The organism is Mesorhizobium sp. LNHC232B00, assembly GCF_000502435.1.
Taxonomy (GTDB): Bacteria; Pseudomonadota; Alphaproteobacteria; order Rhizobiales; family Rhizobiaceae; genus Mesorhizobium; species Mesorhizobium opportunistum.
Genome location: NZ_AYWP01000016.1, coordinates 56,991 through 113,899, shown reverse-complemented (window position 1 = coordinate 113,899; position 56,909 = coordinate 56,991). Strand labels below are relative to the sequence as shown.

The 56,909-nt window shown below is 63.4% G+C and carries 53 protein-coding genes, 1 other RNA gene and 1 pseudogene (2 of these 55 cut by a window edge); 38 read left to right on the top strand and 17 right to left on the bottom strand.

Annotation, left to right across the window (positions count from 1 at the left end):
• The 7 genes and pseudogenes from X743_RS149160 to X743_RS11620 form a co-directional block, all read right to left on the bottom strand.
• On the bottom strand, positions 1 to 440 hold the 5' portion of the coding sequence (locus X743_RS149160; RefSeq protein WP_023767021.1) for a PIN domain-containing protein. 61 nt of this gene lie to the left of the window's left edge; only the first 440 of its 501 coding nucleotides appear in the window; the start codon lies at positions 438 to 440; its stop codon lies off the left edge, out of view.
• Positions 440 to 673: a hypothetical protein gene (locus X743_RS149165; protein ID WP_023767020.1), complete on the bottom strand. Its 234-nt coding sequence runs from the start codon at positions 671 to 673 to the stop codon at positions 440 to 442. The genes X743_RS149160 and X743_RS149165 overlap by 1 nt, the downstream gene beginning before the upstream one ends.
• 86 nt (positions 674 to 759) lie before the next feature.
• A complete protein-coding gene (locus tag X743_RS149170) occupies positions 760 to 1,905 on the bottom strand; it encodes an ABC transporter permease (protein ID WP_023767019.1) in 1,146 nt (381 codons plus the stop codon).
• Positions 1,905 to 2,999, bottom strand: coding sequence for a microcin C ABC transporter permease YejB (locus tag X743_RS149175; protein ID WP_023767018.1), 1,095 nt, complete (start codon positions 2,997 to 2,999; stop codon positions 1,905 to 1,907). Before X743_RS149175 ends, X743_RS149170 begins: the two co-directional genes overlap by 1 nt.
• Before the next feature lie 24 nt (positions 3,000 to 3,023).
• Entirely contained in the window at positions 3,024 to 4,892 is a 1,869-nt protein-coding gene (locus X743_RS149180; protein ID WP_023767017.1) for an extracellular solute-binding protein, read from the bottom strand.
• On the bottom strand, positions 4,892 to 6,769 hold the full coding sequence (locus X743_RS149185; protein WP_023767016.1) for an extracellular solute-binding protein: 1,878 nt from the start codon (positions 6,767 to 6,769) through the stop codon (positions 4,892 to 4,894). The genes X743_RS149180 and X743_RS149185 overlap by 1 nt, the downstream gene beginning before the upstream one ends.
• 219 nt (positions 6,770 to 6,988) lie before the next feature.
• Positions 6,989 to 7,689, bottom strand: a pseudogene (locus X743_RS11620) (cytochrome c family protein).
• A 193-nt stretch (positions 7,690 to 7,882) separates the two neighbouring features.
• Here X743_RS11620 and X743_RS149190 point away from each other — a divergent pair.
• Positions 7,883 to 8,611, top strand: a complete 729-nt coding sequence (locus X743_RS149190) for a 3-deoxy-manno-octulosonate cytidylyltransferase (RefSeq protein WP_023767014.1) — start codon at positions 7,883 to 7,885, stop codon at positions 8,609 to 8,611.
• A gap of 63 nt (positions 8,612 to 8,674) precedes the next feature.
• The gene (locus X743_RS149195; RefSeq protein ID WP_023767013.1) at positions 8,675 to 9,538 is read left to right on the top strand and encodes a prephenate dehydratase; all 864 of its coding nucleotides are present in this window, start codon (positions 8,675 to 8,677) and stop codon (positions 9,536 to 9,538) included.
• 1 nt (position 9,539) lies between these two features.
• On the opposite strand, the gene X743_RS149200 is transcribed toward X743_RS149195, so the two are convergent.
• Genes X743_RS149200 through X743_RS149210 form a run of 3 tightly spaced genes read right to left on the bottom strand, consistent with a single transcriptional unit; the run spans position 9,540 to position 11,288 of the window.
• Entirely contained in the window at positions 9,540 to 9,839 is a 300-nt protein-coding gene (locus X743_RS149200) for a Dabb family protein (RefSeq protein ID WP_023767012.1), read from the bottom strand.
• Between the two features lie 31 nt (positions 9,840 to 9,870).
• Positions 9,871 to 10,815, bottom strand: coding sequence for an NAD(+) diphosphatase (gene nudC / locus X743_RS149205; protein ID WP_013891308.1), 945 nt, complete (start codon positions 10,813 to 10,815; stop codon positions 9,871 to 9,873).
• A gap of 53 nt (positions 10,816 to 10,868) precedes the next feature.
• Positions 10,869 to 11,288 (bottom strand): HIT family protein, encoded by a 420-nt coding sequence (locus X743_RS149210; RefSeq protein WP_013891307.1) that lies wholly within the window; start codon positions 11,286 to 11,288, stop codon positions 10,869 to 10,871.
• 148 nt (positions 11,289 to 11,436) lie between these two features.
• Between X743_RS149210 and ffs the strand changes: the two genes are divergently transcribed.
• The 12 genes from ffs (at position 11,437) to X743_RS149265 (ending at position 23,079) form a co-directional block, all read left to right on the top strand.
• Positions 11,437 to 11,533: signal recognition particle sRNA small type (gene ffs, locus X743_RS1000000170945), an RNA gene on the top strand.
• A gap of 105 nt (positions 11,534 to 11,638) precedes the next feature.
• Complete coding sequence (locus X743_RS149215; RefSeq protein ID WP_023767011.1) at positions 11,639 to 13,432, top strand: DNA polymerase III subunit gamma/tau; 1,794 nt, start codon at positions 11,639 to 11,641, stop codon at positions 13,430 to 13,432.
• Positions 13,433 to 13,455: 23 nt separating this feature from the next.
• On the top strand, positions 13,456 to 13,779 hold the full coding sequence (locus X743_RS149220) for a YbaB/EbfC family nucleoid-associated protein (protein WP_013891305.1): 324 nt from the start codon (positions 13,456 to 13,458) through the stop codon (positions 13,777 to 13,779).
• A gap of 16 nt (positions 13,780 to 13,795) precedes the next feature.
• Positions 13,796 to 14,203, top strand: a complete 408-nt coding sequence (locus tag X743_RS149225) for a hypothetical protein (RefSeq protein ID WP_023767010.1) — start codon at positions 13,796 to 13,798, stop codon at positions 14,201 to 14,203.
• A 235-nt stretch (positions 14,204 to 14,438) separates the two neighbouring features.
• Entirely contained in the window at positions 14,439 to 15,455 is a 1,017-nt protein-coding gene (locus X743_RS149230) for a cell wall hydrolase (protein WP_013891303.1), read from the top strand.
• Between the two features lie 81 nt (positions 15,456 to 15,536).
• Positions 15,537 to 16,142, top strand: a complete 606-nt coding sequence (gene recR, locus X743_RS149235) for a recombination mediator RecR (protein WP_013891302.1) — start codon at positions 15,537 to 15,539, stop codon at positions 16,140 to 16,142.
• Positions 16,143 to 16,309: 167 nt separating this feature from the next.
• On the top strand, positions 16,310 to 17,587 hold the full coding sequence (locus X743_RS149240) for a lytic murein transglycosylase (protein ID WP_023767009.1): 1,278 nt from the start codon (positions 16,310 to 16,312) through the stop codon (positions 17,585 to 17,587).
• A 235-nt stretch (positions 17,588 to 17,822) separates the two neighbouring features.
• Positions 17,823 to 19,466 carry an ABC transporter substrate-binding protein gene (locus tag X743_RS149245; protein WP_023767008.1) on the top strand — a complete coding sequence of 548 codons (1,644 nt, stop codon included), beginning with the start codon at positions 17,823 to 17,825 and terminating at the stop codon, positions 19,464 to 19,466.
• 18 nt (positions 19,467 to 19,484) lie between these two features.
• Entirely contained in the window at positions 19,485 to 20,546 is a 1,062-nt protein-coding gene (locus X743_RS149250; protein WP_023767007.1) for an ABC transporter permease, read from the top strand.
• Positions 20,543 to 21,463: a nickel transporter permease gene (nikC, locus tag X743_RS149255; RefSeq protein ID WP_023767006.1), complete on the top strand. Its 921-nt coding sequence runs from the start codon at positions 20,543 to 20,545 to the stop codon at positions 21,461 to 21,463. Before X743_RS149250 ends, nikC begins: the two co-directional genes overlap by 4 nt.
• Positions 21,464 to 21,487: 24 nt before the next feature.
• On the top strand, positions 21,488 to 22,333 hold the full coding sequence (locus X743_RS149260) for an ABC transporter ATP-binding protein (protein ID WP_023767005.1): 846 nt from the start codon (positions 21,488 to 21,490) through the stop codon (positions 22,331 to 22,333).
• Positions 22,330 to 23,079 (top strand): ABC transporter ATP-binding protein, encoded by a 750-nt coding sequence (locus tag X743_RS149265; protein ID WP_031257947.1) that lies wholly within the window; start codon positions 22,330 to 22,332, stop codon positions 23,077 to 23,079. The genes X743_RS149260 and X743_RS149265 overlap by 4 nt, the downstream gene beginning before the upstream one ends.
• Positions 23,080 to 23,469: 390 nt before the next feature.
• Here X743_RS149265 and X743_RS149275 read toward each other — a convergent pair whose 3' ends face one another.
• The 3 genes from X743_RS149275 to X743_RS149285 are packed head-to-tail and all read right to left on the bottom strand — an operon-like array spanning position 23,470 to position 28,780.
• Complete coding sequence (locus tag X743_RS149275) at positions 23,470 to 26,568, bottom strand: efflux RND transporter permease subunit (RefSeq protein WP_023767002.1); 3,099 nt, start codon at positions 26,566 to 26,568, stop codon at positions 23,470 to 23,472.
• On the bottom strand, positions 26,568 to 27,644 hold the full coding sequence (locus X743_RS149280; RefSeq protein WP_023767001.1) for an efflux RND transporter periplasmic adaptor subunit: 1,077 nt from the start codon (positions 27,642 to 27,644) through the stop codon (positions 26,568 to 26,570). The genes X743_RS149275 and X743_RS149280 overlap by 1 nt, the downstream gene beginning before the upstream one ends.
• Positions 27,641 to 28,780, bottom strand: a complete 1,140-nt coding sequence (locus tag X743_RS149285) for an efflux RND transporter periplasmic adaptor subunit (protein ID WP_031257945.1) — start codon at positions 28,778 to 28,780, stop codon at positions 27,641 to 27,643. Before X743_RS149285 ends, X743_RS149280 begins: the two co-directional genes overlap by 4 nt.
• A gap of 237 nt (positions 28,781 to 29,017) precedes the next feature.
• Between X743_RS149285 and X743_RS149290 the strand changes: the two genes are divergently transcribed.
• On the top strand, positions 29,018 to 30,295 hold the full coding sequence (locus X743_RS149290) for a 4-aminobutyrate--2-oxoglutarate transaminase (RefSeq protein ID WP_031257944.1): 1,278 nt from the start codon (positions 29,018 to 29,020) through the stop codon (positions 30,293 to 30,295).
• 108 nt (positions 30,296 to 30,403) lie between these two features.
• Here X743_RS149290 and X743_RS149295 read toward each other — a convergent pair whose 3' ends face one another.
• Genes X743_RS149295 through X743_RS149305 form a run of 3 tightly spaced genes read right to left on the bottom strand, consistent with a single transcriptional unit; the run spans position 30,404 to position 32,257 of the window.
• Complete coding sequence (locus X743_RS149295; RefSeq protein WP_031257943.1) at positions 30,404 to 30,730, bottom strand: type II toxin-antitoxin system RelE/ParE family toxin; 327 nt, start codon at positions 30,728 to 30,730, stop codon at positions 30,404 to 30,406.
• 5 nt (positions 30,731 to 30,735) lie between these two features.
• Positions 30,736 to 30,957: a type II toxin-antitoxin system ParD family antitoxin gene (locus X743_RS149300; RefSeq protein ID WP_023766997.1), complete on the bottom strand. Its 222-nt coding sequence runs from the start codon at positions 30,955 to 30,957 to the stop codon at positions 30,736 to 30,738.
• Positions 30,958 to 31,003: 46 nt separating this feature from the next.
• Positions 31,004 to 32,257 carry an FAD-dependent oxidoreductase gene (locus X743_RS149305; RefSeq protein WP_023766996.1) on the bottom strand — a complete coding sequence of 418 codons (1,254 nt, stop codon included), beginning with the start codon at positions 32,255 to 32,257 and terminating at the stop codon, positions 31,004 to 31,006.
• A gap of 447 nt (positions 32,258 to 32,704) precedes the next feature.
• Between X743_RS149305 and X743_RS149310 the strand changes: the two genes are divergently transcribed.
• The 18 genes from X743_RS149310 (at position 32,705) to X743_RS149395 (ending at position 50,208) form a co-directional block, all read left to right on the top strand.
• Positions 32,705 to 33,994, top strand: a complete 1,290-nt coding sequence (locus X743_RS149310) for an imelysin family protein (protein WP_051508574.1) — start codon at positions 32,705 to 32,707, stop codon at positions 33,992 to 33,994.
• A gap of 111 nt (positions 33,995 to 34,105) precedes the next feature.
• The gene (locus tag X743_RS149315) at positions 34,106 to 34,417 is read left to right on the top strand and encodes a hypothetical protein (RefSeq protein ID WP_013891288.1); all 312 of its coding nucleotides are present in this window, start codon (positions 34,106 to 34,108) and stop codon (positions 34,415 to 34,417) included.
• Entirely contained in the window at positions 34,383 to 34,868 is a 486-nt protein-coding gene (gene bfr / locus X743_RS149320) for a bacterioferritin (RefSeq protein WP_013891287.1), read from the top strand. Before X743_RS149315 ends, bfr begins: the two co-directional genes overlap by 35 nt.
• A 12-nt stretch (positions 34,869 to 34,880) precedes the next feature.
• Positions 34,881 to 36,482 (top strand): di-heme oxidoredictase family protein, encoded by a 1,602-nt coding sequence (locus tag X743_RS149325; RefSeq protein ID WP_031257940.1) that lies wholly within the window; start codon positions 34,881 to 34,883, stop codon positions 36,480 to 36,482.
• Positions 36,482 to 37,561, top strand: coding sequence for an imelysin family protein (locus X743_RS149330; RefSeq protein ID WP_023766993.1), 1,080 nt, complete (start codon positions 36,482 to 36,484; stop codon positions 37,559 to 37,561). Before X743_RS149325 ends, X743_RS149330 begins: the two co-directional genes overlap by 1 nt.
• Positions 37,562 to 37,913: 352 nt before the next feature.
• Positions 37,914 to 39,020, top strand: a complete 1,107-nt coding sequence (locus X743_RS149335) for a DUF1513 domain-containing protein (protein ID WP_023766992.1) — start codon at positions 37,914 to 37,916, stop codon at positions 39,018 to 39,020.
• Positions 39,021 to 39,113: 93 nt separating this feature from the next.
• A complete protein-coding gene (tsaB, locus tag X743_RS149340) occupies positions 39,114 to 39,791 on the top strand; it encodes a tRNA (adenosine(37)-N6)-threonylcarbamoyltransferase complex dimerization subunit type 1 TsaB (protein ID WP_023766991.1) in 678 nt (225 codons plus the stop codon).
• Positions 39,791 to 40,285: a ribosomal protein S18-alanine N-acetyltransferase gene (rimI, locus tag X743_RS149345; protein ID WP_023766990.1), complete on the top strand. Its 495-nt coding sequence runs from the start codon at positions 39,791 to 39,793 to the stop codon at positions 40,283 to 40,285. Before tsaB ends, rimI begins: the two co-directional genes overlap by 1 nt.
• 20 nt (positions 40,286 to 40,305) lie before the next feature.
• Positions 40,306 to 41,106 carry a lysophospholipid acyltransferase family protein gene (locus X743_RS149350; protein WP_023766989.1) on the top strand — a complete coding sequence of 267 codons (801 nt, stop codon included), beginning with the start codon at positions 40,306 to 40,308 and terminating at the stop codon, positions 41,104 to 41,106.
• A 75-nt stretch (positions 41,107 to 41,181) separates the two neighbouring features.
• The gene (miaB, locus tag X743_RS149355; RefSeq protein ID WP_023766988.1) at positions 41,182 to 42,591 is read left to right on the top strand and encodes a tRNA (N6-isopentenyl adenosine(37)-C2)-methylthiotransferase MiaB; all 1,410 of its coding nucleotides are present in this window, start codon (positions 41,182 to 41,184) and stop codon (positions 42,589 to 42,591) included.
• 83 nt (positions 42,592 to 42,674) lie between these two features.
• Complete coding sequence (locus tag X743_RS149360; protein WP_023766987.1) at positions 42,675 to 43,667, top strand: PhoH family protein; 993 nt, start codon at positions 42,675 to 42,677, stop codon at positions 43,665 to 43,667.
• A gap of 17 nt (positions 43,668 to 43,684) precedes the next feature.
• Positions 43,685 to 44,185 carry an rRNA maturation RNase YbeY gene (gene ybeY, locus X743_RS149365; protein ID WP_023766986.1) on the top strand — a complete coding sequence of 167 codons (501 nt, stop codon included), beginning with the start codon at positions 43,685 to 43,687 and terminating at the stop codon, positions 44,183 to 44,185.
• A gap of 28 nt (positions 44,186 to 44,213) precedes the next feature.
• A complete protein-coding gene (locus X743_RS149370; RefSeq protein ID WP_023766985.1) occupies positions 44,214 to 45,308 on the top strand; it encodes a hemolysin family protein in 1,095 nt (364 codons plus the stop codon).
• A 16-nt stretch (positions 45,309 to 45,324) separates the two neighbouring features.
• A complete protein-coding gene (locus X743_RS149375) occupies positions 45,325 to 45,795 on the top strand; it encodes a VOC family protein (RefSeq protein WP_023766984.1) in 471 nt (156 codons plus the stop codon).
• Positions 45,796 to 45,894: 99 nt separating this feature from the next.
• Entirely contained in the window at positions 45,895 to 47,487 is a 1,593-nt protein-coding gene (gene lnt, locus X743_RS149380; protein ID WP_023766983.1) for an apolipoprotein N-acyltransferase, read from the top strand.
• Between the two features lie 138 nt (positions 47,488 to 47,625).
• Positions 47,626 to 48,045 (top strand): helix-turn-helix transcriptional regulator, encoded by a 420-nt coding sequence (locus tag X743_RS149385; RefSeq protein ID WP_031250313.1) that lies wholly within the window; start codon positions 47,626 to 47,628, stop codon positions 48,043 to 48,045.
• Between the two features lie 169 nt (positions 48,046 to 48,214).
• On the top strand, positions 48,215 to 49,480 hold the full coding sequence (metK, locus tag X743_RS149390) for a methionine adenosyltransferase (RefSeq protein ID WP_023766981.1): 1,266 nt from the start codon (positions 48,215 to 48,217) through the stop codon (positions 49,478 to 49,480).
• Between the two features lie 26 nt (positions 49,481 to 49,506).
• Positions 49,507 to 50,208, top strand: a complete 702-nt coding sequence (locus tag X743_RS149395) for a tRNA (guanosine(46)-N(7))-methyltransferase TrmB (RefSeq protein ID WP_023766980.1) — start codon at positions 49,507 to 49,509, stop codon at positions 50,206 to 50,208.
• Between the two features lie 29 nt (positions 50,209 to 50,237).
• Here the strand turns inward: X743_RS149395 and X743_RS1000000172875 are convergent, their stop codons facing one another.
• Positions 50,238 to 50,402, bottom strand: coding sequence for a hypothetical protein (locus tag X743_RS1000000172875; protein ID WP_023766979.1), 165 nt, complete (start codon positions 50,400 to 50,402; stop codon positions 50,238 to 50,240).
• 360 nt (positions 50,403 to 50,762) lie between these two features.
• Between X743_RS1000000172875 and rimP the strand changes: the two genes are divergently transcribed.
• From rimP to rbfA, 5 genes are all read left to right on the top strand, one after another.
• Complete coding sequence (rimP, locus tag X743_RS149400; RefSeq protein WP_031257938.1) at positions 50,763 to 51,407, top strand: ribosome maturation factor RimP; 645 nt, start codon at positions 50,763 to 50,765, stop codon at positions 51,405 to 51,407.
• Positions 51,408 to 51,456: 49 nt separating this feature from the next.
• Entirely contained in the window at positions 51,457 to 53,052 is a 1,596-nt protein-coding gene (gene nusA, locus X743_RS149405) for a transcription termination factor NusA (RefSeq protein ID WP_013891269.1), read from the top strand.
• Positions 53,053 to 53,090: 38 nt separating this feature from the next.
• Entirely contained in the window at positions 53,091 to 53,741 is a 651-nt protein-coding gene (locus tag X743_RS149410) for an RNA-binding protein (RefSeq protein ID WP_031257937.1), read from the top strand.
• Entirely contained in the window at positions 53,738 to 56,320 is a 2,583-nt protein-coding gene (infB, locus tag X743_RS149415; protein ID WP_023766976.1) for a translation initiation factor IF-2, read from the top strand. Before X743_RS149410 ends, infB begins: the two co-directional genes overlap by 4 nt.
• Before the next feature lie 139 nt (positions 56,321 to 56,459).
• A protein-coding gene (gene rbfA, locus X743_RS149420) for a 30S ribosome-binding factor RbfA (RefSeq protein ID WP_031257936.1) crosses the window boundary here: on the top strand, positions 56,460 to 56,909 show its 5' portion. Its footprint extends 6 nt past the window's final position; the window shows 450 of its 456 coding nt (coding positions 1-450); the start codon lies at positions 56,460 to 56,462; its stop codon lies off the right edge, out of view.

Genomic DNA, 56,909 nt, shown 5'->3' with positions numbered 1-56,909 from the left:
ATTTGCGCTGTCAATTGGGGAGGGACAAGCCGATTTGGTGTGACAGAATAGGCATCCTTCAATCTGGTATCGGCAGTCAGAAATTGTGTGCACCCGAAATGCATCGCCGTCGAAAGATGAATGGCATCCGGCAGCCTGAGAGAAATGAACTGCGAGCGAAGCTGTGCTGCGTGCCAGAGAACCTCGCGAGTTACCGCCCCAATCGAGACAAAGGCGTTACCAATCGAGATATTGTTATAGAGTTCAACAAGCGGCTCATTGCCCTTTTTCAGAGGGTCAACCATCAACTCCGCCAGCACAAGCTCGCTTGTCGCGAGGAAAGGCCGCTTTCTGCCCTCGTTCAGTGAAATGAGCTGAAGCAGTTTTTTTGCCAGAGCATCGTTATTTTCGAAAGCGTAGATGAAAATGTTCGTATCGACGTAAAGCCGGAAGGCGGCCATCAATCCTCCCACTCATCGCGGAGGGCACGAACACGCGCAACGGCCTCTTCGAGACTTGTTCCCGCCGCGTTGGCCTGCGCATTCCGCATAAGTTCAAGCAACTGTTTGTGGCCGAGAGGCCGCTCGGCTTCCTCTTCCACGGTCACCTTAACCGAGGCAGTCAAAGCTATACCCTCTCGCAACTCATCCGGGAGTTTGGATGCGGGGTAATGCTCAAGGATGACCTTATTCACAACTCGGTCCTTTCGTGGGCACGCTCATTTCGTTCAAAACAGCCACACTGAGAATATACCATGGTGAATGCCGGTCCGCATCGTTGTCATCTGAACGTCTTGCGCGGATCGAAGGCGTCGCGCGTCGCCTCGCCGACGAAGACCAGCAGCGACAGCATCAGCGAGATGACGACGAAGCCGGAAATGCCGAGCCACGGCGCATTGAGGTTGCGCTGCGCCTGCTTGAGCAGTTCGCCCAGCGAGGCCGAGCCTGGCGGCAGGCCGAAGCCGAGATAGTCGAGCGACGTCAGCGTCGAGATCGAGCCACTGAGCAGGAACGGCAGGAAGGTCAATGTCGCCACCATGGCGTTGGGCAACAAATGCCGGAACATGATGGTGCGGTTGGGCACGCCGAGCGCCCGGGCCGCGTTGACATATTCGAAATTGCGGGCGCGCAGGAATTCGGCCCGCACCACGCCGACCAGCGCCACCCAGGAAAACAGCAGCATCAGCCCGAGCAGGATGAAGAAACCCGGCGGCAGGATGGCGGCGACGATGAGCAGGAGATAGAGCACCGGGATCGCCGACCAGATTTCGATGAAGCGCTGGAACAGGAGATCCGTCCAGCCGCCGAAATAGCCCTGCAGGGCGCCGGCGCCGACGCCGATCAGGGCCGAGCCGGCGGTCAGGGTCAGGCCGAACAGCACCGAGATGCGAAAGCCGTAGATGACCCGTGCCAGCACGTCGCGCGCCTGGTCGTCGGTGCCCAGCCAGTTCCAGTTACCGACGACGCAGGCCGGATCGGCGGCACCTTGCGGATACTGGTTGCAGCGCGTCTTGGCGTCATATTCCCACGATGGCTTGGCGGGTGCTGCTTCCGGAATGGCGTTGTTGACGGTCTGGTAGGAGTAGCGCACCGGCGGCCAGATCATCCAGCCATGGGCGTTGATCTCGTCCTGGATGACCGGGTCGCGATAATCGGTGACGGCATAGAAGCCCCCGAACTTTTCCTCGGGATAGGCGACCAGCACCGGAAACAGGATCTCGCCCTTGTAGGAGGCGATGATCGGTTTGTCGTTGGCGATGAATTCGGAAAACAGCGACAGCACGAACAGGACGAGAAATATCCACAGCGACCAGTAGCCGCGCTTGTTGGCCTTGAAATTCTGCAGGCGGCGCTTGTTGAGCGGCGACAGAAACGGCCGTGGCATCCGCTCCGGCAGGACCCCCGCGGTAACGCTTGCCTCCGACATCAGACGTCTCTCCGCTCGAAATCGATGCGCGGATCGACCCAGGTGTAGATAAGGTCGGACAGCAATCCGATGAACAGCCCAAGCAGCGAGAAGATGTAGAGGTTGGCGAACACCACCGGATAGTCGCGCTCGACCACCGACCGGAAGCCGAGCAGGCCGAGGCCGTCGAGCGAGAAGATGTTCTCGATCAGGAGCGAGCCGGTGAAGAAGGCCGAGATGAAGGCGCCGGGGAAGCCGGCAATGACGATCAGCATGGCGTTGCGGAAGACGTGGCCGTAGAGCACCTGCCGTTCCGAAAGGCCCTTGGCGCGGGCAGTCACCACATACTGCTTGCGGATTTCTTCCAGGAACGAGTTCTTGGTCAGCAGCGTCGTCGTGGCGAAAGCCGACAGCACCAGCGCCGTCAACGGCAGGGTCATGTGCCAGAAATAGTCGACGATCTTGCCCCACCAGGACAACTGGTCCCAATTGTCCGAGGTCAGGCCGCGCAACGGGAACCAATCCCAGAACGAGCCGCCCGCAAACAGCACCATCAGCATGATGCCGAACAGGAAGCCTGGAATGGCATAGCCGACGATGACGACACCGCTGGTCCAGATGTCGAAAGGTGTGCCGTCCTTCACCGCCTTGCGGATGCCGAGCGGGATCGAGATCATGTAGGACAGGAGCGTGATCCAGAGCCCGATCGAGATCGACACCGGCATTTTTTCCAGGATCAGGTCGAGCACCGAGATGTCGCGGAAGTAGCTGTTGCCGAAATCGAAGCGGGCATAATTCCACAGCATCATGCCGAAGCGCTCGAGCGGCGGCTTGTCGAAGCCGAACTGCTTCTCCAGCTTCTTGATGAATTCCGGATCGAGCCCCTGCGCGCCGCGATATTTCGAGCTGACGTCGCCGGCGACGTCGAGGTTGGAGCCGCCCGCGTCGCCGCCACCGCCGCCGAGGCGGTCGCTGCCGCCCTGGTTGGTCAGCTTGGCGATGACCTGCTCGACCGGACCGCCAGGCGCGAACTGGATGACGGCGAAGGAGATTGCCATGATGCCGAACAGCGTCGGGATCATCAAAAGGATGCGGCGCAGGATATAAGCGCCCATCAGGCTTCCTGCCCTCGTTGGATCTCAGCCTTTGCCAATTTTCGCCGCCTTGCCCTTATCGACCCACCACAGCGCCTCGACCGGAAAGCCGAAATCGGGCTTCTGCTCGGGAAAACCGAACATATCCCAATAGGCGCTTCGGTGATTCGCCAGGAACCAACTTGGAATCCAATCGCACCGCGCGCGCAAGACCCGGTCGAGCGCGCGTATCGCCACGTTCAGGTCTTCGCGGTTCTTCGCAGCCCCTACCATGTCGATCAATGCGTCGATCGCCGGGTTCGAGATGCCCGGCAGGTTACGCGATCCTGGGAGGTTGGCGGTGCGGGAATGGAAGAAGGCTTCGATGTCGTCTCGGGTCGGCGTTGCGCTGAACGAGAAGGCGGCCGACAGCAGATCGAAATCGAACGTTGCCTGTCTGGACTGGTATTGCGCCGAATCCACCAGCCGGATCGTGGCGTCGATGCCCACCGCCTTCATGTTGGCGACCCAGGGCGAATAGACCTGGACGAAGGTGTCGTCATCGACCATGAACTCGGCCGAAAGCCTGCCGCCCTTGTCGTTGACGACGAAATCGCCCGATCGTTTCCAGCCCGCCGCGTTGAGCAGCTTCACGGCCTGGCCAAGCAGCTTGCGGTCTCGGCCGGAACCGTCTGATGCAGGCTGGACTACGGCATCGCCAAAGACCTCGGCTGGAAGCTGGCCACGCAGCGGCTCCAGCAGGGCCAGTTCTTGCGGCGATGGCGGTCCTTCTGCGCGAAAGTCCGATTTCTCGAAGCAGGATTGCGAACGCTCGTACGAGCCGTAGAAGAAGTTACGCCGCGTCCATTCGAAGTCGAAGCAGAGCGCGATCGCCTGGCGCACGCGCGCATCGCGAAACTGGGCGCGTCGCTGGTTGACCGCGGTTCCCTGCATCGTCGGTCGCTTCTCGGCCGGGAATTCGTGTTTGACCACCTTGCCGGCGGTCAGTGCCGGAAAATCGTAGGCGGTCGCCCAGACGCGTGAGGTGAACTCCTCGCGATAGGTGATTTCGCCCTTCTTGAAAGCTTCGAAGCCGGCCGTGCGGTTCTGGTAGAACTCGATGCGGATGCGGTCGAAATTGTTCTGGCCGCGATTGACGGGCAGGTCGCGGCCCCAATAGTCGGGCACGCGGTCATATTCGATCCATGCGCCGGCCGAAAAGCGCCCGACCTTGTAGGCGCCGGAGCCGAGCGGTGGACTCATCTGCGAAGAGTCGAATGGATTGGCCGTGTAGAAGGCTTTCGACAGGATCGGGAATTCCACGACGTTGAGGACGGTGCGGGCCGATTGCTTGCCGGAAAAGGTAAGCCGCAAGGCGTGGTCGTCGACGGCGGTGGCTTCGACCATGTGGGTCAGCGACAACGACAGGTCGGGGTGGCCTTTTTCCTTGTAGAGCTTGAAGGTGAAGGCCGCGTCCTGCGCTGTCAACGGCGATCCGTCATGGAAACGCGCTTCGGGGCGAAGCGAGAAGGTGAAACTGTTGCGGTCATCCGACAGCGTTACGCCGTCGGCGACTTGGCCATAGACCGCGTCGGGCTCGTCGAGGGCGCGCACCATCAGCCCGTCGAAACACATCTCCATGCGTGGTGGCGCATCGCCCTTGTCGGCGAAGGAGTTCAATGTGTTGAAAGTCTGCGTATCCTGGTTATAGCCCCAGTTGGGTGGCGAGAAATTGAAAATCCCGCCGGCCGGCGCGTCGACGTTGACATAGTCGAAATGGGTGAAATCGGGCTTGTACTTGAGGTCGCCGAAGGCGGAGAGCCCATGCAGTTTCACGCCGGTGGCAATGTCGGCGAAAGCCTTGCCCGGCAGCATCGCGGCGGCAGCGGCGGCAGTGCCCAAGGCGAGAAAATCACGGCGGGGCAGCACCGCCATCAATTGCCGCTCCTGTATTTGGCAGCCAGGGCCTTTTCCTTGTCGAGGTCGATCCACCAGGAATTCTGGTCGGCGCCGATATAAGACGGCTGCTTGGCCGGAATGCCGAATTTGTTCCAATAAGCCAGCCAGACCACGGCTCGATAGTATTGCGGCACCACGTAGTAATTCCACAACAGTACCCGGTCGAGTGCATGGGTGGCCGCAACCAGATCGTCGCGGTCGGTGGCGAAGATGATGCGGTCGACCAGGGCATCGACGACCGGGTTCTTGATACCGGCGTAGTTGCGCGAGCCAGGTCTGTCGGCAGCCTTGGAGCTCCAGAAGTCACGCTGCTCGTTGCCGGGCGATTCGGACTGGCCGAGCTGCCCGATAATGACGTCATAGTCGAAATTGTTGACGCGGTTGATGTACTGCGTCTGATCGATCAGACGCAGCGTGGCGTCGACCCCGATTTTGCGCAGATTCGCGATATAGGGGCTGGCGATGACCTGATCGGTGTCGTTCCAGCCGAGGATCTCAAACTTGAACGGTTCGCCGGTCTTGGCGTTGATCATCTTGCCGCCCTTGATGACCCAGCCTGCCTTGGCGAAGAGATCGACAGCCTGTTTGAGATATTTTCGCTCCGCCTGAGGTGAATCGTAGACCGGCAGCTTGAATTCCTGGGTGAACAGCTCAGGCGGCAGCTTGTCACGATACTTTTCCAGAATCTCCAATTCCTTGCCTTGCGGCAAGCCGCTTGAGGCCAGTTCCGTGCCTTGGAAATAGCTGCTGGTGCGGGTGTTGAAACCGTAGAACAGCGTGCGGTTCATCGTCTCGAAGTCGAACGGGTAGGTCAGAGCGGCGCGCACCAGACGGTCCGCGAACAGCGGTCGCCTCTGGTTCAGCATGAAGGCCTGCATCGGCTCGGGCGAGGTGGTCTTGAATTCCTTTTTGATGACGTCGCCAGCCTTGATGGCTGGGAAATTATAGAATGTCTTCCAGCGCTTCGAACTGTTTTCCGGCTTGACGTCATCAAGTCCGCCCTTGGTGAAGGCTTGCCATGCCGCATTGTCGTCGAGAATGTAGGTGAAGCGCTGTGTGTCGAAGTTCTCGCGGCCGATCTTCACCGGCAGCTTGGCCGCCCAATAGTCGGGCACGCGCTGCCAGACGATTTCCGACCCAGGTTTGAAGCTGGCGATCTTGTAGGCGGCCGAGCCGAGCGGGATTTCCAGTGTCGGCTTGGTGACGTCGCGCTTCTTGCCATTGGCATCCGTACCTTCCCACCAGTGCTTCGGCAGCACTGCGAGATCGCCGAGGATCTTCGGCAGTTCCCGGTTGCCCTTCTGACTGAAGTGGAACTCGACCTCGCGGTCGGAGATCGCCACCGCATCGGTGACGTTCTCGAAATAGCGGCTGTATTGCGGGCTGTTCGCCTTCAGCACCTGGAACGACCAGATCACGTCGTCGACAGTGATCGGCTGCCCGTCATGCCATTTCGCGCGCGGGTCGAGCCGGTAGGTTGCCGAGGAATAATCGGCCGGATATTTGTAGGCATCGGCGATCAGCGGGTGGCTGACGCTGCCTTCGTCGGTCGCCTGCTCCATCAGCGTGTCGTAGAGCAGGCCGCCGCCGAAGCCGACGAGGCCCGCCGCCGGCGATCCCTGCACGATATAGGGGTTGAAGCTGTCGAATGTGCCGAGCACCACCGAGTTCAGCGTGCCGCCCTTGGGCGCGTTCGGGTTGACGTAGTCGTAGTGCTGGAAATTGTCGCCATATTTGGATTGGCCGATCAGCGATGAGGTGGTGCGCCATTCGTCGGCCCGTGTCGTCTGCAATCCCGCCGCCAGCAGGGCTGCCGCCAGCAACGATTTGAGAAGCGTTCGGCCAACCGTCATGCACTGTCCTCTTCGCACTGCCTGCATCATCGCACTGCCCGTCTTCGCACTGTCCGTCTTCGTACTGCCCGTCTTCGTACGGCTTGTCCCGGACCAATCTAGATGATTTGGCGCTGGTGAAAACCGCCATGCGCGGCTTTGTCGCCGTACATGCCGTTTTCCTAACGAAAAAAGCCGGGCTGAACCCGGCTTTTTCAAGGTCGATGCGACGATATCTGGTTATTTGGCCGGAGCTGCGGGAGACGGTGCCACGGGCGCCGCCGGCTTGGCCGGTGCGGCGCCGTCAGCGGGCTTTGCCGGAGCGGCTCCATCGGCGGGCTTGGCCGGTGCGCCGGCATNTTGGCCGGTGCGCCGGCATCGGCGGCGGCACCAGGTGCCGGCAGCGGCTTGGGATTGTCCGACAGCGTGCGAAGATAGGCGATGACGTTGGCGCGGTCCTCGTCCTTGGGCAGGCCGGCGAAGCCCATGGCCGTGCCCTTCACGAATTTCTTCGGCGAAGTGATGAAGTGGTTGATGTTGTCGTAGGTCCACTTCTCGGTGCCGCCCTTGGAGAATTCCTTCATGCCGGCCGAATAGGCAAAGCCTTCATGTTCGGCAACCGGACGGTCGACGAGGTCCCACAGATCGGGGCCCACCTTGTTGGGGCCCCCCTTTTCACCAGAATGGCAAGCCTGGCATTTCTTGAATACGGCGGCACCTTGCTCGACATTGGCGGTCGCCAACAGATCGGCGATCGGCTTGGCCTCGGCGGCCGGCGCTGCCGGGCCGCCTTCGGCGGGCTCGGCGGCCTCGATGGCGAAGCCGGGCTTTTCCGGCGCCGGCGAGGCAAACAGCGCATCCGACACAATGCCGACCGAGAAAACGACGAAAACGGTTCCGAGCAATCCGGCGAGCAGCTTGTTGACTTCGTTGGAATCCATACGCCCCTTGCTCCCTTTTCCGGCGGACTGATCCGTCCACTCCGTCCGTCGGTATCGAGACCCACCCTCCAGGGCCGGTCAAATCGGGCGGAAACTAGGTCTTTTGCTCGGGCGTTGCAACACCTATAAGGGCGCTTCCAGTGAGACCTTTTGCCACTTTTCCCCTCCTCTTTCCGAACGCCTTGCCATCGCGATGTCCACCTTGATCCTGATCCCGGCCCGCATGGCCTCGACCCGCCTGCCGGGCAAGCCGCTGGCCGACATCGCCGGCGCTCCGATGATCGTCCATGTCGCCCGCCGCGCCGCCGAAGCCGGCCTGGGCCGGGTGGTGGTGGCAACCGACACGCAAAGCGTGGCCGAGGCCGTGCGCGCGCACGGTTTCGAGGCGGTGATGACACGGATCGACCATGAATCGGGCTCCGATCGCATCCACGAGGCGCTGGTCGCGCTCGATCCCGGGCGCAAGGTCGAAACCATCGTCAATGTCCAGGGCGACCTGCCGACCATCGATCCCGGCATCATTGCAGCTTCGCTCAGACCGTTCGAGGACAGGTCCGTGGATATCGCCACGCTCGGCGTCGAGATCGTCCGCGACGAGGAAAAGACCAATCCGAACGTCGTCAAGATCGTCGGCTCGCCGCTGTCGGCTACCAGGCTCAGGGCACTGTATTTCACCCGCGCCACCGCGCCGTGGGGCGAGGGCGCGCTCTATCACCATGTCGGCCTCTACGCCTATCGCCGTGCTGCACTCGAGCGCTTCGTCGCGCTGAAGCCATCGCCGCTCGAGCGCCGGGAGCGGCTGGAGCAGTTGCGGGCGCTGGAAGCCGGCATGCGCATCGACGCCGAGATCGTCCAGTCGCTGCCGCTCGGCGTCGACACGCCGGAAGACCTCGAACGCGCCAGAACCATCCTTGTAAATTGAACTATCCTCGCAAATTCAACTATCCCCTTCGAACAGAGACATCTTTGAATCGAGACTTGGCCCATGCCTGAAAAGACCAACAGAATATCCTTCCAGGGCGAGCCGGGAGCCAATTCCGACACCGCCTGCCGCAATGTCTTCCCCTCCATGGAGCCGCTGCCGTGCCCGACCTTCGAGGATGCATTCAACGCGGTCGAGACCGGCAAGGCCGATCTCGCCATGATCCCGATCGAGAACACCATCGCCGGCCGCGTCGCCGACATCCATCATCTGCTGCCGGAATCGAAGCTGCATATTGTCGGCGAGTATTTCCTGCCCATCCATTTCCAACTGATGGTGTTGCCCGGCGTCAGGCGCGACGAGATCAAGACCGTGCACAGCCATATCCATGCGCTTGGCCAATGCCGCAAATACGTCCGCAAGAACGGCTGGAAGGCGATCGTCGCGGGTGACACGGCGGGTGCGGCCAAGATGGTCTCCGAGGTCAAGGACCGCACCATGGCCGCCTTGTCGCCGGCGCTTGCCGCGACGCTCTACGGGCTCGACATCATCGAGGAGAATGTCGAGGACACCGATTCCAACGTCACCCGCTTCGTCGTCCTGACCAAGAACAAGCAATGGGCCGAGCGCCCGTCACTCGACGTCAAGATGATGACGACCTTCATCTTCCGCGTCCGCAACGTGCCGGCCGCGCTTTACAAGGCCATGGGCGGCTTTGCCACCAACGGCATCAACATGACCAAGCTGGAGAGCTACCAGCTCGGCGCCTTCACGGCGACGCTGTTCTACGCCGACATCGAGGGCCATCCCGACGATCCGCTGGTCAAGCTGGCGCTGGAAGAACTCCGCTTCTTCTCGCGGGAAGTGCGCATCCTCGGTGTCTATCCGGCCAGCGAGTCGCGTGAGCAGTGGAAGGTGGCGGACTGAGCTACCAGCCCAGCGGCACGTAATCGATCTCGAGAAATTTCTCGACCTCCGGCACCCAGCGGTCGCGCACGAAGGCGACATGGTCGGGATGGTCGTTGTATCTCGTATAAGCGGCCTGATCGGCGAACTCCATCGAGAAGCCGAACTGATAGTCGTTCTTGGGGCTGACCTGCCGCAACTGCTCGAAATGCGTGACGCCCCGGATCGCCGTGAGGATTTTCCTGGCGTCGACGAGGAACCGCTTCTCCTCCAGCGAGTGTGGCGCATGTTTCAGCGTGAAGACCACTGTGTGACGGATCATTTGCCTCTCCTGCAATGACTTTCGGTATTCGTTATTCGCTGTCCACCCAGGCACGGATCAGGTGATGCGCAATGGCGCCTTTCGGTGGCGTGACCAGATTGCCGGGATGTTCCCGGGCCAACATCAGGCGCACCTCGTCGCGGCCGAACCAGCGGCAGTCTTCCAACTCGTTGAGGTCGGCCTGGATGTCCTCGTTGAGCGGCTCGCCGAAGCAGCCGATCATCAGCGAATAGGGAAACGGCCAGGGCTGGCTGGCATGATAGACGACGCGACCGAGCCGGATGCCGGCTTCCTCCAGCGTCTCGCGACGCACCGCTGCCTCGATCGTCTCGCCCGGCTCGATGAAGCCGGCGAGTGCGGAATACATGCCCGGCGCGAAATGGGCGCCGCGCCCAAGCAGGCATTTCTCCCGGGTCGCCGTCAGCATGATCGCCACCGGGTCGGTGCGCGGAAAATGCTCGGTGCCGCAATTCGGGCAATGCCGCTTGTAGCCGCCGGCCCGCATTTCCGATTGCGTGCCGCATTTGCTGCAGAAGCGATGGCTGGCGTGCCAGGCGAGCAGGGCGGCGCCCTGCGCCATCGCGCCGGCCGCCGCTTCGTCGATCAGCCCTTGCATGTAGACCGAGCGGTAGTCGATCGCCTTGACGGTTTCGGGCAACTGTTCGGGATCGACGCCGGCCAGCACGGCGACAACCGGCCCCTGTTCGGAGAAGCCGAGCAAAACGCCTCGGTCGAAGGCAGGCTTGAAAGGCTCGCTCTCGGTGAGCCCGAACCAGGGATCGAGGCTGCCGCCTTCCCTGAGCTTCAGATGAAGCCGACCGCCATTCATCAGGAGCAGCCGCGTCGTCGGATCGGCAAGCGCCTTGTCGACCGAATCGTCGGCGCGGTTTTCGGATTGGCGGTCGATCGTGTTGCCGGCGAAGCCGACGAATTGGCTCGGCTCGCGCAAGGGCGCGTCAAACAGGCTGAAGCTCATAGGGACTCTGATGCTTTGGGATGACATGTCTTGGGATGAACACAGGGGAACGCTTATAGCGCCGCCCTTATCGTTTCGGCAAACCGGCGCAGCTCGGAACGCTGGTAGGGCTCGCGCAGGCCATGGCCCCACACCGGGCCTGGCCAGCCGGCATCGCCTTCGGAACGGGCGACAATATGGATATGCAGCTGGCGCACGATGTTGCCGAGCGCGCCGGTGTTGATCTTGGTGCAGCCGGTCACTTTCTTCAGCGCCTGCGCCACCATATTGGTCTCGAAGGTCAGCATTGCCTGGTCGAGCGGCGTCATGTCATGGATTTCCTCCGCGCCAGGCCGCTGCGGCACCAGGAGCAACCATGGCCAGCGGCGGTCGTTCATCACCCGCAATTCGCACAGCCCAAGCCACATCAACTGCTCGCTGTCCGCCTCCAGCCGGGCATCCAGCGTGAATCCGGCCTTGAGGCCCGGCAACATCGGCGTTTCCCTTACTTTGCTTTTCTTGGTTTCCTCAAACCATGAACGCTAGAGCGGCTGCATCGGGGCTGCAAGCGAATCTCTTGGGGATGATCTCGATTCGCTTGCGCACTTGCATTTCGTCGCGCAATTGCCGATATGGACAGCGGGAGGTTGGTGGTGGACGATCCACTCGCCAACCGGGTCAGGTCCGGAAGGAAGCAGCCCTAACGAGCCCGGAACGGGTCATTGTTCCAGCCTCCCACCTCATCGGCCCTCCTCGCGACATTGACGACGCATTGCAGCGCGGGCGAGACTATGCGCAGGAACCGGCCGCCTTCGGGCGCAGCCTTTTGGAGCTTTACGGGCGAATGAGCGAAGCGGGAAATGAAAAGGCCGCTGCCTATCGCGTGCTGGCGCGCAAGTACCGTCCCTCGAACTTCTCCGAGCTCGTCGGCCAGGAGCCGATGGTGCGCACCCTCACCAACGCCTTTGCCACCGGCCGCATCGCCCAGGCGTGGATGCTGACAGGCGTGCGCGGTGTCGGCAAGACCACCACCGCGCGCATTCTGGCGCGGGCGCTCAATTACAAGACCGCCACCGTTGATCAGCCCTCGGTCGACCTTGCCGTGCTCGGCGAACATTGCCAGGCGATCATGGAAGGCCGCCACGTCGACGTCATCGAGATGGACGCCGCCTCGCACACCGGCATCGACGACATAAGGGACATCATCGAACGCGTGCGCTATGCGCCGGTCTCGGCCCGCTACAAGGTCTACATCATCGACGAAGTGCACATGCTGTCGACGCAGGCCTTCAACGGCCTTTTGAAGACGCTGGAGGAGCCACCTCCGCACGTGAAATTCATCTTTGCCACCACCGAGATCCGCAAGGTTCCGATCACCGTCCTGTCGCGCTGCCAGCGTTTTGACCTGAGGCGCATCGATGCCGGCGCGCTGGTCGCGCATCTGTCCTCGATTGCCGGCAAGGAAGGCATTTCGGTCGACGACGACGCGCTGGCGATGATCGCCCGCGCCGCCGAGGGTTCGGCCCGCGATTCGCTCTCCATCCTCGACCAGGCGATCGCCCATGGCGCCGGCTCCGTCAGCGCCGAAGCGGTACGGGCCATGCTGGGTCTCGCCGACCGCGCCCGCATCGTCGATCTGTTCGAACATGTGATGAAAGGCGATGTGGCGGCGGCCCTGGCCGAATTCCGCGCGCAATACGACACCGGCGCCGATCCGGCCGCCGTGCTGACCGATCTTGCCGAGTTCAACCATCTGGTCACCCGGCTGCGGTTCGTGCCGACCGCCATGGACGACGCCTCGCTGTCGCAGGACGAGCGGCAGCGTGGCGCCGACTTCGCCCGGGCGCTGTCGGTCAGGGTGCTGTCGCGGACATGGCAGATGCTGCTCAAGGGCATTCCCGAGGTGCAGTCCTCCAACCGGCCGGTCAGCGCCGCCGAAATGGTGCTGATCCGGCTGGCCCATGCCGCCGACCTGCCGACACTGGACGAGGCGCTGCGATCGCTCGAGGGCGCTTCATCGGTTCAAAATGGCGCATCGCGCCCGAACGGCGCGCCCGCGGGTCCCGGCAATGGCGGCGGCGCCAGCGCGGTCGCGCAGACCCGCATGCCATCCGGGCAGGGCGGCGCACAGACCATGCGGCTGGTCGAAGCCACCCCTGCGCCGGTCGCCTTCGTAGCACCTCCGCAGCCGGCGCCGGAGGCGCAGCCGGTACCGCTGAAATCGCTCGCCGACATCGTTGCGCTTGCCGATGCGCAGCGCGACATCGCCTTCAAGGTGCTGGTCAAGCGCTGCATTCGCCTGGTGCGCATCGAGCCCGGCCGTATCGACGTCAGCCTGACCGACGATGCGCCCAAGATGCTGCTCAACGACCTGACGATGAAATTGCGCGCCTGGACCGGCCGCAACTGGCTCGTCTCGTTGTCGAAGGAAGAGGGCGGACAGACGCTGGCCGAAATGGAATCGACCAGGCGCGAGAACGCTTTCCTCGATGCCAAGAGCGATCCGACCGTCGCCGCCATATTGGCGCGCTTTCCCGGTGCCAAGATCATCGACGTGCGCATTCCCGACGCGCCGGAAGCGGACGCGGACCAAGCCGAAGTGCCGGTCGAACCGCCGGCGGATGACGACGAGACCTGACAAACCAATACAAGGATCGGACCATGAAAGATCTTCTCGGCCTGATGGGCAAGGCAAAGGAAATGCAGGCCAAGTTCCAGGCCATGCAGGACGAGATTGCCACGGTCGAAGCCGCCGGCCAGTCCGGCGGTGGCCTGGTAAGCGTCACCCTGACCGGAAAATTCGAGATGAAGTCGCTGAAGATCGATCCGTCGCTGTTCAAGGAGGACGATGTCGAGGTCCTCGAGGACCTGCTGCTCGCCGCGCACAATGACGCCAGGGTCAAGGTCGAGCAGATCATGCAGGAAAAGACCAAGGCGCTGACCGCCGGCCTGCCGATTCCGCCGGGAATGAAACTGCCGTTCTAGGTCCGGCCGCAGCTCCATGACCGAAGAGCCGTCCGAAAGACTGATCGAGCAACGTATCCGCAACAGGATCTACGAAATCCTGGAAATCCTCGCCGATTGCGATGCAGGCGTCGATCTCGTCGGCATCAAGGGTTATTTCTACCTGTTCGAGGACTTCGTCCACCGCCCGTCGATCGAGGCTGGCACGTCGGCGCTTTCCAGGGAGGAGCGCTCGGTCGTGCTGGAGATCGCCGAGTTCCTCGAGGCGGCCTCCGAAACAAATCCCGACTTCACCAAGGCCGAGTTCATCCACAGCGACTGGCCGGGTAGGATCGCGCCGGCGGCCAGGAACGCTCGTAGGCTCTTCCTCGCACGCGGCCTGTTTTCGGAGAAAGTCGAGGAACGCGAGCCCGGCCAGCCGGCCGTGGTGGCGGCAGGACGATAGAGCGGTCCAGGAACAGCGTGATTCGGGATTTCCCCTTCGAATTGCGGCGAAACAGAGGGAAAGCGGTCATCGGTTTTGTGAAACGATGGCTCGATCTATCTGAAAAGCCAAGAAATTGTGCTAATTATGCAACAGTACCCTGCTAATAACGTTTTGGCCATCATTTTGCCCGAAAGTGTCTCATTCTTGCCGCAGCCTGGGGGCGGGCATCGAAGTGAAGTGAGAGGGTTACCTGTTGATTGTCACGCGATGGAAGGCGCCGCTGTTGCTCGGCGTCGTTACCTCTCCGCTGTTCTTGGCTGCATGCAGCCAGACCACGTCGCACGGCATGTCCGTTGCCAGCCTGACTGACGCCATCACGCCGAGTTTCCTCAGTTCGCGCGCCTACAGCCACACGCCGAAGGACAGGGAATGCCTGGAAAGGGCGATGTTCTTCGAATCCAACCGCTCGAGCCGCGACGGCATGATCGCCGTCGGCACCGTGGTGATGAACCGGCTGCGCTCCGGCAACCATGGCAGCACCATTTGCCAGGTGGTGGGCGAGCCTGGACAGTTCGCGCCCGGCGTCATGACAAGGCCGATGAATTCGCGCGCAATGCCCGATGTCGAGGAAGCCGCCGACGCCGTGCTCAAGGGCGAGCGCAAGGCCAAGCTCAAGAACACCATGTATTTCCATACCGCCGGCCTGCGCTTCCCCTACAAGAACATGCACTACACCATGGTTGCCGGCGGCAACGCCTTCTACGAGAAACGTGGCCGCAACTGGCAGCCGCTGCCCGATGAGCCGATGGTTGCCTCGGTGGAGACAGAAAAGCCGGCCGTCCCGGTCACGATGGTTGCCTCGGCGGAGCCGGTTCGCTCGGACAGGAAGCTTGTTCGCAACGCCCCGGCACAGCAGCAGGCCCCAACACAACAGGCCCCAACACAACAGGCCTATGTGACTGCGGCAGTCGAACCGGCGCGCCCGTTCAAGATGGCCACTGCCCCTGCCCAGCAGACCTACGTGACTGCGGCCGCGGCACCCTCGGCGAAGTCTGCCCGCGTCGCATCGAAGCCGGTGGCAGTTGCCATGCAGGAGCCGATGGAAGAACCGGATGCCGCCCGTTTCGGCGGAACCTTGAACAAAAAAATCATCAGTTCGGTCCAGGGCGAACCGCAAGAGGCGTCCATGGGATTCCAGTCGACGCCCGAAAACACCGACGCCATTGGCGCGATGATCGTCAGCCAGGGCCGCCCGCTCGAAACCAATTGATCCGCGTCGCATGGCAGCATGGGGCGTCATGCGCTGCCGGGGGATGTTCCAAAGCGCTCTGAAAAATCCTAGATCAGAGCGATGTCGAAACGAATCGCCGGTCCCGAGATCGAACGCCTGATCCAACTCCTGGCCAAGGTGCCGGGTCTTGGCCCCCGTTCGGCCAGGCGTGCGGCTCTCCATCTGATCAAGAAGAAGGAACAGCTCCTGTCGCCGCTCGCCGCCGCCATGGGCGAAGCCGCCGACAAGGTGCGCATCTGTTCCACTTGCGGCAATGTCGACACGTCGGACCCTTGCATGATCTGCACCGATCCGCGCCGCGACGCCACCACCTTGATCGTCGTCGAGGACGTCTCGGATCTCTGGGCGCTGGAGCGGGCAGCGGCGATGAACGTGCGCTATCATGTGCTCGGCGGCACGCTGTCGCCGCTCGACGGCGTCGGCCCCGACCAGCTCAACATCCGCTCGCTGATCGACCGCGTCGCCGGCGGCGAGGTCAAGGAAATCATCCTTGCCGTCAACGCCACGGTCGAGGGCCAGACCACCGCGCATTATCTCACCGATCAATTGTCCGGTTTCGACATCAAGGTGACGCGCCTTGCGCATGGCGTGCCGGTCGGCGGTGAACTCGACTATCTCGATGAAGGCACGCTGGCGGCTGCGCTTAGGTCGCGGACGGCGTTTTGACGGGGGGTGGTTCTGAAATGACAGCACCCTACGGCGCCCCCCTCTGTCCTGCCGGACATCTCCCCCTCAAGGGGGGAGATCGGCTGTCATCACGACCTTCACTAATCTCCAACTTTGCAAGAAGAGAGCCGGAGCTGAAGCTGCCGATCTCCCCCCTTGAGGGGGAGATGTCCGGCAGGACAGAGGGGGGCCTCGTAGAGCGCACGCCTCACAAATCAATCATCGCCACCATTGTATTAGTACTGGCCTCGATTTTTCTCACCCTTCCCGCCTCGGCCGCCAAGATCGACGACCAGTTCCGCGCCTGGCTGCAGGACGACCTCTGGCCGCAAGCCAAGGCCCAAGGCATCTCGAAAAACACCTTCGACGCCGCCTTCGACGGCATAAAACCCAAACTGAAGCTGCCCGACCTTGTCATGCCAGGCGAGAAGCCGAAGACGCCGCAGAAGCAGCATCAGGCCGAATTCGGCTCGCCCGGTGCCTATTTCGCCGAGAAGACCATTGGCGCCGTCACGGCGGGCGGACGCGCGCGCGAAACCGCCAACGCCAAGACGATTGCCGCGATCGAAAAACGCTATGGCGTGCCCGGCGAAATCCTGCTGGCGATCTGGGGCCGCGAGACCGGCTTCGGCGCGGCGAAGATGCCTTACGACGCCTTCGAGGTGCTCGGCACCAAGGCCTTCATGTCGACCAAGAAGGATGTCTTCCGCACCGAGCTTTTGGCCGCGCTCGAAATCGTCGAGCGCGGGCTCGCGCCGGTCGGCGCGATGAAATCGTCCTGGGCCGGCGCACTCGGCCAGCCGCAATTCATGCCGACCTCGTTCCTGAAGCATGCTGTCGATTTTGACGGCGACGGACGCGTCGACATCTGGAACTCGACGCCGGACGTGCTGGCTTCGATCGCCAACTATCTCGTCCATTATGGCTGGGTGAAGGGCCGTGGCTGGGGTTTCGAGGTGACCGTGCCCGAGACGGTCTCCTGTTCGCTGGAAGGCCCCGACCAAGGCAAGAAGATCTCGCAATGGGCAGCGCTGGGCATCAAGCGTGTCGGCGGAAAGCCGTTTCCGGCGAGCGAGCTGAACGCCGAGGGCTTCCTGCTCATGCCGGCCGGCCGCAGCGGGCCTGCCTTCATCGCCACGCCCAATTTCTACGTGCTGAAGGAATACAACACCAGCGACCTCTACGCGCTGTTCATCGGCCATGGCGCCGACCGCATCGCCCATGGCGACTCCAATTTTTCCGGCGGCTGGGGTCCGGTCGGCGATCTCCACCGCTCCGACATAGCCGCCCTGCAGCGGACCCTGGAAGCCAAGGGTTATGACGTCGGCAGCGCCGACGGCCTGCCCGGCTTCAAGACCCGCCGTTCGATCGGCAAATGGCAGGCCAAGAACGGACAGGCGGCGACCTGCTTTCCCGACGCCGGCCTGGTTACCGCGCTGAAATAGCGCCGAAATTGGCAGGCCTCGATTGGGCGACCAGTGCGTCGCCATGCCGCCTGCCATTCTGGTCCAATGAACCGTCGCATAAATGCGCGTTGCCCACCAACGGGCCGCCGAATATGGTGTTGACCAACTGGACAAAAACCACGACGGTAAGTGGGCAGGGGCCATGGCCGGCCCCGAAAAGAATACTGCAACCCTGAGCCGGGAACTCAGGTCAACAAAACAGGGAACAATCACCATGATGATGGAAAAGTTTGCTCTACGCTCCCGCATCTTGCTTGCGGGTGCCGCCATGTCCGCGCTGCTTCTGGCCGGCGCGCCGGCAGGTGCGGTCACGCCCGCAGATACGCTGGTCGAAGGTTTCGCGATCGACGACATCATCTCCATGGATCCGGGCGAGGCGTTCGAGCTGTCGACCGCCGAGGTCACCGGCAACACCTACGATCTGCTGGTCCGTCTCGACCTCAGCGACACCTCCAAGGTCAAGCCTGATCTCGCCGAGAGCTGGACCGTATCCGACGATGGTCTCACCTACACATTCAAGCTCAAGACCGGCCTGAAGTTCGCCTCCGGCAACCCGATCACCGCGGCCGACGTCGCCTATTCGTTCGAGCGCGCCGTCAAGCTGGACAAGAGCCCAGCCTTCATCATCGGTCAGTTCGGCATCAGCGGCGACAACGTCACCGAAAAGGCCAAGGCCGTCGACGACACCACCTTCCAGTTCACCGTCGACAAGGCCTATGCGCCGAGCTTCGTGCTGAACTGCCTCTCGGCAACCGTCGCTTCGGTGGTCGATGCCAAGCTGGTGAAGGAACATGTCGCCGCGGCCACGCCGAGCGCCGACTACAAATGGGACAACGACTTTGGGAACGCCTGGCTGAAGACCGGCTATGCCGGTTCCGGTGCCTACAAGCTGCGTGAATGGCGCGCCAACGAAGCCGTCGTCATGGAGCGCAACGATAATTATTACGGCGAGAAGGCCAAGCTCGCCCGCGTCATCTACCGCAACATGAAGGAAAGCTCGGCCCAGCGCCTGGCGCTCGAAGCCGGCGACATCGACGTCGCCCGCAATCTCGAGCCGAACGACCTCGACGCGATCGCCAAGAACGCCGACCTCACCACCACCAGCGCGCCGAAGGGCACGGTCTACTACATCAGCCTCAACCAGAAGAACCCGAATCTGGCCAAACCAGAGGTTCGCCAGGCCTTCAAATATCTCGTCGACTACGATGCGCTGAGCTCGACCATCCTCAAGGGCATCGGCGAGATCCACCAGACCTTCCTGCCCAAGAGCGTGCTCGGCGAACTGGACGAGAACCCGTTCAAGCTCGACGTCGCCAAGGCCAAGGAGTTGCTGGCCAAGGCCGGCCTGGCCGACGGCTTCAGCGTCACCATGGACGTACGCACCGGCCAGCCGACGACCGGCATGGCCGAATCGATCCAGCAGACGCTCGGCCAGGCCGGTATCAAGCTGGAGATCATTCCGGGCGACGGCAAGCAGACGTTGACCAAGTACCGCGCCCGCAATCATGACATCTATATCGGCAACTGGGGCCAGGACTATTTCGATCCGAACTCTAATGCCCAGACCTTCGCCTCGAATCCCGACAATTCTGATGCCGGCAAGTCACATACGCTTGCCTGGCGCAACTCTTGGGACATTCCGGACCTGACCAAGCAGACAGAGGCGGCTCTGCTGGAGAAGGATTCGACCAAGCGCGCCGATATGTACAAGGATCTGGAGAAGAAGATCCTCGACACCAGCCCCTTCGTCATCATCCACCAGCAGCTGGAAGTGGCCGGACTGCGCAAGAACCTCAAGGGCTTTGCCCTCGGCCCGAGCTTCGACACCAACTTCGTCGGGCCGGTTTCCAAGGAATAACGCCGGCGGTCGCGCAGCATGAGCGCAGTAGAAAACGAGGGCGGGCGCGGCGGCGCCCGCGCCTATGCACTTGCGTCGTCGCTCGGCCGCTTCCTGGTCATCGCGGTGACGACCTATCTTGGTCTTCTCGCGGTGACCTTCTTCATCGGCCGAGTCATCCCGATCGACCCGGTGCTGGCGGTGCTCGGTGACCGGGCGCCGGCCAATGTCGTCGAACGCACGCGCCGCGAGATGGGTCTCGACCTGCCATTGATCGAGCAGTTCTACATCTATGTGAAACACGCGTTGAGTGGCGATTTCGGCACTTCGGTACTGACCACAAATCCGGTCATGACCGACATTCGTCGTGCGCTTCCGGCAACGACCGAGCTGGCGACGCTCGGAACGTTGATCGGCGCGCTGCTTGGCGTACCGCTTGGCGTGCTGGCAGCGGTCAGGCGAGGCAGCCTCATCGACCAGATCGTACGCGTCATCGGCCTGATCGGTTATTCCGTGCCGATCTTCTGGCTCGGCTTGCTCGGGCTCGTCCTGTTCTACGCCAAGTTGCAATGGGTGGCTTTTCCGGCCCGGCTCGACGTCGTCTACGAATACACCTTCACACCGATCACCGGCTTTTATCTTCTCGATTCGGCGATGCAGGGACAGTGGGATGTCTTTTACGACGCTTTCCGGCACATCATCCTGCCGGCCTCGCTGCTCGGCTACTTTTCGCTCGCTTATATCAGTCGTATGACGCGCTCGTTCATGCTCAACGAACTCGCCCAGGAATACATCGTCGCCGCGCGTGCCAAGGGTCTGTCGGAAACCCGCATCATCTGGGGCCATGCGCTGCGCAATGCCGCCGTGCCGATGGTGACAGTGATCGCGCTCTCCTATGCCGGGCTGCTCGAAGGCTCGGTGCTGACCGAGACCGTCTTCTCCTGGCCGGGCATCGGCCTCTACATCACCAATTCACTCCAGAATGCCGACATGAACGCCGTGCTCGGCGGCACCATCGTCATCGGCTCGGTGTTCATAGCCATCAATCTCCTGTCCGACCTGCTCTACCGCGTCCTCGATCCGAGGACCAAATCCGCATGAGCGCCGACACGATCCAGAGCCGGCGCGACTGGCTGCTCAGCGAGCGGCCGGCATCGCGCATGCAGGCAAGGCTCGGCCGCACCTATGTCGCCTGGCGGCGGTTCTCCGCCAATCGGCTGGCCTTTGTCGGCCTGCTCATCATCATCGCGCTGCTGGTCATCGCCGCCCTTGCCGGCGTGCTGGCGCCCTATTCGCCGACCTTCGGCGACCTCAAGAACGCGCGGCTGCTGGCGCCGAGCGCCGAGCACTGGTTCGGCACCGACGATCTTGGCCGCGATATCCTTTCGCGCATTCTCTACGGCTCGCGCTGGACGCTCTATGTGGTCATCCTGGTCGCCATCATCGCGGCCCCTATCGGCCTTCTGGTCGGCACCGTCGCCGGCTATGCCGGCGGCTGGACCGATGCCATCCTGATGCGCATCACCGACATCTTTCTCGCCTTTCCCAAGCTGGTCCTGGCACTGGCCTTCGTCGCCGCCCTTGGCCCCGGTATCGAGAACGCGGTGCTTGCCATCGCCATCACCTCCTGGCCGCCTTACGCGCGCATCGCCCGCGCTGAAACGCTCACCGTTCGCAATTCCGACTACATCAAGGCGGTGCAACTGATGGGCGCTTCGCCGTTTCGCATCGTGCTGCGCCACATCATGCCGCTCTGCATCTCCTCGCTGATCGTCAGGGTGACGCTCGACATGGCCGGCATCATCCTGACCGCCGCCGGCCTCGGCTTCCTCGGCCTCGGTGCGCAGCCGCCATTGCCCGAATGGGGCACCATGATCGCGTCTGGCCGTCGCTTCATCCTTGACCAATGGTGGGTGGCCGGTGCGCCGGGCTTCGCCATCCTTATCGTCAGCCTTGGCTTCAACCTGCTCGGCGATGGCCTGCGCGACGCGCTCGATCCCCGGAGTGGCGACCAATGAGTGGTGACCAATGAGTGGCGAGCAATGAACAGGGAGACGAAGACGCTGCTTGAGGTCGACGATCTCCGCGTCACCTTTCCGACCCGCACCGGCCTGATCGAGGCGGTGCGCGGCGTCTCGTTCTCGCTTGGCCGAGAGCGCCTCGGCATCGTCGGCGAGTCGGGCTCGGGCAAATCGCAGACCGGCCGCGCCATCATGGGACTGACACCGCCCCAGGCCCGCATATCGGCCAACAAGCTGGCCTTCGACGGCATCGACCTGCTCGGCATCTCGCCGCGCCAACGCCGCACGTTGCGGGGCAACCGCATTGCCATGATCCTGCAGGATCCGAAATATTCGCTCGACCCGGTCATGAGCATCGGCCGCCAGATCGTCGAGACGCTGCGCACGCATGAGAAGGTCTCCAAGGCCGAGGCGCGCGAGCGCGCGCTGGCCATGCTGGAGGCGGTGCAGATCCGCGACCCCAAGCGGGTGTTCGACCTGCATCCGCACGAAGTGTCCGGCGGCATGGGTCAGCGCGCCATGATCGCCATGATGCTGATCGCCGGACCGGAAATGATGATCGCCGACGAACCGACCTCGGCGCTCGACGTCACAGTGCAGCTCGATGTGCTCGGCATTCTCGACAGGTTGGTCAGCGAGCGCGGCATGGGCCTGATCTTCATCTCGCACGATCTGCGTCTGGTCTCGTCCTTCTGCGACCGCGTCATCGTCATGTATGCCGGCAAGGTGGTCGAGCAGCTCAAGGCCTCCGAACTCGGTCAAGCCCGGCATCCCTACACGCGCGGCCTGCTCAACTGCATGCCCAAGATCGGCGCCGATCGTCACCCGCTGCCGGTGCTCGACCGCAAGCCGGAGTGGGCGGCATGACATCAGCGATCGCCGTCGACGGGCTGGAGGTGATCTTCGACCGCTTCCGCGCGCTGAAGGGCGTCAGTCTTGACGTGCAGCCGGGCGAATCCTTCGGTCTTGTCGGCGAATCCGGCTCCGGCAAATCGACGTTGCTCAGGGCGATCGCAGGCCTTGCGCCGGTCGCTTCCGGCAACATCGCCGTCAACGGCAAGACGCTTGGCACGCGCCGCGACAAGGCTTTCTACCGCGAGGTGCAGATGGTCTTCCAGGACCCGTACGGCTCGCTGCATCCGCGCCAGACCGTCGACCGCCTGCTGCAGGAGCCGCTGGCCATCCATGGTTTTGCGGACGGCGAAAAGCGTATCCAGCGGGCGCTCGACGAGGTCGGCCTCGGCAACGGTTTCCGCTTCCGCTACTCGCATCAATTGTCCGGCGGCCAGCGCCAGCGCGTGGCGATCGCGCGCGCCCTGATCCTCGAACCCTCGATTCTGCTCTTGGACGAGCCGACCTCGGCGCTCGACGCCTCGGTGCAGGCGGAAGTGCTCAACTTGCTGGAAGAGGTCCGCCGGCGGCGCAAGCTGACCTTCCTGATGGTCAGCCACGACCTCGCCATCATCACCCATATGTGCGAGCGGCTGATGGTGATGCAAAGCGGTAAGGCGGTGGAGAACCTGACCGCAAGCGACCTTGTCGAGCGCCATGTCACCAAGGATTATACGCGCAATCTGCTGAGGGCGAGCGAGGGGTTCGTGAGGACCGTTTGAATTCGTTCTTCTGTGCACAGATCGGTCTTGGGGGATTCCATGGAGCAATGGAGATTTGAAGACCCACCCAACGTGGCGGTGCTATCGGACCGAGGCATATTTAAAAGTGGCGATTGGATCGCATACGTTGTGCATGAAGCTGATGACGACGAGAGCTACAGCGATGAAGGTGGCAGCTGGTAATTCCACAGCAGCGACACTCGAGATTGGGACGAAAGCGAGATAATGCTCGTCAGCATGCAAAATGTTTTGCGGCGGGATGAAAGCATCCTGGAATTGGCCGATTTGCCAAAGGGCTGGCATGCTTGGCGCAGCTCAAAATCGTCACCGTGGCAGCGTGCCAAATCACTTCCTGTACCCTCCAACGACAACGAATGATCCGGTTACGTCCTAGGCCGGAGTTTGCACTGGTTCGCCGATATCCGGAACGGGTGGCTCATCCCGGGCTTTCGGCTCCTTGATCCGGAACCACGTCACATAAAGCGCCGGAAGGAACAGCAGCGTGATCGCCGTACCCGCGATGATGCCGCCCATCATCGCATAGGCCATCGGCCCCCAGAACACTTCACGTGCGATCGGGATCAGCGCCAGGCTGGCTGCCGCCGCCGTCAACGCGATCGGCCGCATGCGGTGTTCGGTCGCCTCGATGACGGCCGCCCAGCGGTCCTTGCCCTCGCGGACAAGATCCTCGATCTGCACGATCAGGATGACCGAGTTCCGGATCAGGATGCCGATCAGCGCCAGCACGCCCAGGATGGCGACGAAGCCGAGCGGGGCGCCGCTCGGCACCAGGGCCGCCACCACGCCAATCAGCCCGAGCGGCGCCACCGCCACCACCAGGAACAGGCGCTGGAAGCTTTGCAATTGCACCATCAGGATGGTCGCCATCACGAACAGCATCAGCGGCACCACGGCGGCGATCGGACCTTGGCTTTTGGCGCTCTCCTCGACCGAACCGGCGGTTTCGACCGAATAGCCTGGCGGCAGCTTGGCGATGAAGGCATCCACCGATGGCTTGAGTTCGTTGACCACCGTGGCCGGCAACACATCGCCGACCAGGCCGGCCCGCACGGTGATCGTCGGAATGCGATCGCGCCGCCACACGGTCGGCTGTTCGAGGTCGTAGCGGAAATTGGCCACAGCCGCGAGCGGGATGGCCTCGCCGCTGCTGGTCGGCAGCTGCATGTTCTGCAGCGTCCCGATCGAGCCGCGCTCGGCATCGCGTGAGCGCGCCACGACATTGATCAGATAGGTGGCGTCGCGCACCTGCGTGATGGTGGCGCCGCCGACCGTGCTGTTCAGCGCGCTGGCGATGTCGGAGGAGGTGATGCCGAGCTGGCGTGCCTTGTCCTGCAGCACGTCGACCCGCAGCACGCGTTGCGGCTCGTTCCAGTCGAAGGTCGACGCGGCGAGCCTCGGATTGGCCGAAATCACGCCGGCGAATTGCTGCGCCAGCTCGCGCACCGTCTGGATGTCGGGTCCACCGACGCGGTATTGCACCGGGCGGCCGACCGGCGGGCCGAGTTCGAGCAGCTTGACGAAGGCGTCGGTGCCGACGAACTCCTCGCGCAGCAGCTTTTCCAGCGCCGGCTTTACCCGGTTGCGCGCCTCGATGCTTTTGGTGACGATGACGGTCTGGCCGAAATAGGGGTTGGCCGGCTGCACGTCATAGGCCAGCACGAAGCGCACCGCGCCCTGGCCGATGTAGGACGAGAAATGATCAATGTCGGGATTGCCGACCAGCGCCCGCTGCTCGAAGCGCTCCATCTGGTCGCGTGTATCCGCGATCGACGAATTCTGTGGCAGGTTCCAGTCGACGATCAGCTCGGGCCGGTCTGATGGCGGGAAGAACTGCTGCTGCACCAGGCCGAAGCCGGCGATCGAGCCAGCAAACAACAGCACCGTAGCGATGATGGTCAGCCAGTGATGGCGCACCGAGCCGACAAGCACCCGCCGGAACAGCGAGGTGAAGCGGCCCGGCTGGTCGTGATGCTTGGTTTTCATCGTCGCCGGCAGGATGGTGACGCCGAGCAGCGGCGCAAACAGCACCGCCACGATCCATGACACCAGCAGCGAAACGGCGATGACGACGAACAGCGTGAAGGTGTATTCGCCGGCCGCGCTGTTGTTGAGGCCGATCGGGATGAAGCCGGCGACGGTCACCAACGTGCCGGTCAGCATCGGGAAGGCGGTCGAGGTGTAGACATAGGTCGCCGCCTTGCGCAGATTGTCGCCGACCTCCAGCCGCGCCACCATCATCTCGACGGCGATCATGGCGTCGTCGACCAGGAGCCCGAGCGCGATGATCAGCGCGCCCAGCGAAATACGCTGCAGCGAAATGCCGAGATAGGCCATGACCGTGAAGGTGATGGCCAGCACCAGCGGGATCGACAGCGCCACCACGAAGCCGGCGCGCATGCCGAGGCTGATGAACGACACGGCGAGCACGATGGCCACCGCCTCGAACAGCGCGCGGGTGAAGCCGGAGACGGCCTCCTCGACGATGACCGGCTGGTCGGCGACCAGATGCACGCCGACGCCGACCGGCAGGTCGGCCAGCACCTTGTTCATCTCCTTGTGCAGCGCCTCGCCGAATTCGAGCAGATTGGCGTTGGGCTTCATGCCGATGGCGAGCCCGATGGCGTCCTGGCCGTTGAAGCGGAACAGCGCTGTTGGCGGATCGGCATAGCCGCGCGTGATCGTCGCCACGTCGCTCAGCCGGAAAAAGCGGTCGTTGACGCGCAGATTGATGGCGCGAAGGCTGTCCTCGGAGGTGAACTGGCCGCCGACGCGCACGCTGATGCGCTCCGGTCCGGACTGGATGACGCCGGACGGCGTGATCGCGTTCTGCGCCTGCAGGCTCGCCACGATCGCCTGCTGGTTGAGGCCGAGTGCCGCGATCTGGCGGGTCGAGAATTCGAGATAGATCGCCTCGTCCTGCGCGCCGACCAGATCGACCTTGCCGGCATTGGGTACGGTGAGGATCTTGGTGCGCGCATCCTCGACATAGTCGCGCAGCTGGCGTGGAGTCAGCCCGTCCGACGTGAAGGCGTAAATGTTGCCGTAGACGTCGCCGAAGCGGTCATTGAAGAACGGTCCTTGCACACCTTGCGGAAACTGCGCCGCGATGTCGTTGACCATGTTGCGTACCTGAATCCAGTTCGGCACCACATCGCGCGCCTTAGTGGTGTCCTTCAGGTTGACGAAGATGACGGTCTGGCCGGCGGTGGTGACCGATCTGGTGAAGTCCAGGCTGTCGAGTTCCTCGAGTTTCTTCTCGATACGGTCGGTCACCTGCTGCACGGTTTCCTTGACCGAAGCGCCCGGCCAGTTGGCCTGGATGATCATCGTCTTGATAGTGAAGTTGGGGTCTTCTTCACGGCCGAGGTTGAGGTACGAGAACACGCCGGCCACGACGAAGACCAGCATGAAATACCAGACCATGGAGCGGTGGCTGAGCGCCCAGTCGGAGAGATTGAAGCCCTTCATCAGACGCCGCCCTCCGGCACTTTGACCTTCTGGCCTTCGCTCAGGCTATGGACGCCCGCGGTGACCACGCGCATGCCGGCCTCAAGCCCCTCCGCGACGATGAAGGTGGCGGCGCCCTTGGCGGCCAACTTGATCTCTTTCGCGCTTACGCTCGATGTCTGTGGGTCGACGACCCACACCTTGTCGGCACCGTCCTTTTCGAGCAGCGCCGACAGCGGCAGTTCGATCGTCGGCGTCACCTTGGTCATGCGCGTCGCCGTCACCGTCGAGCCGAGCCGGAAGGCCTGCGGCGGATCGGTGAGCGTCAGCTTGACGCGCCGGGTGCGGGTCGAGCCCTCGGACTGCGGCGCGACCTCGCGCAGCTTAGCCTCGGTCTGGATCGTCGGCAGCGATTGCAGGATGACCTGGAACGGCGTGCCAGCCGCAAGATCGCCAGTCAATTGGTCGGGAATGTCGACCACCGCCTCGCGCAGGTCCGAGCGCGCAACGGTGACGACCGTCTGGCCGGGCGAGACCGTCTGGCCGACCTCGGCGCCGACGGCCGTAACGACGCCGTCGAAATCCGAGAACAGCCTGGCATAGCCAAGTTGTTCCTGCGCCTTGGCAAGCGAAGCCTTGGCCCGCTCCACATTGGCCTCGGCAGCTTTGCGTGCCTGCTGCGCGGCATCGAAGACAGCTTGCGTGGTGTTGGCCGAGGCAAGCAGCTGGCGCTGTCGTTCCTCGCTGGCGGCTGCGTTGGCGAACTGCGCCTCGGCGTTGGAGAGTTCGGCCTTGGCCGCCTGGACAGCGAGCTCCAGCGCGGTCGGATCGAGCGTGGCGATCGTCGTGCCCTTGCTGACGATGTCGCCGACCTTGACGTCGCGCGAGACAACCCGGCCAAGCAGACGGAAAGCAAGGTCGGCGCTGACCTGCGGCTCGACCGAGCCGGCAAAGCCGAAAATCTGCGTGGTGCGCGGCTCGACCACCATCGACAGTACCGGCCGGATGATCTCCGGTGGCTTTTCATCGGATTTCGAGCAGGACGCGAGCGCGCCCAACATGAACAGGCCTAGCAGGACGGATGGCAGCCGGCTCATTGCCCCGCTCCGGATATTTCGACGGTCTGTCCAGGGCTAAGCAACTGTCCGCCCGCGGTGACGACGCTTTGGCCCTCGTTCAGTCCCTTGGCGATCGCCACCGTGCCGGAACCGAACGCCAGCACCTCGACAGGCGCCATCGTCACCGCCTTGGTCGAGGGGTCGACGATCCAGACCGCCGGCTTGCCGGCGCTGGACGTCAGCGCCTGCCAGGGCAGCAGGATAGCCTTCGCCTGTTTGGCGCTGACCGAGCCGATGACGGCTGCCCCCAGCGGCATGCCGGCGGGCGTGTCGGGAATGCCAACCTTGACCCGGACCGAACCGGAGGCCGGATCAACCGCCGGCGAAATTTCGCGGACCTTGCCCGTCGCCCTGACCTGTGGATCGGACAACAATGTGATCGTCACCGCAGGCGAGGCGGGTGTCCTGGCGACCAGCGTCTCCTGCACGTTGAACACCGCGTCGCGGTCGCCGTCCTCGGCGACTGTGAAGACGGTTTGCGCCGCTTGCACCACCTGGCCGGTCTCGACCTGACGGGCGGTGATCACGCCGGCGGCTCCTGCCTTGAGTTCGGTGAAGGACAGGTTTTGCTGGGCATTGGCGAACGCGCTCCGCGCGGCATCCACGCTGCCTTGCGCCACCTTCAGCGCCTGGTCGGCCGCGTCGTAGTCGCGCCGGGTGGTGAAGCCCTGGGCCAGCAGTGTCTTCTGCCGCTCGAAAGCGGCGACGGACTGGGTCAGCTGCGCCTGCGCAGCATCGAGATCGGCCTGTGCCGAACGCAGATCGGATTCCTGCTCCTGCGGGTCGATGCGGGCAAGCACCGTGCCCTCGTCGACATGCTGGCCGACATCGACGAGCCGCTCGGCGACGCGGCCGCCGACCCGGAACGACAGATTGTTCAGCGTGCGCGCGGCGATCACGCCGGTCAGCGAGGTTCTCGGGGCATAGTCGGCCATCGCCGCCGTCTCGGTGCGCACCATGATGGGCAGTTTTTTGGCCGCCGCCTCCTGCTTTTGACAACCGGCCAGCAGCAGCACCGCAGTGCAGGCGAAGATCGTCGAAGCGGCTGGAAAAGACAAAAGGCGGGGAGCTTGGGCCGGTGGCGGCGAGACGGACGATGTCGCGTTCCTGCTCATGGGCTCCCCCAGCCGCGGGCCGCTCGCTGAGCGCGGTACCTCGCGGACATCAGGAGGATAATCGATCCCCGGAAAAAGGAAACCGCTCTCGTACGCGTATCGTCCGGCTGGTTAAGGTTGGGGATCCGTCTGCCGCAGGCCCAATCGCCCGCCAGTGGTGCCGACTTGAGGAAAACATGAAATAAGGTCAGAAGACGGTATCAAACGAGAACGGGCGCCGGCCCGATGAGGGACATCATGAAGAATTCAGCCATTTCCGAACGCAAGAACCAGTCGATCTCGCGCGGCGTCGGCATGACCACGCAAATCTACGCCGACCGGGCTGAGAACTCGGAGATCTGGGATGTCGAAGGCCGCCGCTACATCGATTTCTCCTCGGGCATCGCGGTCGTCAACACCGGCCACCGCCACCCAAGGGTGATCGAGGCGGTCAAGGCACAACTCGATCGCTTCACCCACACCTGCCACCAGGTGGTGCCCTATGAGAGCTATGTGCGGCTGGCCGAACGGCTGAACGCCATGCTGCCCGGCAAGTTCGAGAAGAAGACCATTTTCGTCACCACCGGCGCCGAGGCGGTCGAGAACGCCATCAAGATCGCCCGCAACGCCACCGGCCGACCGGCGGTCATCGCCTTTTCCGGCGGCTTCCATGGCCGCACCTTCATGGGCATGGCGCTGACCGGCAAGGTGGTGCCCTACAAGGTCGGCTTCGGCGCCATGCCGGGCGACGTCTACCATGCGCCATTCCCGGTGCCGCTGCACGGCGTTTCCACAGCCGATTCGCTGGCCGCGCTCGACCGGTTGTTCAAGGCCGATGTCGATCCGGCCCGCGTTGCCGCCATCATCGTCGAGCCGGTGCAGGGCGAGGGCGGTTTCTACGAAGCGCCACGCGAGTTCCTGACCGCGCTGCGCAAGCTGTGCGACCAGCACGGCATGCTGCTGATCGCCGACGAAGTGCAAACCGGCTTTGCCCGCACCGGCAAGATGTTCGCGATGGATCATCATGAGGTGGCGGCCGACATCACCACCATGGCCAAGAGCCTGGCCGGCGGCTTCCCGCTGTCGGCGGTCACCGGCCGCGCCGAGATCATGGATGCGCCCGGCCCTGGCGGCCTCGGCGGCACCTATGGCGGCAGCCCGATCGGCATTGCCGCTGCACACGCGGTTCTCGACGTGATCGAGGACGAAAAGCTGTGCGACCGCGCCAACACGCTGGGCGCGCGGCTGAAGCAGCGCCTGCAGTCGATCCGTGACGACGTTCCCGAGATCGTCGATATAAGGGGCCTCGGCTTCATGAACGCGGTCGAGCTCAACGACGTCAAGAAAGGCTTGCCGTCGGCCGAGATCGCCAACGCGATCCGGCTGAAGGCGCTCGACAAGGGCCTGATCCTGCTGACCTGCGGCGTCTACGGCAACGTCATCCGCTTCCTGGCGCCGATCACCATCCAGGACGAAGTCATGAACGAAGCGCTCGACATCCTGGAAAGCTCGATCCGCGAAGTCTGCGCCGCCTGAAAGCCTTTACCCACTCGTGGGGAGGTCGGACCGAAGGTCCGGGTGGGTGGCTTGGCGCCGCCCCCCGCTCCGCAGCGGCCCCCCACAAGGTGAGGGTAAAACGTGCCATCAGGAGCTCGGATTCTGTAGCCAGGCCGGAATGTCCATCTTGGCGTGCGGCACCCGCCACACATCGATATGGTCGGCCTGTTCAATGTAGAAAATCAGGTATGGGTGGCGCTTGAATTGCACGCTGCGTAGCCCAGGCAATCCGATTTCGTAGCCATACCTGAGAGAGCCCGATGCCGGATGGCTGGCTATCAATCGGTAGGCGTCTTGAAGGTCATCGACATAGCCCAACGCCACATGGGAACCAACTTCGCGCCTATAGTAATCAACGGCGTCCTCGATATCCCGCAAAGCAAGGCTCCGAGGAACGATTGCCTTTGCGGCCACTTGATCTATTGGCCCTGCGCTCGTTTTCGCAGCGCTGCGAAATAGTCATCATCAATGGCAGTGCCCGGCGCGGATGACGCGCCTTCAAGGAGCAAACCACGCAGAAGCTGACGATCCCGATCGCGGCGGATCAATTCACGCACATACTCGCTGCTTGTGCCATAGCCTCGATCGGTCACTTGCCGATCGACGAAATGCTTCAAGCTATCAGGCAGTGAGATATTCATTGTGCTCATACCGGTATTTTACGGAGTATGGCAAAAATTGGCAAGCCTAGGCAGTGGCCTTGGCTGGCTCTGTATTCTGGAATGCGGCCAGCGCCGCCTTTAGCCCGTCCGGGCCAGCCGCAACGGTGTCCGGCGTCGGCGAAAACCCGGCGCCGAGCATCTTGCGGCCAAGCATGTGGTCGCCGGGGCGGTTGACGGATTCGATGCCGAGCAGCCGGTCCCCGGCATAGTGGTAGATCGAGAACTTGTTGTCGGGCAGGTCGCCAAGCACGACATGGCTGTCGCCGCCGGCGGTCAGCCCGACCATCTGCAGCTTCATGTCGCCAATGTCGGACCAGAACCACGGCACGGCGCAATAGGCATCGGCATGGCCGGTGATCGTGCGCGCCGCGAGCCGCGCCTGATCGGTGGCGTTCTGCACGGATTCCAGCCGCACGTCGCCGCCGGTGAACCAATGCCGGTAGGAGGCGGCGTCGCCGATGGCCAGGATTTCTGGCACCGAACTGCGCATCTGTTGATCGACGCGGATGCCATTGGCGATGGTGAGGCCGGCGTCCTGCGCCAGTTCGACATTCGGCACGGCGCCGATCCCGACGATGATCATGCGCGCCGGCAGCCTTTCGCCTGACGAGGTGATCGCGGCCACGACTTGGCCGTTTTCACCTTCGAGCCTTGCAATCGAGGTGCCGGTGAGGATGCGCACGCCTGTCGCTTCCAGCCTTTGGCGGACATGGCTCGCCACCACCGGTGCAACCGCGCGGCCGAGCAACCGGTCGACCGCTTCGACGACTGTCACGGTGCGGCCGGCCGCCCTCAACGTCGCGGCGATCTCCAGTCCGATGAAGCCGCCGCCGAGGATGACGACGTCGTCGCTCCTTGCACTCAAATCCCGGATCAGCCGCGCATCGGAAAGCGAGCGCAGCGACAAAACGCCGGACAGATCCGCGCCTGGCAGCGGCAGCAGGCGCGGGCGCGATCCGGTCGCCAGGACCAGACGGTCGAAGGCAATTACGCCGCCGCCGGCGATCTCCAGGCCGCGACGGCCGGCATCGATGCGCTCGATCCGGATGCCGGGCCGGTAGTCGATGGCGTTGCCGGTGTAGAAGGCTTCGCCACGCAAGGGTTGCGGCTTGGCTTCGGCGTCCTTGATGAAGGTCTTCGACAGCGGTGGCTTGTGGTAGGGCAGTTCGTTCTCGTCACCGATGAGGATCACCGGCCCGTCATAGCCGTCCTCGCGCAGGCTTGCCGCCGCTTGCACGCCTGCATGACCCGCACCGACAATGACCACGCCGTTCTTCATCGCATTCCAATCCCGGTTCGATTCTAGGATGCCTCGCCAAGTGGCAATTGTCTGACGCCGCCGCAAGAGCGTGTCTGCGGGTCGCACCCGGAATGGCGGCTGTCAATCGTGTAGCTACCGGGCGTGCTGTTCCCGGGCAAAGACGGTGAGCAAGGTCATAAAGTTGACCGTTGTAGTTTAGAATAGTTCTAAACTATTGTTTCAATTGACTTTTCCATTCGATTTTCGTTGACTTCCACCAGCGTCGAAGCTTTATGGAAACCTGCGCGCTGGCGCATCCCCTGATGTTTGGGCCTTGAACCCGTTCGATTGGAGGCATTTTTGGTGTCTTTCTTCCGCGAACCGCGCGATGACGCGGCAAGTCTTGTGCCTTATGGCATCGATGTGGCCTGGCGCGGGTTGCCGCGCGCGCCATTCATGAAATTCCCGAGAAACTGGAGAGCGATAATGACAGCACGATATGGCGGCAGGCTTGCGGCGATGGGCGCCACGGCCTTGCTGACGGCAGCGGTGTTCGTGCTGCCCGCCAAGGCGCAGACCGATGCTAAAGCGGTCATCACGACTTATTCCGACATCGCGCTCGCCAAATACGAGGATTCGCTGACCACCGCGCAAGCCCTCGACAAGGCGGTCGACGCGCTGCTCGCCAACCCGTCGGCGGATACGCTCAGGGCCGCCCGCGAGGCCTGGAAGGCGTCGCGCGTGCCTTACCAGCAGACCGAGGTCTACCGTTTCGGCAACAAGATCGTCGACGACTGGGAGGGCAAGGTGAATTCCTGGCCGTTGGACGAAGGCCTGATCGACTATGTCGCCAAGAGCTACGGCACCGAGTCCGATGCGAATTCGCTCTATACGGCCAATGTGATCGCCAACAAGGAAATCGAGATCAACGGCAAGAAGGTCGACGCCTCGAAGCTTTCGCCGGAATTCCTCTCCGGTACGCTGCAGGAGGCTGGCGGCGTCGAGGCCAACGTCGCCACCGGCTATCACGCCATCGAGTTCCTGCTCTGGGGCCAGGACCTGCATGGCACCGGCCCGGGCGCCGGCGAGCGCCCCTATACCGACTATGACCTCAAGAACTGCACCGGCGGCAATTGCGACCGCCGTGCCGAATATCTGAAGTCCGCCAGTACCCTCCTGGTTTCGGACCTGCAGGAGATGGTCGGCAACTGGAAGGCGGATGGCGCGGCGCGCAAGGCCCTGGCCGACGGCGAGCCGAACACCGCCATCTCGACGATCTTCACCGGCATGGGCTCGCTGTCCTACGGCGAACTGGCGGGCGAGCGCATGAAGCTCGGCCTCTTGCTGCACGATCCCGAAGAGGAGCACGACTGCTTCTCCGACAACACCTACAACTCGCATCTCAACGACGCCATCGGCATCCGCGCCGCCTATCTCGCCAGCTATACCAGGCTCGATGGCACTGTCGTCTCGGGGCCTTCGGTGCACGAGATGGTGAAAGCTGCCGATCCGGCGATCGACAAGGAACTGTCTGACGAGCTCGATGTCACCGTCGCCAAGATGGAGGCGATCAAGGCGCGAGCCGAGGCCGGCGAGGCCTATGACCAGCAGATCGCCGAGGGCAACACCGAAGGCAATGCGACCGTGCAGGCCGCGATCGACGCCTTGATCGACCAGACCAAGTCGATCGAGCGCGCCGTCGGTTCCCTGAAGCTCAACGCCATCGCCTTCGAGGGCTCCGACAGCCTTGACGCGCCCGACAAGGTGTTCAAGTAAGCGCCGAACTGGAGCCTGGTCCGGAGCCCAATAATCGGCTTCGGAGTGGGCTCCGGAAGCGAAACAAGCCACACGGCGCGGAAGGCGCCGTCAGCCATCCGGGCACTGTAAATGCTGATCTGCCATTGCAACATCATCACCGAGAAAGAGATCGAGCAGACGATCATCGATCTGCTGGATCAGGATCCCTGGCAACTTATCGTGCCGGCAAAGGTCTACCACACGATGCAGAAGCGCGGTCGTTGTTGCGGCTGCTTCCCAAATGTGGTCGAAACGATCATTCGGGTCACCGAGAACTACCACACCCGCTCGGAGGCGAGTGGCGTGGACATCGTTTCACACCTGGACCGCGTCAGGGGCCTGCGCGTCCAATACGGGAGCAGAATCCATGAAAGGCGAACCGCAGGTCATCGAGCGGCTTAACGAAGCTCTGTTCTTGGAACTCGGAGCGGTCAATCAGTATTGGGTGCATTTCCGTCTGCTCGAGGACTGGGGGTATGCCAAGCTGGCCAAGAAGGAGCGGGCGGAATCGATCGAGGAGATGCACCACGCCGACAAGCTCGTCGCCCGCATCATCTTCCTCGAAGGCCATCCGAACCTGCAGTCCGTGGCGCCGTTGCGCATCGGGCAGAACGTCAAGGAAGTGCTGGAATCCGACCTTGCCGGCGAATATGACGCACGCACCGCCTACAAGCGCTCGCGTGAAATCTGCAACGAGGCCGGCGACTATGTGTCGATGAAGCTGTTCGAGCAATTGCTGGCCGACGAGGAGGGGCATATCGACTTCCTGGAGACGCAGCTCGATCTGCTTGCCTCGATCGGCGAGGAAAAATACGGCCAGCTCAACGCCGCATCGGCGGACGACGCGGAGTAAGGATATGCGGGAATGCGGCGCCCCTTAGAATTCTTGCGCCGCTCGCGGCGGGCCGAAAGCTCGCCGCACCTTCGGAAGACGCCAGCCGGCTCGACGGGTCGGCGCTGCGCCATTCTCGTGCTGGCGCTGACTTCGTCGGCGCTGGCCGGCGACCTTCAACCCTCCGGCCTCGCCACCACGCGCACCGACCTCGATGCGAAGGATCAGGCGCGTGTCACCGCCATCACCAGGCCGACCGCGGATTTCTCCAGGCCCGAACGGTTCGAGTTGATGCAGGGTGGCGCCGGAACCTCTGAGAAGGACGTCAACCGCGACGCCTTCTCGCAATCCTCGGCCAACATCACCTTCGAGGAAGAAGGCACCTTCAAGCTCGGCAACGCGCTGTTCCGCAAGAACTGGGTGTCGTCGCCATCCTCGACGCAGGCCTCGGACGGGCTTGGCCCGCTGTTCAACGAACGCGCTTGCCAGAATTGCCATCTGAAGGATGGCCGCGGCCGTCCGCCGCAAGGCGACCTTGGCAGCACCTCGATGTTCCTGCGCTTGGCGCGAGACGCCAGCAGCGCGGAAGAGAAGGCCGCCCTTGCCGACCACCAGGTGCTCAACTTCCCTGACCCGGTCTACGGCACCCAGTTGCAGGAACTGGCGGTACCCGGCCTGCGCGGCGAAGGCAGGATGCATGTCGACTATCAGGAACGTAAGGTAGAATTGACGGATGGCACCGTGGTTTGCCTGCGCAAGCCCAGCTATTCGGTCACCGATCCCGCCTATGGGCCGCTTGATTCGCGCACGACACTGTCGCCGCGCCTGACGCCGCCGATGATCGGGCTAGGGCTGATCGAGCAGATCGCGCCGGCCGACATTCTGGCCCATGCCGATCCGCAAGACCGTGACGGCGACGGCGTTTCCGGCAGGCCGAACATCGTGCGCGACGGCCAGGGCGGGGAACTGACGCTTGGTCGTTTCGGCTGGAAGGCGCAGACCGCGTCGATCCGCCAGCAGGCGGCCGATGCCTTTGCCGGCGACATCGGTATCTCGACGCCGGAAGAACCAAAACACTGGGGTGACTGCACCGCGGCGCAGGCAAAATGCCTTGCCATGCCAAACGGCGTCCAGCAGCGTCTTGGGTCTGCCGAAGCGCCGCCACCGGTGATGGAACTCGTCACCTTCTATTCGCGGAACCTGGCTGTGCCGGCGCGCCGCGATCGCGACGCGCCCGATGTGCTCGCTGGCAAGAAGGTCTTCTACTACATCGGCTGCGTTTCCTGTCACACGCCGAAATTCGTCACCCGCCGTGATGCCCCTGACAAGGCGCAGGCCTTCCAGCTGATCTGGCCCTATTCCGACTTCCTGCTGCACGACATGGGGTCCGATCTTGCCGACGGACAGGCCGTGGGTGAGGCCACGGGCAACGAATGGCGTACCCCGCCGCTGTGGGGCGTCGGCCTTACCGAGACCGTCAACGGCAATTCCTTCTTTCTGCATGACGGACGCGCGCGCAGCCTGACCGAGGCGATCCTGTGGCATGGTGGCGAGGGCCAGAAGGCGCGCGACCGTTTTGCCGCCGCCGACGCCGCTGAGCGCAGTGCGTTGCTCAAATTCCTGGAGTCACTTTGATGCTGAACCGTTCCGCGCTGTTTCTCGTTCTTCCGCTGGCCTTGCTGGGCTCTTTGCCCGCATCGGCGGCGGTGAAGGCCTCCGATGTCATCCAGGGCGCGATCGACGGCTTTGTCCGCCCGGCCTATGCCGGCCTGCATGCGCACACGCAAACCTTGGCGAAGGCGATGCACGAGCTGTGCGAAGCGCCTTCGCCAGGGGAACTCGACGCGGCGCGGACCGAATTTTCGGCCACGGTCTATGCCTGGTCGTCGGCCGAGATCATCGGCTTTGGGCCGATCAAGGAGAACAACCGGCTGGAGCGCATGCTGTTCTGGCCGGACCGCAAGAGCATAGGCCTGAAGCAGGTGCAGGCGGCATTGTCGGCCAAGGACCCGACCGCAACGAACCCGGCACAACTGGCCGGCAAGAGCGTTGCCATGCAAGGGTTCGGCGCGCTGGAATTCGTGCTTTTCGGCGACGGCGCCGATGCGTTGGCGGGCAAGGACGATCCCTACCGCTGCGCCTACGGCGCGGCGGTTGCCGGCAATATCGAGATCATGGCCAAAGACGTCAACGACGCCTGGAACAAGCCCGACGGCTTTGCGGCTCTCTGGGCCAATCCAGGGCCGCAAAACCCGCTTTACCGCGACGGCAACGAAGCCGTGACCGAATTGGTCGGCGTCTTCATCAACGAGCTGGAAATGGTTCGCGATGTCCGCCTGAAGGGGTTTCTGGGTGGCAAGCCCGAGGCCGACAAGCCGAAACAGGCGATCTACTGGCGCTCGCAAAACACCGGCAATTCGCTGGCCGGAAACCTGGACGGCATCGATCGGCTGTTCCAGGTCTCGAAGCTTGGCGACGCATTGCCTGAAGATGCGCGCTGGATGGCGGAATCGATCCACATCCAGCTCGTCAACGGCGTCACCACCGCGAAGTCGGTCCAGGGTCCGATCGACAAGGCGCTCGCCGATCCGGCGCTGCGCGGCAAGCTTGAGCATTTCGCGCTGATCACCTCCAGCCTGTCGACTCTGATCGGCACCCGGCTGACCGCCGAATTCGGCCTGACCGCCGGCTTCTCGTCGCTGGATGGAGACTGAGCGTGATGTGGAAGGTGGCCGAAGCCCCCGGAACTTCGTTATCCTGGGGCGGAGCAAGGGGCGTAGCGACGCGGCGCAGACCCCAGGATCCATGCCGCGACCGCAAGGCGTTGCAATGGTTCAGAATTCTGCTCCGCTGCACCCTACGGTCAAGGCTACGGCATGGATCCTCGGGTCTCCGCGACGGAGCTTCGCTCCTGCTCCGCCCGTGGATGACGAAGTTCCGGGGGCTTCGGCCAACGTCCAATGTCTGCGATGAATCATTCCAAGAATCGGCGGACCCCGGGCGTACGCTCCGATCCGCAAAAATTACCATGTCTTGGAACGAGCCGGTGCAGGGGCGGGCCATCTCATGAGAACCTCACTCATCGATCGCCGGGATTTCCTCAGGGCCGCTGGCATCGGCTTTGCCGCGGCGATGGCGCCGCCGGCGTGGGCCATGACGCTTGCGGCTGACGCCGTCTTCGCCACCGCCTTCGTCAAACGTGACGGCAGTTTTGGCGCCGCCGTCCTGTCCGAGGCCGGCAAGGTGCTGCACACGATCGACCTGCCAGATCGCGGTCATGACGTCACCTTCGATCCGATGTCGAAGCGTTCGGTGGTCTTCGCCCGCCAGCCCGGCACCTTCGCTGTCGTCTTCGATCATACCGGGCGCGACGCCCCGCTGACCATCGCCAGCATCCCTGGCCGGCATTTCTTCGGCCATGGCGTGTTCTCGCCCGACGGCGCCTTGCTCTACGCCACCGAGAACGACTTCGACAATGCCGCCGGGGTCGTCGGCGTCTACGATGCGCGCGCGAAATTCAGCCGTGTCGGCGAATTCCCGACGTATGGGATGGGGCCCCACGAGCTTCTGCTGCTGGACGACGGTAGGACGATCGCGGTTGCCAATGGCGGCATCGAGACCCATCCGGATTACGGCCGGGCCGAGCTCAACATCGCCACCATGAAGCCGTCCTATGTGCTGGTCGATCGCGTCACCGGCGATCTCATCGAAAAGCACGAACTGCCGGCGCCACTGCACCAACTGTCGATCCGCCACATGGACACCGACCAGGCTGGCACCGTCTGGTTCGGTTGCCAGTACAGGGGGCCGGGCACGGATCGTCCGCTGCTGGTCGGCCGCGCCGCGCGCGGCAAGGACTTGCAGTTGCTCGACATGCCGGGGGACGTGCTGGCCGGCTTCCGCAACTATATCGGCTCGGTCGCCACCAACCCTGGATCCGGTACCGTCGCCGTATCGTCGCCGGAAGGCAATTCGTTGGTCGTGATCGATGCTGCCAGCGGCCAAGTCCTCTCGAACAGCGCGCTGGTCGAGGTCTGCGGCGTGGCGCCGGATGGGACTGGCTTCATGGCCACCACGGGTGCGGGCGAGATCATCGAAGGCAGCGGTGCGATGCGGTCCGAGCCGGACTATGTCTGGGACAACCACATGCTGCGCATCGAACAGGTGGCATAGCGCGCCGGTCGAAGCGAAGCCGCTTAACAAATTGTGCTTGCGGTGGCGCGCCTTGGCGGGCACAGGGAAGTGTTTCTCGGAACCGGTTGTTTCATGAAAGTGCTTGCCATCGACTGTGCCGCCAGCCTCTGCGCCGTCTGCGTCTACGACGCGGCGGCTGGGCTGGAGCTTGGCCGCTCGGTGCTCGATCTCGGCAAAGGCCATGCCGAGCATCTGATGGCGGTCATCGCCGAGGCGCTGAAGGCGGGCGCGACCGACTATGCCGGTCTTGGCGCCATTGCCGTCTCCGTCGGTCCGGGTTCCTTCACCGGCCTGCGCGTCGGCGTCTCGACCGCCCGTGGTCTGGCGCTGGCGCTCAAGATTCCCGCGATCGGTGTGACGACGCTCGAGGCGCTGGCGGGCGAAGCAGCAGCGGCATTTCCTGGCCGCGCCGTGCTGGCGGCGCTCGATGCCGGGCGTGAAGAGATCCATGCCGCTCTCTATGATCAAATGTCAGTTTTGACTTACGGTCCGGCCGTGGCCACGCTGGCTGAGGCCACTGGAATGGCGATCGAAAGCTCTGCGGTGCTGGCCGGCACCGCGGCAGCACAGATCGCCGCATCGGCCGGTCGTGGTTTCGATATCGGGCCTCGGACGGCCACCGCCGACATTCTCACCTATGCCCGGCTGGCCGCCGCAAAGGGGCAGGGCGAAAGGCCGAAACCGCTTTATCTGCGCGGTGCCGACGCCAAGCCGCAGGCCGGGTTCATTTTATCAAGGCAACAAAATTAATGCGCATTCCCTTCCTCCAGCCGCGCCGCCGGGACTATGCGCTCGAGCCGCTCAGGATCACCGACAGCCCGGCCGTCTCGCTGCTGCATCGCGAGGACTTCGTCCGCCCGTGGACCGATGGCGAGTTCGCCGCCTTGCTCGAACAGGACACCGTGTTCGGTTACGCCGCACGCGAAACCGGGCAGGGCGCCAAGCCGCCGGTCGGCTTCGTGCTGGCCCGGTTGGCCGCCGGCGAGGGCGAGATCCTGACAGTTGCGGTGGGGCGATCGCATCGTCGCCAGGGGCTTGGCTGGCAGTTGATGGATGCGGTGCTGCGTGAGCTGCACGCCCAGCGCGCCGAAGCGCTGTTCCTCGAGGTCGACGAGACCAATGTCGCCGCGATCGCCCTCTACCGGCGGCTGGGCTTCCGCGAGGTCGGCAAGCGGCCGGACTACTACAAGTCGCCCGATCGCGGACCGACCGGCGCGCTTGTCATGCGCCGCGATCTCCGCTAGCCAGAGATCGGGGTAGGGCGATGATCAAGAAAATCAGGATTTTCCTGGCCCTGGGCCTCGTCGTCGCCGGTTCGCTGATCCTCGTGCCGTTGCAGATGCTGTCGATGAAAACCGGCTGGTGGCCGGAAACATTCATCCTCAAGATATGGCATCGGCTGATCCTCAGGGCGCTCGGCCTGCGCGTCCATGTCAAGGGGACGCTGTCCGACAAACGGCCCTTGCTGGTTGCTTCGAACCACATTTCCTGGACCGACATCATGGTCCTGGGTTCTTTTGCCGATGTAAAATTTATCGCCAGGGCCGATATGGAAGGCTGGCCGCTGATCGGCATGCTGTCGAAGCTGCAGCGCACCGTCTTCATTGAGCGCGAGCGCAAGCGCTCCTCGGGCGACCAGGCGAGCGAGATCGCCAATCGCATGGCCAAGGGCGACGCCATGGTGCTGTTCGCCGAGGGCTCGACCGGTGACGGCAATGCCATCCTGCCCTTCAAGAGCACCCTGTTCGGCGCCGCCTCGATGGCGATTTCGGAGGGCGCGGCCGAGCAGGTCTTCATCCAGCCCGTGGCGATCGCCTATACCCGCCTGCACGGCGTGCCGCTCGGCCGCCGTCACCGGCCGATCTCGGCCTGGATCGGTGACGAGGATTTGATGCCGCATCTCAAGGTGCTGATGGCGGAAGGCGCACTCGATGTCGAAGTGCATTTCGGCGAGCCGATCGCGTTTTCCAAGGGTTCGAACCGCAAGGAAACGGCGAAGCTGATGGAAAGCCAGGTGCGCGATATGATGATGGCGGCACTCGCCGATCCGCGCCCGAGCCGCTAATTCCGGCCCCGCGCCTGCGGGCGCATGGCGAGAATCGTCTGTTTTTTGTCACGGAAAGGCGTTAGAAGCCGCCAGATGGACTTGAACACGATTGAAAACGACGACATCGGCACGCTGGCTGGACAGCCGGCGGTGCACGCCGTGGCAGCGAAAAAGGTCTTCATCAAGACCTATGGCTGCCAGATGAACGTCTATGATTCACAGCGCATGGCCGATGCGCTGGCCGCCGACGGCTATACCGCGACCGATGCCATCGGCGAGGCCGATCTGGTGCTGCTCAACACCTGCCATATCAGGGAAAAAGCCGCCGAAAAGGTCTATTCCGAACTCGGCCGCATCCGTGACATGAAGGCGGAGCGCGCCAGCGCCGGCCGCGACATGTTGATCGGCGTTGCCGGCTGCGTGGCGCAGGCCGAAGGCGCCGAGATCATCCGCCGTTCGCCCGCCGTCGATCTGGTCATCGGGCCGCAGACCTATCATCGCCTGCCAGACGTGTTGGCGAGAGTGCGCGGTGGCGAGAAGATCGTCGACACCGACTATGCCATCGAGGACAAGTTCGAGCATCTGCCGCAGCCGAAGCGCGCCGAGGTCATCAAGCGCGGCGTGACAGCCTTCCTCACCGTGCAGGAAGGGTGTGACAAGTTCTGCACCTTCTGCGTCGTGCCCTATACCAGAGGCTCCGAAGTCTCGCGGCCGGTGGCGCAGATCGTCGCCGAGGCCGAGCGCCTAGCCGAGGCCGGGGTGCGCGAGGTGACGCTGCTTGGCCAGAACGTCAATGCCTGGCACGGCCAGGGTGAGAATGGCGAGGAATGGGGCCTTGGCCGGCTGCTGCATCGGCTGGCCGAAATCCCCGGGCTGGCGCGGCTGCGCTACACCACCAGCCACCCGCGCGACATGGACGACGAACTGATCGCCGCCCACCGAGACCTGCCGTCGCTGATGCCTTACCTGCATTTGCCCGTGCAGTCCGGATCGGACCGCATCCTCAAGGCGATGAACCGCAGGCACACGGCCAGGGATTATCTGGCGCTGCTCGATCGCATCCGCGCTGCCCGGCCCGACATCGCGCTATCAGGCGATTTCATCGTCGGTTTCCCCGGCGAGACGGAAGCCGATTTCGAGGCGACCATGGAACTGGTGCGCCAGGTCAACTACGCCTCGGCCTTTTCGTTCAAATATTCGCCGCGTCCGGGCACGCCGGGCGCTGAGATGGCCGATCACGTGCCGGAAACGGTCAAGGACGAGCGCCTGCAGCGTCTGCAGGCACTGCTCTTGAAACAGCAGCAGGATTTCGGTCTGAGCCTGGTCGGCAGCACCATCGACACGCTGATCGAGAAGCCCGGCCGCCAGGCCGGCCAGAAGGTTGGCCGCTCGCCTTGGCTGCAGCCGGTTATTGTTGATGAAAAGGCCGGCGAAATCGGTGACATTATCCAGGTGCGAATCACGAAGACGGGCTACAACAGCCTGTTCGCCGAATTGGCCTGAGGGTCTCGGCAGATGAGGAGAGACGGTTGAGCGCAGCAGAGCTGAAGAACCTGCCCCCGGTACCGGCATCTGGGGCTTCTGATATGGCGCACATCGTTCTGACTTTCGACAACAACAAGCTTGCCAGCGCCCTTTACGGCCAGTTCGATGAAAACCTCGCCCGGCTCGAGCAAAAGCTCGGCGTCGACATACGCTCGCGCGGCAACCAGTTGACCATCAAGGGATCCGCTTCGGCCGCCGAACAGGCACGCCGCGCCTTGGACAATCTCTACGGGATCCTCCAGAAGGGCGTCGATATCGGCCAGTCCGACGTCGACGGCGCCGTGCGCATGGCGGTCGCCGCCGACGATCAGCTGACGCTGCCGACGCTGGAGCGCAAGGGCAAGGTTTCCGCTGCCCAGATCGCCACCCGCAAGAAGACGATCTATGCCCGCTCGCTCAACCAGGACGCCTATATGCGGGCGCTGGAGCGGTCGGAACTGGTGTTCGGCATCGGTCCGGCCGGCACCGGCAAGACCTATCTGGCGGTGGCGCACGCAGCGATGCTGCTCGAACGCGGCATGGTCGAACGCATCATCCTGTCGCGGCCGGCCGTCGAGGCGGGCGAACGGCTGGGCTTTCTGCCGGGCGACATGAAGGAGAAGGTCGATCCCTATCTGCGGCCGCTCTATGACGCGCTCTACGACATGATGCCGGCCGACAAGGTCGAGCGTGCGATTGCCGCCGAAGTCATCGAAATCGCGCCGCTCGCTTTCATGCGCGGCCGCACGCTGGCGCATGCCGCCGTCATCCTCGACGAGGCGCAGAACACCACGCCGATGCAGATGAAGATGTTTCTCACCCGTCTCGGCGAGAACTCGCGCATGATCGTCACCGGCGATCCCACCCAGATCGACCTGCCACCGAGCACCAAATCGGGCTTGGTCGAGGCCTTGCGTGTGCTCGACGGTGTGGCCGGAGCGGTAACCGTGCGCTTCAACGATATCGACGTCGTTCGCCATCCGCTGGTGGCGGAAATCGTCAGGGCCTATGACCGCGACGCCAAGCTGGCGCGCGGCCTCGGTGCCGAGAATTGATCTGACGATGCGGCCTCATGCCTGAGGACAGCACATCCGTCGACGGGAGCCTTCCCGTCGAGATCGATATATCGATTGAAGCGGGCGACTGGCCCGCTGAGGCAAGCCTGGCGCGATTGGTCGATCGCGCTGTCGCGGCTGCTTTCGCCGAAACTGGTGCGGCAGGACATTCCGAACTCAGCATCGTTTTTTCCGACGACGCTCATATCCGCACCTTGAATGCGGACTGGCGCGGCAAGGACAAGCCCACCAACGTCTTGTCTTTCCCGGCTTTTCCGCATGTGAAGGATGGTCCATTGCCGCCGATGCTGGGCGACATCGTGCTCGCCGCCGAAACCGTGGCGCGCGAGGCGGCACTGGAAGACAAGCCCTTGGAGAACCATATCACCCATCTCGTGATCCACGGCCTGCTGCACCTCATGGGCTACGACCACGAGACCGACACCGAGGCCGAGGCGATGGAAGCCGTCGAACGCGCAGCGCTTGCAAGGCTTGCCATTCCCGATCCCTACGCGTAACTACAAAAGACCAATTGACCGGACGAAGATGAACGACAAACCAGAGACTGCCGCCCGCCCCGACGCCGGCAGTGCGCCCAAGGCTTCCGATACTTCGGAAGAGGGATCAAGTCCGAGTACCGTTACTCCTGGTGCTGCCAGCATCGGCAGCGTTGCCAGCGAAACTTCGCCTGCCGGCCCCTCCCTGTTCGAACGCGTGCTGGGCCTGTTCCGGCAACGCAACGGCACCAGCCTGCGCGAGGAAATCGCCGGCGCGCTGGCCGAGACGGCGAGTGATGCCGGCGCCTTTTCGCCTGGCGAACGCGCCATGCTCAACAACATCCTGCGCCTGCGCGAGGTGCGGGTAGAGGACGTCATGGTGCCGCGCACCGACATCCAGGGGGTCGAGATCACGACGACGCTCGGCGACCTCCTGGGCACGTTCGAACAATCCGGCCATTCCCGCATGCCGGTCTATTCCGAGACGCTCGATGATCCGCGCGGCATGGTCCATATCCGTGATGTTCTGGCCCACATCACCAAGCTCGCGCGCGTCAAGAAGGGCCGCACCACCAGGAAGACGCCCGTCGCCACGCAGCTCGATCTTGCCCAGGTCGACCTTTCGCGCACCATCGGCGAGCTCAACCTGATCCGCCAGGTTCTGTTCGTGCCGCCATCGATGCTTGCCTCCGACCTGATGGGCCGCATGCAGACGACGCGCACGCAGATGGCGCTGGTCATCGACGAATATGGCGGCACGGACGGGCTTGTCTCGCTCGAGGACATCGTCGAAATGGTCGTGGGCGACATCGAGGACGAGCATGACGACGACGAGCCGATGATCACCCAGGCCGGTGACGGCGTGTTCGTCGTCGACGGCAAGGCCGAGATCGACGAAGTCGCCAAGATGATCGGTGAGGGTTTCGCTGCCGGCGAACATGGCGAGTATGTCGACACCATCGGCGGCATGATCTTCAACACGCTCGGCCGCGTGCCGGCGCGCGGCGAGGTGGTGCAGGCCATCCCCGGTTTCGAGTTCCATGTGCTCGATGCCGATCCGCGCCGCGTCAAGCGCGTGCGCATCGTGCAGAGCCAGAAGGGCGAGCGACGCCGGCGCGCCACCGCGCGCACCGAGCAGGCGTGAGCGTTTCGCGCGCTCGATGACGATCGACGACCCGTTCAAGCATGCGAGCCTGGGTTCCGGTGTCTTCTACAGGGATCCGCGCGCTGCGCTGGATTGGCTCGAAGCGGCTTTCGGCTTCGAGCGCAGCATGGTGGTCAGCGATGCCGAGGGCAAGCTCGTCCACGCCGAGATGCGGTTCGGCGATTGCACCATCATCGTCGATTCCGAATGGAGCGACTATGTCGCCAGCCCCGTTTCGGTCTCGGGCAAGAACACGCAGTCGGTTTATGTCAGGTTGAAGCACGGCCTGGATGGCCATTGCGAGCAGGCGCGGGCGGCCGGTGCTGTAATAATCCAGGAGCCGGCGGACCGGTTCTACGGCGAACGCCAGTATCGGGCGCGCGATCCCGAAGGCCACGTCTGGACTTTCTCGCAGACGATCCGCGTCGTGTCCCGCGAGGAGGCCGAACGGCTTGGTGGCGTGCGGATAGAAGGCTGGCACCGGTAGTCGCCTTGGTGGGAAACCGTGGTCGACCGGCCGGCGTTTGGAGCGCGGACCGCGGCCTGTTAAATCTTTCTTCCTGATTCGCACGACTCGGAAGTATGCATGGTGCGCCTTGCCGGCCGGATAATTCTGCTTTGGGGTTGGCGGCGCGCGCTCGTGGCCTTTCTCGCAGGCGCCCTGGCGGTGCTTGGCCAGGCGCCATACGATTTCTTCGCCGCTTGCTTCATCTCGTTTCCGGTGCTGGTCTGGTTGCTCGACGGCGCGACCGGCGAAGCCTCCGGCAGCCTGTTCCGGCGCCTGCGGCCGGCTTTTGCCGTCGGCTGGTGGTTCGGCTTCGGCTATTTCCTCGCCGGTCTCTGGTGGATCGGTTCGGCGTTGCTGGTCGAGGCCGACAGCTTTGCCTGGGCGCTTCCGTTCGCGGTGGTCGGTATTCCCTTCGCGCTCGCCTTTTTCTATGGCTTTGCAACGGTGGTCGCCCGGCTTTTGTGGAGCAGCGACATCGGCCGCATCGCGGCACTCGCCTTCGGCTTCGCGCTGGCGGAGTGGCTGCGCGGCTTCTTGTTCACAGGTTTTCCCTGGAATGCGATCGGCTACGCGGCGATGCCCGTGCCCCTTCTGATGCAGAGCGTCTCGGTGACCGGCATGATCGGCATGAACGCGCTCGCCGTGTTCCTCTTCGCGCTGCCGGCGCTGCTGGCGGCGCGCCGGCACCTGCGCCTTGGCGCGGCGCTGTTTGTCGCCCTCGCCGCCGCCCATGTCGGCTTCGGCTATGTCAGGCTCGCCGCTCCCGAAAAGCCTGCGGAGCGCAGCTTGAATGTCCGCATCGTTCAGCCGGCCGTGGACCTGTCGGAGAAGTGGGACGCCTCGGTGCGCGATCGCATCTTCGCCACCTTGCTGGGCCTGTCCGCCAAGGCGCCGGACCCCGGTCACGACAAGCCGCAGCTGATCCTGTGGCCGGAAACATCGGTGCCGTTCCTTTTCACCGAGCGCCCTGACGCGTTGACGGCGCTGGGCGACATGCTGGGCGACGGCCAGATGCTGATCGCCGGCGTCGTTCGCGAGGAAGGCGGCTCGGCCGCCGGCGCCGACAGCCGCTATTACAATTCGGTGGTGGCGATCGACGACAAGGGTGAAATCGCCGATGCCGTCGACAAGGTCCATCTGGTGCCGTTCGGCGAGTACCTGCCTTTTGCCGACCTGCTCAGCCGTTTCGGCATCGAACAGCTCGTCGCCGGGCCGATGACGTTCACGGCCGGCAACGAGCGCCACGCCATCACGCTGCCGGGCGGCCTCCGTGCCCTGCCATTTATCTGTTACGAGGTGATCTTTCCCGACCTGGTGGCAGTTGACGCTACGTCAGCACAGCTTATTGTGAACGTTACCAATGATGCCTGGTTCGGCGACACGCCGGGGCCGTATCAGCATTTCAGGCAGGCTCAGATTCGCGCTGTGGAGAACGGGTTGCCCTTGTTGCGTGCCGCCAACAACGGCATCTCGGCCGTTGTCGACCAACGTGGACGCATCGTCGATGCGCTGGCGATCGACGCGCGCGGGGCCATCGATGTGAAGGTGCCTATTGCCGAACAGACAGTCGCTTCCGAGGGTCAGCGACGCATTAACGGAATGCTGATCACGTTGCTGTTTGCGCTGGGCGGGGCACTGTTGAACGTAAGGCAAAGGCTACGGGTGAATTGACAGTTGGCACATTAGAAACTCATACTGTACCGCCTGAAATTTCTCGAAGCCGGTGGATCATACTGTTGGGGCAGTCGCCTCCGGCTTTGTTTGGGCGAGAAAAAAATCACAAAGCCGAAAAAATTCGGCGAGGAAAAAATGACAGAAGAAAACAAGAAGAAACCGAATCCCATAGACATCCACGTTGGAAGCCGCGTCCGGCTTCGCCGCAATATGCTCGGAATGAGCCAGGAAAAGCTGGGCGAGAATCTCGGCATCACATTTCAACAAATCCAGAAGTATGAAAAGGGCACCAACCGCGTCGGCGCCAGCCGCCTGCAGGCGATTGCTTCCATACTCGGCGTGCCCGTCGCCTTCTTTTTCGAGGATGCGCCAGGCCAGGAATCCTCGGCCAACCGCGGCTTTGCCGAGGATGCGTCGATGGCTTTCGCCGTCGAATTCTGCGGCAGTCCAGAAGGACTCCAGCTCAACCGTGCCTTTGTCAAGATCGCCGACGTCAAGGTGCGCCGCAGGATCATCGACCTTGTGAAGTCGCTCGCCGCCGACGATCTCGACTGATCCGCAATGCGCTTCGAACCGGCGGCACCGCGCCGCCGGTGGCATAAAATATCGGCTCCGACATTCATGCCAGGACGGCGGCGACGCTTGACGAGCAGCGCTTTGCCCCGCTAACACGTGGCGCGCCAAAATCGGCAGCCTGCCGATCGTTTTTCAAGAGGGGACACCCGTGACGCGGCAGAACTACTTCTTTACCTCGGAATCCGTTGCCGAGGGCCATCCCGACAAAGTCTGTGACCGGATTTCCGACGAGATTGTCGATCTGGTCTACCGTGAGGCCAAGAAGACCGGCATGGACCCGTGGAAAGTCCGCGTCGCCTGCGAGACCTTGGCGACCACCAACCGCGTCGTCATCGCCGGCGAGGTGCGCGTTCCCGAGACGCTGCTGAAGAAGGACAAGGCCGGCAACGTCCTCATGGACGCGGCGGGCCACCCTGTCGTGAATCCGGCGAAGTTCAAATCCGTCGCCCGCAAGGCTATCCGCGAGATCGGCTACGAACAGGCCGGTTTCCACTGGAAGACGGCGAAGATCGAAGTCCTGCTGCATGGCCAGTCGCCTGACATCGGCCAGGGCGTCGACAACGCCGCCGATCGCCAGGGCGAAGAAGGTGCCGGCGATCAGGGCATCATGTTCGGCTATGCCTGCCGCGAGACGCCCGACCTGATGCCGGCGCCGATCTACTACAGCCACAAGATCCTCGAACTTCTGGCCGCCGCCCGTCACCAGAACAATGGCGAGGCCGGCAAGCTCGGGCCGGACGCCAAGAGCCAGGTCACCGTCCGCTACGTCGACGGCAAGGCCGCAGAGGCAACGCAGATCGTGCTGTCGACCCAGCATCTGGATTCAAGCTGGGATTCCAAGAAGGTCCGCAAGGTCGTCGAACCCTACATCCGCGAGGCGCTTGGCGACCTCAAGATCGCCGACGACTGCATGTGGTACATCAACCCGACCGGCAAGTTCGTCATTGGCGGACCGGACGGCGATGCCGGGCTGACCGGCCGCAAGATCATTGTCGATACCTATGGCGGTGCGGCACCGCACGGCGGCGGCGCCTTCTCCGGCAAGGACACCACCAAGGTCGACCGTTCGGCGGCCTACGCGGCGCGCTATCTGGCCAAGAATGTCGTGGCGGCCAAGCTTGCCGACCGCTGCACCATCCAGCTTTCCTACGCCATCGGCGTCGCCCAGCCCTTGTCGGTCTATGTCGACCTGCACGGCACCGGCAAGGTCGACGAGGCAAAGCTCGAGGATGCGCTGCGCACCGTGATGGACCTGTCGCCATCCGGCATCCGCCGTCATCTCGATCTCAACAAGCCGATCTATGCCAAAACGTCGTCTTATGGCCATTTCGGCCGCAAGGCTGGCCGTGACGGGTCCTTCTCCTGGGAGAAGACCGATCTGGCCAAGGCGCTCAAGGATGCTGTCGCGGTCTGAGCGCCCGACAGATCCCGCGGCACCAGATGAGCCCCGAACACAGGCCAAGCCGCGCGACCGAAGCCTTCTTCGGCCGTCGGCGCGGCAAGCCGGTCCGCCCGCAGCAGGCGGCGGCGCTGGAAAGCGGTCTCGGCACCTACCGGCTCGATCTGACGGCTGAAGCGCCGTCGGATCTGCGCACCTTGTTTGAGGCCGATGTCTCGGCCGTCCGCCTTGAGATCGGCTTTGGCGGCGGCGAACATCTTCTGCACCGCGCCATCGAGGCGCCGACAACCGGATTTGTCGGCGTCGAGCCCTTCGTCAACGGCATGGCCAAGATGATGATGGCGGTTAGGCAGCGGCCGCTGGCCAATCTGCGCGTCTTCGATGACGATGCCACCCGGCTGCTCGATTGGCTGCCGCCGGCCTCGCTCGACGGCATCGATCTTCTCTATCCGGATCCCTGGCCGAAGAAGAAGCATTGGAAGCGGCGCTTCGTCAGTGCGGTCAATCTCGACCGCTTCGCGCGCGTCCTGAAGCCGGGCTCAAAGTTCCGTTTCGCGTCCGACATCGACACTTATGTGAATTGGACGTTGCTGCATTGCCGGGCGCATGGCGCCTTCGTATGGCAGGCGGCGGATGCCGGCGACTGGAACAGCCCCTATGAGGGCTGGCCGGGTACGCGTTACGAGGCGAAGGCCATTCGCGAGGGCCGGCGGCCGGCCTATCTGACCTTTGTCAGGAAATAGGTGCCGTCACGGCGCCTCCCGCCGGATTTTCAGAAACGGCCGATCCTGTTGAAGATAGCCGGATCCATGTCCAGCTTGCGCTGGTCGTCGGCACGCGGCTTGCGGCCGGCTTCCACGGCGCGCGAGGCGGCGACCGCGCCGCCGAATGCGGTGAAGAGGTCGCCCAAGGCGGAAAATAGTCTGCGGTTGCCCATGATCTTGTCCTTTCGCGCGCCACAGCGCCGCGTCTGTTCGTGTCGTGGCTAACAAATAAGGGCGCCCTCCCGCCTCTCACAGGGGGATTGTCGCATGGGCGCCATGCGCCTGGAGCAATGCTGATGCCGTCAGGGCTTTTGCCGACCTTGCACGGCGGGCTGTCACGGCGGGCTTGAAACACAGGCGGTGTTCGTTTATATCAGCCTCAAATTCTTGGTCGGTATGACGAAGAGTGGGTCCACCCGGTCCCGCTCTTTTTTATTACCTGCCGGGTGCATCGGCCGAAAAGTGCGAAGCGGTTTTCGGATGGTTCCGATGCGCAAACTAAAGAACATTGCGAAACGAACGACAGGCAATTGATGACTTCAATGACAAGCGAAGGTGACGACCGCATCATCCGCGAGAGCGGTATCGATGCGCGCATCGCGCTGATCATCCAGCCGGTGCTGCGCGGCATCGGCTTTCGCCTCGTGCGCGTGCATCTATCCGGCCAGAACGGCTTGACGCTGCAGATCATGGCCGAGCGCGAGGACGGCACCATGACCGTCGAGGATTGCGAAGAGGTCAGCCGCGCGGTGTCGCCGGCGCTCGACGTCGACGATCCGATCGAGAAGGCGTATCATCTCGAAGTGTCTTCGCCCGGCATCGATCGGCCGCTGGTGCGCAAATCGGATTTCGTGACCTGGACCGGCCATCTGGTGAAGATGGAAACATCGGTCATCGTCGCCGATCGCAAGCGTTTCAAGGGCAAGATCGCCGAGGCTGGTGAGAACGATGTGCTCATCGAGCGCGACAAGGCGGCCTATGGCGAGGAGCCGACGGTGCGCGTGCCCTACGACGCCATTTCCGAGACCCGGTTGATCCTGACCGACGACCTCATTCGCGATGCGTTGTCGAAGGACAACAGGGCGCGCAAGGAAGCCAAGAAACGCCGCGGCGAGCCGGACGACGTGCCCGAGGGTACGGAAGCGGACGCCACGGAAGAACACGAACAGGAAAGTTGATTGAGCTGCCGGGCGTAAAAGCCCGGCTGACAGGCTCGGGAGAAAAAACATGGTTGTAAGCGCCAACAGACTTGAACTGCTGCAGATTGCCGACGCGGTCGCACGTGAAAAGTCGATCGACAAGTCGATCGTCATCGCCGCCATGGCCGATGCGATCCAGAAGGCGGCGCGCTCGCGTTACGGCCAGGAGACCAACATCCGCGCCGACATCAATCCCAACACCGGTGAGATGAAGCTGCAGCGGCTGATGGAAGTGGTCGAGAAAGTCGATGACTACGCGACCCAGATCGCCATTTCCTCGGCGCGCGAGCGCAATCCCGACGCCCAGCTTGGCGACTTCATCGCCGAACAGCTGCCGCCGATGGATTTCGGCCGCATCGCCGCCCAGTCGGCCAAGCAGGTCATCGTGCAGAAGGTGCGCGAGGCCGAGCGCGACCGCCAGTATGACGAGTACAAGGACCGCATCGGCGAGATCGTCAACGGCACCGTCAAGCGCGTCGAGTATGGCAACGTCATCGTCGATCTCGGCCGTGGCGAGGCGATCATCCGCCGCGACGAGCTGATCCCGCGCGAAAACTACAAATATGGCGACCGCGTCCGCGCCTATGTCTACGACGTGCGCCGCGAGCAGCGCGGCCCGCAGATCTTCCTGTCGCGCACCCATCCGCAGTTCATGGCCAAGCTCTTCACCATGGAAGTGCCGGAAATTTACGACGGCATCATCGAGATCAAGTCGGTCGCCCGCGACCCGGGCTCGCGCGCCAAGATCGCCGTCATCTCGCGTGACAGCTCGATCGATCCGGTCGGCGCCTGCGTCGGTATGCGCGGCAGCCGCGTCCAGGCCGTCGTCGGCGAACTGCAGGGCGAGAAGATCGACATCATTCCGTGGTCGCCTTCGGCGGCCTCCTTCATCGTCAATGCGCTGCAGCCGGCGGAAGTCGCCAAGGTCGTGCTCGACGAGGACGCGGAGCGCATCGAAGTGGTGGTTCCCGACGATCAGCTGTCGCTGGCCATCGGCCGCCGCGGCCAGAACGTGCGTCTCGCCTCGCAGCTCACCGGCTGGGACATCGACATCCTGACCGAGGCAGAGGAGTCCGAACGCCGCCAGAAGGAATTCGTCGAGCGCTCGGCGCTGTTCATGGAAGCCCTCGACGTCGACGAGATGGTCGGCCAGGTGCTGGCCTCGGAAGGCTTCACCAGCGTCGAGGAAGTCGCCTATGTCGATGCCGGCGAAATCGCCTCGATCGACGGCTTCGATGAGGACACCGCGTCGGAAATCCAGACCCGCGCCCGCGAATATCTCGAGAAGATCGAAGCCGAGCATGACGACAAGCGCAAGGCGCTGGGCGTCTCGGACGAACTGCGCGAAATTCCCGGCATCACCACCGCCATGATGGTGACGCTCGGCGAGGACGGCGTGAAGACGATCGAGGATTTCGCCGGCTATGCCGCCGACGACCTGACCGGCTGGAAGGAACGCAAGGACGGCGAGACCAAGGTGTATCCCGGCGTTCTGGCCAATCATGGCGTTTCGCGTGCCGATGCCGAGCAGATGGTGCTGAATGCCCGTCTCAAGGCCGGCTGGATCACCGAAGACGAGCTTGCAGCCGAGGAAGCACCGGCTGACGAAGCCGTTGGTGCGTGAGGTGAAACCGCATCGCACACAACCCGCCCTTGGACGAGATGAACGATCGCACCTGCATCGTCACCCGCAAGCAGGCCGAACCGGATGAATTGATCCGGTTCGTCGTCGGCCCGGATTCGGCCGTCGTTCCGGATCTCAAGAGAAATCTGCCCGGCCGCGGTTGCTGGGTGAGTGCCGACCGCCTACATATCGAGAAGGCGGCGGCGAAGAACCTCTTTGCCCGCGCCTTCAAGGCACAGGTGGTCGTGCCGCCCGATCTGGGCGGCATGGTCGATGGGCTGCTTTCCAGATCCGCTCTGGGTATTCTGGGCCTCGCCCGCAAGGCAGGCGCGATTTCTCTTGGTGCCACCAAGGTCGAGAGCGCAGTGCGCGGTGGACTGGCACTTTTCGTGCTCCACGCGACCGAGGCGTCCGACGACGGCGTACGCAAGATCAGCCAGGCGCGGCGGGCGACCGTCCATATCGGCGGCCCCTCCATCCTTGCCTACAAACTTTTCTCCGAGGCCGAGTTGAGCTTGGCATTGGGGGGTACAAATGTGATACATGCTGCCGTCCTCGCGGGAGACGCGGGTAAGGCGGTCCAGAAGCGCATGGTTGCGCTTGACCGATATCGGGGCGGTACCCCGGACGATCTGGCAATGCTTGCGGCCGTTGCTGACGAAGATGATGCTGCAGAGGATATGGAATGAGCGATACGAAATCGGGCGACGACAAGACGTTGAGCGTTACGCCGAAGAAGACCTTGACGTTGAAGCGCCCCGGCATGGAACAGGGCACCGTGCGCCAGAACTTCTCGCATGGCCGTACCAAGTCGGTCGTGGTCGAGACCAAGAAGCGCAAGTTCTCGCTGCCCGGCGACAAGCCGGAGCCGGTTGCCGCTGCCCCTGCGCCCGTCTTCACGCCGAAGCCCGCGGCGGTCGTGGCCGCGCCACCCGTGGTGCAGGAAGCGCCCAAGGCGCCTCCGCCTCCGCCGCCTCCGGTCGAGCGCAGCGGCATGGTGCTGAACGAACTGTCGCGCTCCGAAATGGAAGCGCGCCGCAGGGCGCTCGAAGGCTCCAAGGTCCGCGAGGTCGAGGACCGTCAGCGCGCCGCCGAGGAAGCCAAGCGCCGCGCCGAGGACGAAGAGCGCCGCAAGCGTGAGCGCGAGGAATCCGCGCGCCGTCAGGCCGAGGAAGAGGCACGCCTGCAGACGGAAGCCGAATCCCGCCGTCGTGCCGAGGAAGAGGCGCGCCGCCGCGCGCCGCTGGCAGCCGAGTTGGCAACCGCCGACGAGGAGGAAGAGGTCAAGCCGAAGCGGACAGGTGCCGGTGCGCCGGTGCGCCGCCCGGTCACGCCCGAAGTGGCGCGTCCGGCCAAGCCGACCAAAGGCGAGGAAGACCGCCGCCGTGGCAAGCTGACGCTGAACTCCGCGCTTTCCGACGAGGATGCGCGGGCCCGTTCGCTGTCGTCGATGCGCCGCCGCCAGGAAAAGTTCAAGCGCGCGATGCACAATGAGCCGCGCGAGAAAGTCATGCGCGAAGTGATCCTGCCCGAGACCATCACCATCCAGGAACTGGCGCAGCGCATGTCCGAACGTGCGGTCGATGTGGTCAAGTTCTTCATGAAGCAGGGCCAGATCCTGAAGCCGGGCGACGTCATCGACGCCGACACGGCCGAACTGGTCGCCACCGAATTCGGCCACACGGTCCGCCGCGTCGCCGAGTCCGACATCGAGGAAGGCCTGTTCAACATCGCCGATAATGCGGAGGACCTGGTGTCGCGTCCGCCGGTCGTGACCATCATGGGCCACGTCGACCACGGCAAGACCTCGCTGCTCGATGCCATCCGCAATGCCAATGTCGTCTCCGGCGAGGCCGGCGGCATCACCCAGCATATCGGCGCCTATCAGGTCGAGAAGAATGGTCAGAAGATCACCTTCATCGACACGCCCGGCCACGCCGCCTTCACGGCGATGCGCGCCCGCGGCGCCCAGGCCACCGACATCGCCATCCTTGTGGTGGCGGCCGACGACAGCGTGATGCCGCAGACGATCGAATCGATCAGCCATGCCAAAGCGGCCGGCGTTCCGATCATCGTGGCGATCAACAAGATCGACAAGCATGACGCCGATCCGCAGAAGGTTCGCTCCGAACTGCTGCGCCATGAGGTCTTCGTCGAATCCATGGGCGGTGAAGTGCTGGACGTCGAAGTGTCGGCGACCAAGGGCACCAATCTCGACAAGCTGCTCGAGGCGATCCTGCTGCAGGCCGAAATCCTCGACCTGAAGGCCAATCCGGACCGCACCGCCGAGGGCGTCGTCATCGAGGCGCAGCTCGACAAGGGCCGTGGTCCCGTCGCCACCGTGCTGGTGCAGACCGGCACCTTGATGCCGGGCGACATCCTCGTCGCCGGCAACGAATGGGGCCGGGTGCGCGCGCTGGTCAACGATCGCGGCGAGCAGATCAAGGAAGCGCCGCCGGCAATGCCGGTCGAGGTACTCGGCCTTCAGGGCACGCCGCAGGCCGGTGACCGCTTCGCCGTGGTCAACAACGAGGCCCGCGCCCGCGAGATCACCGAGTATCGCCAGCGTCTGGCCCGCGAGAAGGCGGTCGCCAGGCATGCCGGCCAGCGCGGCTCGCTCGAACAGATGATGTCGCAGTTGCAGACAAGCGGGCTGAAGGAATTCCCGCTGGTCATCAAGGGCGACGTGCAGGGTTCGATTGAGGCGATCAACGCTGCATTGGACAAGCTCGGCACCGACGAGGTGCGTGCGCGCATCGTCCACGCCGGCGCCGGCGCCATCACCGAAAGCGATGTCTCGCTGGCGGAAACTTCGGGTGCAGCGATCATCGGCTTCAACGTCCGCGCCAACGTGCAGGCACGTGCCGCCGCCGCGGCTGCTGGCATCGAGATCCGCTACTACTCGATCATCTACAACCTCGTGGATGACGTGAAGGCGGCTCTGTCGGGCCTGCTGTCGCCGGAGCGCCGCGAAACCTTCATCGGCAATGCCGAGATCCTCGAGATCTTCGACATCACCAAGGTCGGCAAGATCGCCGGCTGCCGTGTCACCGAAGGCAAGGTCGAGCGCGGGGCGGGCGTGCGCCTGATCCGCGACAACGTCGTCATCCACGAAGGCACGCTGAAGACCCTCAAGCGCTTCAAGGACGAGGTTTCGGAAGTGCCAGGCGGCCAGGAGTGCGGCATGGCCTTCCAGAACTACGAGGACATGCGGGTCGGCGACGTCATCGAGTGCTTCCGCGTCGAGATGGTGACCCGGACGCTCTGAGTTCGAGTGGCTTGTTAATATCGGGCGGTGGTCGAAAGGCCGCCGCCCTCAAGCCTGTTGAGATTGCCTGTTGAGAATGACTGTTTGAGACATGAGGCACGGTCCTATCCCGAGCCTCACGCTTTCAGGATTGAGAAAAATGCCCCGTTCCACCACATCCGGCCCATCCCAGCGCATGCTGCGCGTCGGCGAACAGGTGCGCCATGCGCTCTCCGAAACCTTGCAGCGCGGCGACATTATCGACCCGCTGATCGAGAATTCGGTCGTTTCGGTCTCCGAAGTGCGTATGTCGCCCGATCTCAAGATCGCCACTGCCTTTGTTTCTCCGCTCGGCGCCAAGGATGCCGAGGCCGTGATCGAGGCGCTCAACAAGCATGCGAAATTTGTGCGCGGCCGTGTCTCCGGCGCGCTTCGGCAAATGAAGTACATGCCGGAGTTCCGCTTCAGGCTGGACACCTCCTTTGACAATTTCGCCAGGATCAACGACCTGCTGAAATCGCCCGAAGTGGCGCGTGATCTCGACGCGGACGACGACAAGGCCCAAGAAGACAGGGCCAAAGACGACAGGAACAAAGAGGACGGGGACAGC

Coding starts and splice junctions, on each gene's coding strand:
- X743_RS149170 (WP_023767019.1), bottom strand. CDS start 1,905: ATGTCGGAGGCAAGCGTTACCGCGGGGGTCCTGCCGGAGCGGATGCCA.
- X743_RS149175 (WP_023767018.1), bottom strand. CDS start 2,999: ATGGGCGCTTATATCCTGCGCCGCATCCTTTTGATGATCCCGACGCTG.
- X743_RS149180 (WP_023767017.1), bottom strand. CDS start 4,892: ATGGCGGTGCTGCCCCGCCGTGATTTTCTCGCCTTGGGCACTGCCGCC.
- X743_RS149185 (WP_023767016.1), bottom strand. CDS start 6,769: ATGACGGTTGGCCGAACGCTTCTCAAATCGTTGCTGGCGGCAGCCCTG.
- X743_RS149190 (WP_023767014.1), top strand. CDS start 7,883: ATGTCCACCTTGATCCTGATCCCGGCCCGCATGGCCTCGACCCGCCTG.
- X743_RS149195 (WP_023767013.1), top strand. CDS start 8,675: ATGCCTGAAAAGACCAACAGAATATCCTTCCAGGGCGAGCCGGGAGCC.
- X743_RS149200 (WP_023767012.1), bottom strand. CDS start 9,839: ATGATCCGTCACACAGTGGTCTTCACGCTGAAACATGCGCCACACTCG.
- nudC (WP_013891308.1), bottom strand. CDS start 10,815: ATGAGCTTCAGCCTGTTTGACGCGCCCTTGCGCGAGCCGAGCCAATTC.
- X743_RS149210 (WP_013891307.1), bottom strand. CDS start 11,288: ATGTTGCCGGGCCTCAAGGCCGGATTCACGCTGGATGCCCGGCTGGAG.
- X743_RS149215 (WP_023767011.1), top strand. CDS start 11,639: ATGAGCGAAGCGGGAAATGAAAAGGCCGCTGCCTATCGCGTGCTGGCG.
- X743_RS149220 (WP_013891305.1), top strand. CDS start 13,456: ATGAAAGATCTTCTCGGCCTGATGGGCAAGGCAAAGGAAATGCAGGCC.
- X743_RS149225 (WP_023767010.1), top strand. CDS start 13,796: ATGACCGAAGAGCCGTCCGAAAGACTGATCGAGCAACGTATCCGCAAC.
- recR (WP_013891302.1), top strand. CDS start 15,537: ATGTCGAAACGAATCGCCGGTCCCGAGATCGAACGCCTGATCCAACTC.
- X743_RS149240 (WP_023767009.1), top strand. CDS start 16,310: ATGTCCGGCAGGACAGAGGGGGGCCTCGTAGAGCGCACGCCTCACAAA.
- X743_RS149245 (WP_023767008.1), top strand. CDS start 17,823: ATGATGATGGAAAAGTTTGCTCTACGCTCCCGCATCTTGCTTGCGGGT.
- X743_RS149250 (WP_023767007.1), top strand. CDS start 19,485: ATGAGCGCAGTAGAAAACGAGGGCGGGCGCGGCGGCGCCCGCGCCTAT.
- nikC (WP_023767006.1), top strand. CDS start 20,543: ATGAGCGCCGACACGATCCAGAGCCGGCGCGACTGGCTGCTCAGCGAG.
- X743_RS149260 (WP_023767005.1), top strand. CDS start 21,488: ATGAACAGGGAGACGAAGACGCTGCTTGAGGTCGACGATCTCCGCGTC.
- X743_RS149265 (WP_031257947.1), top strand. CDS start 22,330: ATGACATCAGCGATCGCCGTCGACGGGCTGGAGGTGATCTTCGACCGC.
- X743_RS149275 (WP_023767002.1), bottom strand. CDS start 26,568: ATGAAGGGCTTCAATCTCTCCGACTGGGCGCTCAGCCACCGCTCCATG.
- X743_RS149280 (WP_023767001.1), bottom strand. CDS start 27,644: ATGAGCCGGCTGCCATCCGTCCTGCTAGGCCTGTTCATGTTGGGCGCG.
- X743_RS149285 (WP_031257945.1), bottom strand. CDS start 28,780: ATGAGCAGGAACGCGACATCGTCCGTCTCGCCGCCACCGGCCCAAGCT.
- X743_RS149290 (WP_031257944.1), top strand. CDS start 29,018: ATGAAGAATTCAGCCATTTCCGAACGCAAGAACCAGTCGATCTCGCGC.
- X743_RS149300 (WP_023766997.1), bottom strand. CDS start 30,957: ATGAATATCTCACTGCCTGATAGCTTGAAGCATTTCGTCGATCGGCAA.
- X743_RS149305 (WP_023766996.1), bottom strand. CDS start 32,257: ATGAAGAACGGCGTGGTCATTGTCGGTGCGGGTCATGCAGGCGTGCAA.
- X743_RS149310 (WP_051508574.1), top strand. CDS start 32,705: ATGACAGCACGATATGGCGGCAGGCTTGCGGCGATGGGCGCCACGGCC.
- X743_RS149315 (WP_013891288.1), top strand. CDS start 34,106: ATGCTGATCTGCCATTGCAACATCATCACCGAGAAAGAGATCGAGCAG.
- bfr (WP_013891287.1), top strand. CDS start 34,383: ATGAAAGGCGAACCGCAGGTCATCGAGCGGCTTAACGAAGCTCTGTTC.
- X743_RS149325 (WP_031257940.1), top strand. CDS start 34,881: ATGCGGCGCCCCTTAGAATTCTTGCGCCGCTCGCGGCGGGCCGAAAGC.
- X743_RS149330 (WP_023766993.1), top strand. CDS start 36,482: ATGCTGAACCGTTCCGCGCTGTTTCTCGTTCTTCCGCTGGCCTTGCTG.
- X743_RS149335 (WP_023766992.1), top strand. CDS start 37,914: ATGAGAACCTCACTCATCGATCGCCGGGATTTCCTCAGGGCCGCTGGC.
- tsaB (WP_023766991.1), top strand. CDS start 39,114: ATGAAAGTGCTTGCCATCGACTGTGCCGCCAGCCTCTGCGCCGTCTGC.
- rimI (WP_023766990.1), top strand. CDS start 39,791: ATGCGCATTCCCTTCCTCCAGCCGCGCCGCCGGGACTATGCGCTCGAG.
- X743_RS149350 (WP_023766989.1), top strand. CDS start 40,306: ATGATCAAGAAAATCAGGATTTTCCTGGCCCTGGGCCTCGTCGTCGCC.
- miaB (WP_023766988.1), top strand. CDS start 41,182: ATGGACTTGAACACGATTGAAAACGACGACATCGGCACGCTGGCTGGA.
- X743_RS149360 (WP_023766987.1), top strand. CDS start 42,675: ATGGCGCACATCGTTCTGACTTTCGACAACAACAAGCTTGCCAGCGCC.
- ybeY (WP_023766986.1), top strand. CDS start 43,685: ATGCCTGAGGACAGCACATCCGTCGACGGGAGCCTTCCCGTCGAGATC.
- X743_RS149370 (WP_023766985.1), top strand. CDS start 44,214: ATGAACGACAAACCAGAGACTGCCGCCCGCCCCGACGCCGGCAGTGCG.
- X743_RS149375 (WP_023766984.1), top strand. CDS start 45,325: ATGACGATCGACGACCCGTTCAAGCATGCGAGCCTGGGTTCCGGTGTC.
- lnt (WP_023766983.1), top strand. CDS start 45,895: ATGGTGCGCCTTGCCGGCCGGATAATTCTGCTTTGGGGTTGGCGGCGC.
- X743_RS149385 (WP_031250313.1), top strand. CDS start 47,626: ATGACAGAAGAAAACAAGAAGAAACCGAATCCCATAGACATCCACGTT.
- X743_RS149395 (WP_023766980.1), top strand. CDS start 49,507: ATGAGCCCCGAACACAGGCCAAGCCGCGCGACCGAAGCCTTCTTCGGC.
- X743_RS1000000172875 (WP_023766979.1), bottom strand. CDS start 50,402: ATGGGCAACCGCAGACTATTTTCCGCCTTGGGCGACCTCTTCACCGCA.
- rimP (WP_031257938.1), top strand. CDS start 50,763: ATGACTTCAATGACAAGCGAAGGTGACGACCGCATCATCCGCGAGAGC.
- nusA (WP_013891269.1), top strand. CDS start 51,457: ATGGTTGTAAGCGCCAACAGACTTGAACTGCTGCAGATTGCCGACGCG.
- X743_RS149410 (WP_031257937.1), top strand. CDS start 53,091: ATGAACGATCGCACCTGCATCGTCACCCGCAAGCAGGCCGAACCGGAT.
- infB (WP_023766976.1), top strand. CDS start 53,738: ATGAGCGATACGAAATCGGGCGACGACAAGACGTTGAGCGTTACGCCG.